Origin of the sequence: Carboxylicivirga marina (assembly GCF_016612505.1) — a bacterium.
Lineage (GTDB): Bacteria > Bacteroidota > Bacteroidia > Bacteroidales > Marinilabiliaceae > Carboxylicivirga > Carboxylicivirga marina.
Genome location: NZ_JAENRR010000029.1, coordinates 1 through 57,671, shown reverse-complemented (window position 1 = coordinate 57,671; position 57,671 = coordinate 1). Strand labels below are relative to the sequence as shown.

Annotated in this window: 35 protein-coding genes (1 of these 35 running past the window's edge); 33 read left to right on the top strand and 2 right to left on the bottom strand. The window is 38.7% G+C overall.

Translation table 11 applies throughout. The annotated features are described in order from the left end of the window. From JIV24_RS12870 to JIV24_RS12780, 19 genes are all read left to right on the top strand, one after another. A protein-coding gene (locus JIV24_RS12870) for a sulfatase (RefSeq protein ID WP_200465459.1) crosses the window boundary here: on the top strand, positions 1-1,118 show its 3' portion. 352 nt of this gene lie to the left of the window's left edge; the window shows 1,118 of its 1,470 coding nt (coding positions 353-1,470); its start codon lies beyond the left edge, outside the window; the stop codon is at positions 1,116-1,118. 65 nt (positions 1,119-1,183) lie between these two features. Further along, positions 1,184-2,371, top strand: coding sequence for a T9SS type A sorting domain-containing protein (locus tag JIV24_RS12865; RefSeq protein WP_200465458.1), 1,188 nt, complete (start codon positions 1,184-1,186; stop codon positions 2,369-2,371). Positions 2,372-2,543: 172 nt separating this feature from the next. Further along, the gene (locus JIV24_RS12860) at positions 2,544-5,672 is read left to right on the top strand and encodes a SusC/RagA family TonB-linked outer membrane protein (RefSeq protein WP_200465457.1); all 3,129 of its coding nucleotides are present in this window, start codon (positions 2,544-2,546) and stop codon (positions 5,670-5,672) included. A 46-nt stretch (positions 5,673-5,718) separates the two neighbouring features. Beyond that, entirely contained in the window at positions 5,719-7,341 is a 1,623-nt protein-coding gene (locus JIV24_RS12855) for a RagB/SusD family nutrient uptake outer membrane protein (RefSeq protein WP_200465456.1), read from the top strand. An 86-nt stretch (positions 7,342-7,427) separates the two neighbouring features. Further along, a complete protein-coding gene (locus JIV24_RS12850; protein ID WP_200465455.1) occupies positions 7,428-9,746 on the top strand; it encodes a glycoside hydrolase family 3 N-terminal domain-containing protein in 2,319 nt (772 codons plus the stop codon). A 90-nt stretch (positions 9,747-9,836) separates the two neighbouring features. Then, positions 9,837-11,540, top strand: coding sequence for a glycoside hydrolase family 9 protein (locus JIV24_RS12845; protein WP_200465454.1), 1,704 nt, complete (start codon positions 9,837-9,839; stop codon positions 11,538-11,540). 3 nt (positions 11,541-11,543) lie between these two features. Further along, positions 11,544-13,154 (top strand): sulfatase-like hydrolase/transferase, encoded by a 1,611-nt coding sequence (locus tag JIV24_RS12840; protein ID WP_200465453.1) that lies wholly within the window; start codon positions 11,544-11,546, stop codon positions 13,152-13,154. Between the two features lie 18 nt (positions 13,155-13,172). Next, positions 13,173-14,651 carry a sulfatase gene (locus JIV24_RS12835; RefSeq protein ID WP_200465452.1) on the top strand — a complete coding sequence of 493 codons (1,479 nt, stop codon included), beginning with the start codon at positions 13,173-13,175 and terminating at the stop codon, positions 14,649-14,651. Positions 14,652-14,682: 31 nt separating this feature from the next. Then, the gene (locus JIV24_RS12830) at positions 14,683-16,695 is read left to right on the top strand and encodes a sulfatase (RefSeq protein ID WP_200465451.1); all 2,013 of its coding nucleotides are present in this window, start codon (positions 14,683-14,685) and stop codon (positions 16,693-16,695) included. A gap of 27 nt (positions 16,696-16,722) precedes the next feature. Next, positions 16,723-18,240: a sulfatase family protein gene (locus JIV24_RS12825; protein ID WP_200465450.1), complete on the top strand. Its 1,518-nt coding sequence runs from the start codon at positions 16,723-16,725 to the stop codon at positions 18,238-18,240. 100 nt (positions 18,241-18,340) lie between these two features. Further along, complete coding sequence (locus JIV24_RS12820) at positions 18,341-19,792, top strand: sulfatase (RefSeq protein WP_200465449.1); 1,452 nt, start codon at positions 18,341-18,343, stop codon at positions 19,790-19,792. Between the two features lie 94 nt (positions 19,793-19,886). Then, a complete protein-coding gene (locus JIV24_RS12815) occupies positions 19,887-21,338 on the top strand; it encodes a sulfatase (RefSeq protein WP_200465448.1) in 1,452 nt (483 codons plus the stop codon). Between the two features lie 10 nt (positions 21,339-21,348). After that, positions 21,349-24,201 carry a glycoside hydrolase family 9 protein gene (locus tag JIV24_RS12810; RefSeq protein ID WP_200465447.1) on the top strand — a complete coding sequence of 951 codons (2,853 nt, stop codon included), beginning with the start codon at positions 21,349-21,351 and terminating at the stop codon, positions 24,199-24,201. 18 nt (positions 24,202-24,219) lie between these two features. Then, complete coding sequence (locus tag JIV24_RS12805; RefSeq protein ID WP_200465446.1) at positions 24,220-25,920, top strand: T9SS type A sorting domain-containing protein; 1,701 nt, start codon at positions 24,220-24,222, stop codon at positions 25,918-25,920. A gap of 31 nt (positions 25,921-25,951) precedes the next feature. Continuing rightward, a complete protein-coding gene (locus JIV24_RS12800) occupies positions 25,952-26,587 on the top strand; it encodes a polysaccharide deacetylase family protein (RefSeq protein ID WP_200465445.1) in 636 nt (211 codons plus the stop codon). Positions 26,588-26,620: 33 nt separating this feature from the next. Further along, positions 26,621-28,870 carry a beta-glucosidase BglX gene (bglX, locus tag JIV24_RS12795; RefSeq protein WP_234445825.1) on the top strand — a complete coding sequence of 750 codons (2,250 nt, stop codon included), beginning with the start codon at positions 26,621-26,623 and terminating at the stop codon, positions 28,868-28,870. A 37-nt stretch (positions 28,871-28,907) separates the two neighbouring features. Further along, a complete protein-coding gene (locus JIV24_RS12790; protein ID WP_200465444.1) occupies positions 28,908-30,380 on the top strand; it encodes a sulfatase family protein in 1,473 nt (490 codons plus the stop codon). Between the two features lie 25 nt (positions 30,381-30,405). Further along, the gene (locus JIV24_RS12785; RefSeq protein WP_200465443.1) at positions 30,406-31,482 is read left to right on the top strand and encodes a glycoside hydrolase family 5 protein; all 1,077 of its coding nucleotides are present in this window, start codon (positions 30,406-30,408) and stop codon (positions 31,480-31,482) included. A gap of 343 nt (positions 31,483-31,825) precedes the next feature. Continuing rightward, positions 31,826-32,014, top strand: coding sequence for a cold-shock protein (locus tag JIV24_RS12780; RefSeq protein ID WP_200465442.1), 189 nt, complete (start codon positions 31,826-31,828; stop codon positions 32,012-32,014). A 116-nt stretch (positions 32,015-32,130) separates the two neighbouring features. Here JIV24_RS12780 and JIV24_RS12775 read toward each other — a convergent pair whose 3' ends face one another. Next, positions 32,131-32,892 carry a hypothetical protein gene (locus JIV24_RS12775; protein ID WP_200465441.1) on the bottom strand — a complete coding sequence of 254 codons (762 nt, stop codon included), beginning with the start codon at positions 32,890-32,892 and terminating at the stop codon, positions 32,131-32,133. A gap of 336 nt (positions 32,893-33,228) precedes the next feature. Between JIV24_RS12775 and JIV24_RS12770 the strand changes: the two genes are divergently transcribed. The 3 genes from JIV24_RS12770 (at position 33,229) to JIV24_RS12760 (ending at position 39,446) form a co-directional block, all read left to right on the top strand. Then, positions 33,229-35,550, top strand: a complete 2,322-nt coding sequence (locus JIV24_RS12770; protein ID WP_200465440.1) for a TonB-dependent receptor plug domain-containing protein — start codon at positions 33,229-33,231, stop codon at positions 35,548-35,550. 154 nt (positions 35,551-35,704) lie between these two features. After that, positions 35,705-37,504 (top strand): sensor histidine kinase, encoded by a 1,800-nt coding sequence (locus JIV24_RS12765; protein ID WP_200465439.1) that lies wholly within the window; start codon positions 35,705-35,707, stop codon positions 37,502-37,504. Between the two features lie 109 nt (positions 37,505-37,613). Next, a complete protein-coding gene (locus tag JIV24_RS12760; protein ID WP_200465438.1) occupies positions 37,614-39,446 on the top strand; it encodes a glycoside hydrolase family 2 protein in 1,833 nt (610 codons plus the stop codon). Positions 39,447-39,457: 11 nt separating this feature from the next. Here the strand turns inward: JIV24_RS12760 and JIV24_RS12755 are convergent, their stop codons facing one another. Continuing rightward, the gene (locus JIV24_RS12755; protein ID WP_200465437.1) at positions 39,458-40,588 is read right to left on the bottom strand and encodes an aldo/keto reductase; all 1,131 of its coding nucleotides are present in this window, start codon (positions 40,586-40,588) and stop codon (positions 39,458-39,460) included. Between the two features lie 303 nt (positions 40,589-40,891). On the opposite strand from JIV24_RS12755, the gene JIV24_RS12750 reads away from it, so the two are divergent. From JIV24_RS12750 to JIV24_RS12700, 11 genes are all read left to right on the top strand, one after another. Beyond that, positions 40,892-41,455 carry an RNA polymerase sigma factor gene (locus tag JIV24_RS12750; protein ID WP_200465436.1) on the top strand — a complete coding sequence of 188 codons (564 nt, stop codon included), beginning with the start codon at positions 40,892-40,894 and terminating at the stop codon, positions 41,453-41,455. A 161-nt stretch (positions 41,456-41,616) separates the two neighbouring features. After that, the gene (locus tag JIV24_RS12745) at positions 41,617-42,825 is read left to right on the top strand and encodes a FecR family protein (RefSeq protein ID WP_200465435.1); all 1,209 of its coding nucleotides are present in this window, start codon (positions 41,617-41,619) and stop codon (positions 42,823-42,825) included. 172 nt (positions 42,826-42,997) lie between these two features. Further along, positions 42,998-46,204, top strand: coding sequence for a SusC/RagA family TonB-linked outer membrane protein (locus JIV24_RS12740; RefSeq protein WP_234445824.1), 3,207 nt, complete (start codon positions 42,998-43,000; stop codon positions 46,202-46,204). A 10-nt stretch (positions 46,205-46,214) separates the two neighbouring features. Then, the gene (locus JIV24_RS12735) at positions 46,215-47,606 is read left to right on the top strand and encodes a RagB/SusD family nutrient uptake outer membrane protein (protein WP_200465433.1); all 1,392 of its coding nucleotides are present in this window, start codon (positions 46,215-46,217) and stop codon (positions 47,604-47,606) included. 36 nt (positions 47,607-47,642) lie between these two features. Next, positions 47,643-48,434 carry a DUF4843 domain-containing protein gene (locus JIV24_RS12730; protein ID WP_200465432.1) on the top strand — a complete coding sequence of 264 codons (792 nt, stop codon included), beginning with the start codon at positions 47,643-47,645 and terminating at the stop codon, positions 48,432-48,434. A gap of 53 nt (positions 48,435-48,487) precedes the next feature. Further along, entirely contained in the window at positions 48,488-49,999 is a 1,512-nt protein-coding gene (locus JIV24_RS12725; protein WP_200465431.1) for a PKD-like family lipoprotein, read from the top strand. A gap of 19 nt (positions 50,000-50,018) precedes the next feature. Beyond that, entirely contained in the window at positions 50,019-51,356 is a 1,338-nt protein-coding gene (locus JIV24_RS12720) for a TlpA family protein disulfide reductase (protein ID WP_200465430.1), read from the top strand. A gap of 4 nt (positions 51,357-51,360) precedes the next feature. After that, entirely contained in the window at positions 51,361-52,701 is a 1,341-nt protein-coding gene (locus JIV24_RS12715; RefSeq protein ID WP_200465429.1) for a TlpA family protein disulfide reductase, read from the top strand. A gap of 27 nt (positions 52,702-52,728) precedes the next feature. Further along, positions 52,729-54,072, top strand: a complete 1,344-nt coding sequence (locus tag JIV24_RS12710; protein WP_200465428.1) for a TlpA family protein disulfide reductase — start codon at positions 52,729-52,731, stop codon at positions 54,070-54,072. Between the two features lie 170 nt (positions 54,073-54,242). Then, positions 54,243-55,577, top strand: a complete 1,335-nt coding sequence (locus JIV24_RS12705; protein ID WP_200465427.1) for a TlpA family protein disulfide reductase — start codon at positions 54,243-54,245, stop codon at positions 55,575-55,577. 156 nt (positions 55,578-55,733) lie between these two features. Next, the gene (locus tag JIV24_RS12700; RefSeq protein ID WP_200465426.1) at positions 55,734-57,071 is read left to right on the top strand and encodes a TlpA family protein disulfide reductase; all 1,338 of its coding nucleotides are present in this window, start codon (positions 55,734-55,736) and stop codon (positions 57,069-57,071) included. The last annotated feature ends 600 nt before the right edge of the window (positions 57,072-57,671 follow it).

The window sequence follows — 57,671 nt, the reverse complement described above, 5'->3', positions numbered from 1 at the left end:
TGGAAGCTGACGAAGTGACCATTGCTGATGCTATGCGAGCAGGTGGTTATACCACTTTTTTTGCGGGTAAATGGCATTTAGCATTCTCGGGCACAATGCCTGAAGATGTAGGTTTTGATATAAATGTCGCTGGCGGGCATGCCGGATCGCCTATCTCATTTTTTGCACCTTATAATGAGAGTCACCGGACAACAAAAAAGAAACCTATTGAAGGACTAGATGACGCACCCGATGGGGAATATCTTACGGATAGAATTACAGATGAAACAATTCAGTTTTTGAATAATCATCAGGCAACACATCCGGAAAAACCATTTTTTGCGTATGTTTCACATTATGCCGTTCATGAGCCCATTGAAGCCAAGCAAGAACACGTCGACAAGTTCGAGGCCAAGAAGAAGAGCATGACCTACACCGGTGAGCCGTTTATTGAAGAGGGAACAGGTACAACAAAGATGCATCAGGATAATGCGACTTATGCTGGTATGGTTTATAGTATGGACGAAAGCTTAGGACGTATTACCGAAACCTTAAAGCAGCTGGGACAATTGGATAATACCATTATTATTTTCTTCTCGGATAATGGAGGCTTATCGAATCGAGGTTTTAACCCCAGAAGAGTGGCCACATCCAATTACCCTCTTAGGGCAGGTAAAGGGCATTTATACGAAGGTGGTGTGCGGGAGCCAATGATTGTAAAATGGCCGGGTATTACAAAAAAAGGCATGCAGAGTAATGCTTTGGTAACCGGTAATGATTTCTTTCCTACCATCCTTGAAATGGTTGGTTTAGAGCCATTGCCTCAAGCGCATTTAGATGGAGAAAGTGTTGTGTGGGCATTAAAAGAGCAGCAGGATCCAAATCCGGAACGTGCTGTTTTTTGGCACTCGCCAGTTGATCGTCCACATGCAACCGGCGACTCAAACAGTACAGCCATCAGAAAGGGACCTTACAAATTAATTGAGTTTTATGATCAAGATATTGTAGAACTCTATAATATTGAAGAGGATACTGAAGAAAAGAATGATTTGTCGGAGCAGATGCCGGATCTAACTCAGGCATTACTGGAGGAGCTCCATCAATGGCGATTAGATGTTAATGCATACATTAAAAAGTAAATTAAAAGCGAATTGCTCATGTAGTAATTCGCTTTTTTGATCAGCTTATATCAAAAACGATGGTGATGAGAACGATTACTTCCCTGTTAGCACTTTTTTTGGTTTTGAAACTCAATGCTCAGCATTCCTGCCTCGAAAGTGAATTAATTACTGTTAGTGGCAATATAGCACCTGTATCGTCATATGCCCTGGGAATGAGCGATGGTGTTGGAGGTACAATGCACTATTGCCCTTCAGATTATAATCATGAAAAGGGAGGTCACTATTATTTGGACTATAGTGATATAGGCGGCAGTGGAATGGATGGCTATCCCAATATTAAAATTGGCGGTTCACAATACGGAGGACAACGGCATCCGGGTGAATTTGACATTACCGGTATGCCTGTTTTAATCAAAGATATTCCGGAGACAATGGAAATAGAATGGGTGTGTAGTCAAACCAACGCAACTGATGATAATGACAAGTGGATGGCATCCATCAATTTTATTTTTGACATGTATGGTAACAGAGATAGTAAGCCCGTTTCGGCCGAACGTGATTACGATTTGGTTGTGAAAGCTCAAAGCTTCAATTTTAGTGACGGATTAGATGACCAGCCTGAAGTAAAGAATGGTATCATCTACTTTTTTGCACGAAATACCGATGGCAGCTTAAAGCCTTTTGAAATCATAATTGATAACCATACTTATACCTATGCAGTTCGTTACAAGTTTTTTGTAGGAAAAGAGGATAAGGATAATAAAGCGCACATTAAGTTGATTCCTTATGGTAATAATGGGGCGCCACCTCTTTTAAGGATGAAAGTAAAAGAATTAATCACAACTACCAGGGACTATGTGCAGTATGCCAATATCCCAGAACCATACTTAGGTCTTGCTTTGAATAATATTGCGCAGGATGATACCTGGATGAAGGCCATTAATGCCGGATATGAGGTTTATACCGGTCAATCACAACTAAACATCAACAGATTTAAAGTGTGGCCTGATGGTATAACAACATCAGTATTGGATACAAAAGTTAACCATGTAAGAATAGGACCTAATCCAGCAAAAGATATTGTTTATATATATGGTGGTGATGAGTTGATGGATGTGCAATGTTTTTCAATAAGTGGGCAAGTTCAGGATATTCGTTTAATCAATAACTCATTTCGTGTAGCACACCTTAAAAAAGGCCTTTACCTTATTCGTATGATAAATAGAAAAGGAACAACATCAAGGCATTTTAAATTAATCGTTAATAACTGAGAGGGTGAAATGTTTGAATTTAGCTAGTTGGCAGGATATTAGTTGGTTATAACTTGTGTTGAATGTGGGGTTGAATCAATGTTACACCTTTAATGAACGATTTTTAAAACATATTTTAACAATTAACCCTGTATCATTGCAGTGTAAAATTAAACGTTAATAATAAAGTTTTATGAAAAAAGTACTGTTAGGATTATTAGTCCTGTTTGTTTCAGCTTTGAGTTATGCTCAGGGAGGCAAAACTATAACAGGTAATGTTACAGATGAATCTGGCGCTAGCCTGCCAGGTGTATCTATAGCCATAAAAGGAACAACAATTGGTACTATTACCGACTTGAATGGTGATTTTACACTAAAAACACAAACCGATAGTGATGTGTTGGTGTTTTCATTCATCGGTTTTACAAGCCAGGAAGTAAGTTCACAAGGTAAATCTTCTCTCAAAGTAATATTAAGAGAGGATATGACTGATCTGGATGAAGTTGTTGTTGTGGGGTATGGAGAAATGAAAAAAAGTGACTTGACAGGTAGTGTTGCCTCGGTGTCATTTAAAAACGCAGGAGAAACAGGTATGCCTTCTGTTGATCAATTAATTCAAGGACGCGCAGCTGGTGTATATGTGAGAAATGCTTCAGGTGTTCCAGGTGGTGCAATTGATATTCAGGTTCGGGGTAATGGATCCATGTCAGGAAGCACACAGCCTTTATATGTGGTTGATGGAATGATTCTTGATACCGAAGGTGATGTTTCAGGTGCATCAAGTACAGTTGGAATGGCAGCCAGTAACCCATTTGCTTTCTTATCTCCAGAGGATATCGAGAACATGGAAATCCTAAAGGATGCATCTGCGACTGCTATTTATGGTGCCCGTGGTGCTAATGGCGTTATCTTAATAACAACTAAGAAAGGTAAGAAGGGTAAAAAGGGAACCATTACGTATAGCAATAGTTTCAGTTTCTCAGAGGTGAATAGGAAATTACCTATGATGGATGGGAATATGTATGCTGACTATATGAATGAAATGGATTCATTGGAATGGGTCGCTGACGGAATGGTTGGGGATATTAGTTATACCTATCCTGATACCGTAGAGATCAGACCTCGCGATTGGCAGGAGGAATTTTTTGAGCCAGCATTTACTCAGAATCATCGTATCTCTTTTGCTAAAGCTGATGAGAAGTCAAATACTTTCTTTTCGATGGGTTATTTGAATTCAGATGGTGTTATTAAAAGTACTGGTTTTACAAAGTACGATATGCGATTAAATAATAACCGCATGATTACAGATAAATTGAAGTTAACGACCAACTTTAATGCAGCACGTATAGAGAATGACATGACCGTAGGGACTGAGATACTTGGTGGTAACAGATCGATGGTTGGTTCTATTGTTTATTCTCAACCATTGGAAAATGTAGCTGTAGATGAGGAAGGAAATTTTGATCCGGATGAGATGTTCAATTCTCCTGAAAACTGGATAAATGACCATACAGATAAGGGGATTGAAAACTTGTTTGTGTCAAAGATCGCGTTAAACTACGACTTGCATAAGAATATCAAGTTAGAAGGAAGATTAGGTTCGGATTATAAAAATAAAGCGCGCTCTCGTTATTTCGGACGCGGAATCAGAAGAGGAGAAGAAGTAGGTGGATTAGGCGAGAAGTTTGGAACTGAAAGTTTCCACTGGGTAGCTGATTTATTGGTGAAGTTTAATTACAATTTTGACAAGCACCGTTTTAATGGAACAATCGGTGGAACTGCAGATCAAAAAATATTGGATCGTTATAAACTAACTTCAACATTTTTTATTGATGACTTTTTAGAATCAGATGCTATGCATGGTGGTGCAGTTCAGGTGATTGATTATACAACCCGACAGAACATTAAATACCAGTCTTTGCTATTCAGAATGAATTATAGTTACAAAGGAAAAGTGAATGTAACTGCTACTGGTCGTCAGGATTACTCGAATAAATTAGGTGAAGGCATGAAGGGCGCTTTCTTCCCATCTTTCTCTACGGCATATAGAGTAAGTGAAGAGAGTTTTGTGAAAAACTTAAACGTTTTCTCTAATCTAAAAGTTCGTGCTGGATGGGGACAAGTGGGAAGTAGTAATGTACCTGCTTATGCCACACGTAGTACATTTAATTTTGCCACTCAGCCAGATGATAATGGAAATCCACAAAAAATATTGGTACCTGGCCAACTTGGGAATCCAAATTTAACCTGGGAAACTTCAGAACAAATTAACCTAGGATTAGACTTCGGTTTTATGGAACAGCGTTATACTTTAACGATTGACGCTTACGACAAATACAGTAAAAATCAGTTGCAGCGAGTAACATTGCCTGCATCGGCAGGATATGCTTACCAATGGATTAATCTTGGGTCAGTTCAGAACAGAGGTATTGAATTGAGTTTAAATGCTACCTTGCTTCAAAACAGTGATTGGAAAATCAATTTAGGAGGAAACTTCTCATTAAATCGTAATGAGATTCTTGACATGGGAGGCGTAACCTACTTTGGTGAGCAAATTGGTAATAATGAGGAGATTAAAGCGCCTGTTAATATTTTTAGAGAAGGAGAAGCTGTAGGAGTATTCTATGGTTACCAAACCGATGGTATTATTCAGCAGGAAGATGTTGATAGCGGTGATCTACCAACTTATTATGGCGAAGCATTACCTGTAGGAAATATCAAGTTTGTTGATCAATTAACAGTTGATACTGATGGTGATGGTATTCCTGATGCACCTGATGGTAATATCGATGACCAGGATCAAACAATTATTGGAGATCCAAACCCTGACTTTGTTTATGGTATAACAGGTTCGGTTGATTACAAGGGCTTTAACCTTAACTTCTTGTTTACAGGAGTAAAAGGAAGAGATGTGTTTAATGCCAATTATGCACGTTCAAATAATTTCCACATTTCAGCAACCAACAAAATAGAAGATGCCTATGTGAATGCCTGGAGAAGTGATGCTCCTAGCAATACACATCCTCGTTTAGATTATCAAAGCAATACCTTCTCGGCAGTTTATACTGATCGCTGGGTGGAAGATGCATCGTTCCTTAAACTAAGTAACGTCACATTATCTTACACATTTAAACCAAGCGTGAGTTTTATACAGAGTGTTAAGGTATTTGCAACAGGAGCTAACTTGCTTACTATAACGGATTATTCAGGTTTTGATCCGGAAGTGGATGCATTTAGAGGTAATCCACGAAAAGTAGGTATTGATATGAACTCATTCCCTGCGGTTCGTTCGTATGTTGGAGGTGTAAATATCATTTTTTAATGAGCTATTATTCACTTGATTAATGGTAAAAGAAAATTGTAAGCAAATGAAAAATTTTATATATATAATAATCGCGTTATTAACTTTTTCTTCTTGTGAAAACATGTTGGAAGAGGAGGTATATGATACCAGAACAGTGGAAGATATCTACGCAACGCCGGAATCGGCAAATGCGGTGGTTCTGGGAGTTCTTAAGTCTTTTGGATCATATAATTATTACAGTGCTCAATTACATCAGGTTCTTGGTTTTCATTCCGGTTTAACAGGAAGAAGAGCTGGTGCAAACTCAGCTAAACCGTTAGCTCAGATGAAGGTGACTCCTGGTACAGCCTGGATTGATAAAACCTATGATGGCATGTATGAAACGATTGCCTCGGCCAATTTTGTGATTTCAACAACCGATTCTGTACCAGAAACTGATATCGCTAAAAATGCCAGAGGTGTTGCTTTGTTTTCAAGAGCAGTCAGTTATTTTAACTTGGTGAGAATGTACGGCGGAACACCTTTGGTTTTGGAACCAATTCTGAGTGAGGAAGAATCTCATGTGCCAAGAGCAACAAAGGAAGCTGTATTTCAACAAATTGAGAAAGATTTAATAGAGGCCTGGGGATTTTTGTATGAGGCTCAAGAAGTTAGTGCGATGCCATCAAAGTGGGCAGCTAAAGCGTTTCTGGCCAAATTATACCTTCGCATAGCTAGTGAGACTAATGCTGTTGAGGATTGGACTAAAGCTCGTGATTATGCCGTAGAAGTAATTACGTCTACAAAATATAGTTTAGTGCCAAATTTTGATGACCTGTTTGATTTGTCGAAGGAATTCTCTTCAGAGTCAATTTTTGAGTTAGCTTTTGCGACAGTACCTGATGGCGGTTGTGCTTTCCCAAATATTAAAGGACCTCACAAGACTACAGAAGGTGCTAGTTTGGAAGCTTGGGGACGTATCATCGTATTGCGAGCACCCTATGACCGGATGTTAGCTGCTGTAGGTGGTGTTGAAGATGCTCGTATGAATCTTGGTGCGTTAACAACATGGAACCGTTATGGAGGAACAACTGCCATAACTTACCCTATTAAAAAAGGTACTAAAATTAATGACAAAGCTACAAGTTACCTGTTTTATCCAGGTATCAACAAGTGGAATGATCCAGGTTCATTAAATAGAAACACAGCAGGTAATAATTTTATCGTTTGTCGTTTGGCAGAAATGTATCTGATTGCTGCTGAGGCTGAAAATGAGATCAATCCTTTGTCCCAAACTGCTATTGACTATTTGAATGATATTAGAGAGAGAAGCCGTAATAGCGGTAATACAGGTTTGCCTGCTGATTATACTGCAGCCGACTTTACAAGTAAAGAAGATTTGACGGACGCCATCATGGATGAACGTTTAGTCGAGTTCGTGGGCGAGTTGCATACTTGGTTCGACGCCAGAAGACGAGGTGTTGATTATTTGACGAAGATTTTTAATGCACACAATGATAATTTAGATTATATAAAGTCTCCTGAAGGGCAGTCTATTTATGGATCTGGAATTTTTAAATCTGCGAATGACTTTTATTTCCCTACTGATGCTTCAAGCGTCGAAAGAAACTTGTTATTGCCAATTCCGGCAACAGTAATTCAATCAAATAACGCCATTGGAATCGAAGATCAGAATCCTGGTTACTAATTAATAAAAATACCTAATATAATTCCTCCTCTCATCTATTGAGAGGAGGATACCTTACATCCTTACTTATTTTTAAAACATTGCCCATGTTGTATTTACGATATATTTTATTGTTGTGCCTAGGCCTTGCCTTTTTCAGTTGTCAAACGACAAGTGAAACGAGTGATTCACCCGCCTATCTGGACGCTGGTAACTCCATTGCGGTGCGTGTTAACGACTTGATGGAACGCATGACATTAGAAGAAAAAGTAGCGCAGATGTGTCAGTATGTAGGTCTTGATCACATGAAAAAGGCTGAGCAAAACCTCACGAAAGAGGAGATGGAGAAGAGTGATGCACATGGTTTTTATCCCGACTTGCACTCCAGTGATGTTGTAAAGTTGGTTGAAGAAGGTCAGATTGGCTCATTCTTACACGTTGTGGATGTAGAAGAAGCCAACTATCTACAAACATTGGCGTTGAAAAGCCGTTTGCAAATCCCATTGCTCATTGGTATTGATGCCATACATGGAACAGCATTGGTTAATGGTGCCACTGTATATCCTACCCCTATTGGACTGGCCAGTTCATGGGACACCACCCTGGTGAAAAAACTATCTGTTCAAACCGCTAAAGAAATGCGAATGACCGGGGCTGCCTGGACATTTACGCCCAATATTGATGTGGCACGCGAACCCCGTTGGGGCCGGGTTGGCGAAACCTTTGGAGAAGACCCACTTTTAGTATCAGATATGGGCGTTGCCATGATTGAAGGCTTGCAAAATACTGTTTATGCCGATAGCTTTAATGTTATTGCCTGCGCTAAGCACCTCATTGCAGGTAGCGAATCCATTAATGGTTTAAATGGTGCTCCCACAGATTTATCTGAGCGCACCATTCGCGAAATTCACTTACCTTCTTATCAAGCAGCTGTAGATGCGGGTGTATTCTCGGTCATGACGGCTCATAACGAACTAAATGGCGTGCCTTGTCATGCCGATAAATGGATGATGAGCGAAGTGCTTCGTAACGAAATGGGCTTTGAAGGTTTTATTGTCAGTGACTGGATGGATATTGAGCGTCTGGCCACCCGTCATTTCGTAGCTGAAAATCAAAAAGAAGCATGTTATCAAACTGTTGATGCTGGCATGGACATGCACATGCATGGGCCAGATTTTATCGAGCCAATCATTGAACTGGTTAAAGAAGGAAGATTAACAGAAGAACGAATCGATCAAAGCGTGCGTAGGTTGCTGGAAGCAAAGTTTAAACTGGGCTTATTCGAAAAACGTTTTGTAGATACCAAAGAAACAGAAGCTGTTCTATTTAATGCACAACATCAGGCCACGGCGCTTGAGGCCGCTCAAAAATCAATCATCCTGTTAAAGAACGAAAATATTTTACCCATACAGAAAGGGCAATACAAACGCATATTTGTAACCGGGCCAAATGCTAATAACGAAACCATTTTAGGTGACTGGACCTGGCCACAGCCACAAGATAATTTCACAACAGTACTGGAAGGACTGCAACAAGCCGATGCTGATTGTGCCTTCGACTTCCTCGATGTGGGAAGCGATTTAAGAAACATGTCGGCAAGCGATGTGAAAACAGCTTATCACCGTGCTAAAAAGGCCGAATTAGCGATAGTTGTGGTTGGCGAAAATTCTTTCCGATGGAATTGGAGCAATAAAACTTGTGGTGAAAACTCAGGGCGTTCAAGTATCGAATTATTCGGACTTCAGCAAGAAGTGGTTGAGAGCGTATATCGTTCGGGGACACCTACTATTGTGGTTTTTGTTAATGGACGTCCTTTAGGAACAGAGTGGATTGCCGACAACATTCCGGCTATTATTGAAGCCTGGGAGCCAGGTTGCAAAGGAGGCGAGGCCTTAGCTCAAATTATTTATGGAGAGGTGAATCCATCGGCCAAATTGCCAATCACCATACCAAGAAGCGTTGGACATCAACTGGCTGTTTATAACCACAAACCAACACATTATTTTCATAAGTATGTTGATTCCGAGTCAACGCCATTGTTTCCTTTTGGTCACGGTTTAAGTTATGCGTCATTCGAATACAACAATTTAAAGTTGGATAAGCAAGTAATAGCCAGCAATGAGACTTTAACACTGAATGTTGAGGTAAGCAATACATCTGAACGTGATGGGGTAGAGGTTGTGCAGTTATACCTGAATGATAAGTACTGCCCAATTACAAGACCAGTTAAAGAGTTGAAAGCTTACAAGCGTATTTCATTAAAAGGCGGTGAAACTAAAAAAGTTTCGTTTACAATTACACCCGACATGTTAGAATATTTAGATGCAGGTTTTAAACCAACCATTGATGCCGGGGAATTTGTAGCAATGGTAGGCGCATCATCTGCTGATAAGGATCTATTGAAGGTATCGTTTTCTGTTAAATAAATTATTCAGGATGGGCAGACGATTGGTTTCCCATTCTTTTAATCTTAACAGCTTAAAATATAATATTAGTATTAAAATAATTCTGGAAATATGTATAAGTCGTTCGTTTACATCACAGCTATACTAGTAATCATAAGCACTTGTTTTTTTACAGCTCATGCTCAACATTTGAACCAATATGCCTACCAGCCTCAATCGGTTAAACATGTATTTCTACCTGCCGAATTAGCTAATGCCGAATTTAAAGTATTAGACGAGAAGGGCGATGAGGTATTGCTTTCTAAAACAGGTAAAGCTAAGGCATGGGAATATTCCGGAACAAAGGTGACCGTGGCAGATGTCAGTGAATTGAATAGCAATGGTAAGTATCAATTAGTGATGGCTGATCTTCAACAGGAGATTGAATTTGTAATTGACAATAAAGCCTATAATAAAGTAGGTATTGACTTGTTAAAATCTTATTACATGGCCAGGGCCAGTGAACCAATACTTGAGAAACATGCGGGAATTTATGCGCGTGAAGCAGGTCATCCGGATGATAAAGTAATTATACATGCTTCTGCAGCAAGTAGCAAGCGTCCTGAGCAAAGTACTATTGTATCTCCTGGAGGCTGGTACGATGCAGGAGATTACGGGAAGTATATTGTCAATTCAAGTATTACCACCTACACCTTGTTACATGCCTATGAACTTTTTTCTGAACATTTAAAAACGGTAAATAGCAACATTCCTGAATCAGGTAATAATACAGCGGATATACTGGATGAGACATTGGTTAATCTAAAATGGATGTTGACCATGCAAGATTCCAATGATGGGGGAGTGTATCACAAGCTGACCACTAAGTCCTTTTGCGGAATGATTATGCCTGTAAAAGATAAGGCTGACAGATATGTGGTGATGAAAACAACGGCTGCTACGCTTGATTTTGCAGCTACCATGTCAAAAGCAGCACGCATTTTAAAGAATGAAAATAAGGAACTTAAGCAGTTGTCGGAGAAATGTGTTAAGGCTGCTGAAATGGCCTGGAACTGGTGTAAAGCTAATCCTGCAGTCTTGTATGTTCAACCAAAGGATATTAAAACCGGTCAGTATGATGATAAACATATCACTGACGAATGGTTTTGGGCGGCTTCAGAATTATACCTGACGACAGGTGATAAGAAGTATAAGAAACACATCAACTTTGAGGAGCAACAATTTATGCGTCCGGAGTGGCGACGTGTTAACAGCCTTGCCTTGTTAAGCATTTTGGCAGATAAAGACAGTGCTGACGATTTGCATGTTAAGAAAGCAGAGAAACATATTACAAGAATTGCCGATAAATTATTCGGCCAATATGATAATTCAGCATATAAAATTTCAATCGTCAAATTTCCATGGGGAAGTAATGGTGAAGTGATGAATGACGGTATGTTATTGATCAATGCTTACCTGATAAGCGGTGATAAAAAATACCTTCAAGTAGCCGATGCATGTGTGTCATATGTATTAGGAGCTAATCCATTAGATAAATGCTTTATAAGTGGTTATGGAAAAAATAGAGTGATGTTCTTGCATGACAGACGCTGTGAGGCTGATGGCATAGAAGCACCTATTCCCGGATTGCTTTCTGGAGGACCAACGAATACAGTACAGGGTGACTGTGGTGAAGAAACCTATGGTACAAAACTACCTGCTATGAGTTATGTCGATAAAGTTTGTAGTTATTCAACCAATGAGGTGGCTATTAATTGGAATGCTCCAGCTGTATTTGTTGTATTAGGTCTCGATGCTATTTATTCAAACCAATAAGTAATGAAGAAGAACTTTGTAATTATATTTTTGGCGATCTTTCAGTTAGCAACTACAGCTTGTAATCAGCATAAAAAAGAAGAGTCACGACCCAATATTGTGTTCTTTGTGGCTGATGATATGACGCGCGATATGTTTAATTTCCTGCCTGAAGGTAAAGGGAAAAACCTGACGCCGAATCTGGATATGTTAGCTAATGAGGGAGTGATCATGATGGGACAACATGTGAGTGCTACCGTGTGTACACCAAGTCGTTTCAATGTGTTAACAGGCAAATATGCCAGTAGAGCCACTAACCCTGAATTTCTTAAACAAGTTAAGAAAAATGATAATCAGCGTGTGGTTGAATGGAATACGCACATCATGCCGGGTGAGGCAAACATGGCAAGTATACTTCAGAGCGAAGGCTATTTTACCGGTGCTACCGGAAAAAATCATGTCTACGAAGTAGAAGCTTGGAAAAAAGTGCCTTTAACGGCCGATACCAGTGATTACAGGGTATTGGAACAGCAGCGTAATAACTACAAACTAACCCAAGAGGCATATTTGAAAAATGGTTTCGATTATGCTGAAGGTTTGTATTATGAAAATCCGGATTTCAATGGGCCTATGAGCATTGCAGTGCATAACCTGGATTGGTCAGCAGAGGCAGCAATCAATTTTATTGAACAAACCAATGACGATCCTTTCTTTTTGTATTTTGCAACCACATTGCCGCATGGGCCAACTGCTGCCAATCGTTCGTGGAATGCCGATCGACACATTATTCCAACTGGGAGATTAGATAAAGTGCCAGATGTTTTACCGAAGCAATCGACCATCCCAACGCGTTTGAAAAAAGCGGATTTGCCGGTTAATAATAAAACAGCCAATATACTGTGGATGGATGATGCTCTTGGTGCACTGATTCAATCATTGAAAGAGCAAGGAAAGTTCGACAATACCATCATTTTCTTTTTTAACGATCATGGGCAATATGCCAAAGGATCGGTTTACCAGGGAGCAACTGCTAATCCAAGTGTGATATGGAAGAGTGGAGGATTTAAGGGTGGAAGTGTTAGTGATAAGTTGGTGTCGAACGTTGACTTTTTACCGACCATCATGGATATGGTCAATGCCAGCACTGATATGAAAGAAATGGATGGCAAAAGCTTTTTGAATGAGTTAGAAGGAAAGAAAAGCAACATGCATGAATCCATGTATTTTGAAATTGGATACACCCGAGGTGTTAGGAAAGGAAAATACAAGTACATCGCTTTAAGATATCCGCAATGGGTGAAGGATATCACCGATGAAGAGCGTGTTGAAATTCTGGAAGCTTATAATAAGAAGTTAGCCATCAGAGGCAAAGAGCCAAATAATACGGATCCTACCTTACCTTTTGGCCATGTACAGATAATACCAGGTGGAGGTGATGCTGAATTTCCAGCTTCACAACGTTATCCATCTTATGCAATGGCTGATCAGCTCTATGATTTAGAGGCTGATCCAGGTGAGCAAAATAACCTGGCTGGTTCAGAAGAGTATCAAAAGGTTTTGCAGGAAATGCAGGATGAGTTAAAAAAACACATCAGGAATATTCCTGGAAATTTTGGTGAGTTAAAAACAGACTAAGTACATAGCCATAAAAAAATGGGTAATTTGATATACAGAGTAGGTTTGCTAGGTTTTTTAATCACCTTGTTATTATCGTGTAACAAGGTGGCTGAAAAACCAAATGTCTTGCTTTTGTACATGGATGACTTAAGGCCTGAGTTGGCTTGTTATGGACAAGAGCATATTCAATCACCTAATATTGATGCCCTGGCAGCCAAAGGTGTACAGTTTAACAATGCCTATTGTAATGTAGCCGTGTGTGGTGCCTCACGTGCTAGTATGCTTACTGGTTTGCGGCCAACTCAACATCGGTTTCGAGATTATAAAACATTCGTTCAGAATGATGCAGCCGGGGTAATAACATTGCCTCAATTATTTAAGCAAAATGGCTATACAACCATCTCTAATGGTAAAATATATCATCATCTGGATGATCGCATGAGTGATTGGGATGAAGTGTGGCGCCCTTATGCTTTTGATGAAAACCCTGAAGGACTAAAGCCCACTGATTGGTGGGAATCATTATGGCGCGATTACCTCAATGCTGATAATGCCGGAATATATAAAGCTACCAATCGTGGTCCTGCATTTGAAAAAGCTGATGTGCCTGATTCAGCATATATTGATGGCTTGATGACAAAAAAAGTACTTAAGGACTTAGAAAAGTTAAAGGATACTCATCAACCATTTTTATTAACTGCAGGATTTATAAGTCCCCATTTACCTTTCAATGCGCCGGCACGTCATTGGGAAAATTATAAGCGGACAGAGGTAAATCAACCGCTAAATAATAAGGCAGCTGCTTCTGAACCTGAGGCTTTGCGTTTTGCATCACATGAGCTGAGGCAGTATACAGGTATTCCTCCACTAGATGAGAGACTGAACGATGAAATGGCCATCTCACTAATTCATGGGTATTATGCCACTGTTAGTTATGTTGATGCATTAATTGGTCAAATACTACTTAAACTCGAGGAGTTAGAGTTGGATAAAAATACCATTGTTGTGTTGGTAGCCGACCATGGATTTAATTTGCAGGAACACGGGCAGTGGGGGAAATGGACCTACCATTTAACATCAACACAAGTGCCATTGATTATTGCATCGCCAACAATTAACGGCAATGGCAATACACAGGCTTTGGTTGAGTTGGTTGATCTGTATCCAACTCTGGTAGAACTCTGCCAATTAGATAATGCACCTGAGCAATTGGATGGTACCAGTATGCTTCCCTTGCTTAAAGATCACGGTTTGGAAGGAAAGGATTATGTTTTGATTAATAACCGAAATGCCTATACAATTAAAACATTACAGTATAGTTATACCGAGCTTCTGAGTGTCAATAACAATGAGGTAATTGCCCGGGCTTTATACGATCATTCACTGGATAGTAAAGAAGAAGTGAATGTGGCAGAGCAGGCTGCATATACCCATGTTGTTGATCGTTTACATGCAATATTGCATAGTGATTTTCAATACAATATAGCATTGGAGCACGACGGCTTAGAGGATTAAAAAAAATAGAATAAAAGAAATATACAACGATATGAAGAAATGGATTTCCTTAATTGTTCTAACGATTGCGTTTAATTTAAATGCACAAGAGCGCCCCAATGTATTGTTTATCGCTATTGACGACATGAAACCTTTAACAGGTAGTTATGGAGCTGATTTTATGGTGACTCCGCACATGGATGAATTAGCAAACTCAGGCGTAATATTTACCAATGCACATTGTCAGCAAGCGGTGTGTGGACCATCACGAGCCAGCATAATGACCGGGATGCGACCTGACTATACGGGTGTATGGGATTTAAAAACACGCATGCGCGATGTCAATCCTGATATATTGGCCATGCCCGAATTTTTTAAAAATAATGGATACGAAACGGTGGCAGTAGGTAAAATCTATGATCCTCGTTGTGTTGATAAGGAATACGATAAGCCATCCTGGAGTATCCCTTATAAAGAAAGTTCGAAATATATTTACCCTGCAGAATATGGCGAACCTGGCTTGTCGTATTATGCCTTAAAAGACCGTAAAGAAAAGGTACACGCTTTGGAAGCCGAGGCTCGTAAGAAAGGTGTTAACGTGCACAAATACGTATCAGATCGTTTTAAACCATCGGTTGAAATGGCTGATGTGCCCGATGAGGCCTATATTGATGGGCAGATCGCCAACAATGCGATTAAATACATTGATCAGTTTTCAAAGGAAAAGAGCAAACCCTTCTTTTTAGGAGTAGGTTTTAAACGACCTCATTTACCATTTGCTGCCCCTACCAAGTATTGGGAGTTATATAAGCGCGATGAAATAGAATTAGCGAAGTATCCATATCCGGTTAAGGATGGAGTTAATATGGCGTATCACAATTCAGGTGAGCTACAGAGCTATACCGATATTCCTCCATTGAGTTCGTTTACTGATATAAATACAATGGAGTTGCCTGATGATAAGCAGAAGGAACTAATCCATGGGTACTATGCAGCTATCTCCTACATTGATGCGCAAGTGGGTAAAGTGATGGCCAAGTTAAAAGAAACAGGTCTGGATAAGAATACAGTGGTGGTGCTTTGGGGTGATCATGGCTGGCATTTGGGCGATCATTCAATGTGGTGCAAGCACTCTAATTTTGAGCAGGCAACGCGCGTGCCTTTAATTATAACTGCGCCAGGTTTTGAGGCCGGTACTTATGCCCACCCTGCTGAGTTTATTGATGTTTTCCCAACCTTATGCGAATTATCAGGCCTTAAAACACCTAGTCAATTACAAGGGCTTAGTTTGGTTCCTGCCTTTAAGGATAATGATGAAATGGTAAAACCAGTAGCGGTAAGTCAATTCAACCGAGGTAAGAAAAAAGGATATTCCATCCGAAGCGATCGTTTTCGATTAACCCTATGGATGAAGGATGGTTGGAATACCTCTAAACCATTAAGAGGTGATGAAATTGTTGCCGGTGAATTATATGATTACCAGATGGATGAATTGGAGACAACTAATTTATACAACAAGGCTAAATATGAAACCGTTAAGAGGCAGTTGGTACAGGTATTTATTGACTTTGTGATACAGCAAAACAGCGAATTAAAAACTTCTTCTACCTCATCAGCAACAGAAAATAAGTCGAAGGTGGAAAATAAATCCACTATTGGAAATAAACCCACTATTGAAATAGGAACTACTTTTGACGATAACTGGGGAACGATTGAGCGTAAAGGAGCCAAAGCTGATTTCACCATCGAGAATGAGGTTTTAGTAGCCAATGTTGAGGCGCTGGGAGAAAATTCATGGGACTTACAGATGAAATACAAAAAGGGTTTGGAATTAAAGGCAGGCACCACATTGGTATTGAAGCTGTATAGTAAAGGGCCGGAGATGAAAATCAACCTTGGTCCCGTAGACAACTATCGCATCACAAGAAAACTACCTGCCAGCAACGGCAAAAAGGAGCAAATAATAAGGTTTACAGTCGAGAAGGATGGCACCTATCCAGTAAAATTATCATTTACAGGCACAGGAGAGTATCACATATGGGGACTAAGAACTGAGATTAAATAAATATAAACCTCGCATAAAAAGATAAGCATGAGACATTATTTCTATCCCATATTGATGCTAGCAGTTGCCATATTGAGTAGTTGCAAACCTAATTGTTCGAAAGAAGAGACTAGTGAAACCAATCTTCAATTAGAAACACTTAAAGATGGCAAGCAAAGGCGGAATGTCATTTTTATCCTAACCGATGACCATCGTTATGATTATATGGGATTTACCGGTAAAGTACCTTGGTTAGAAACGCCAGAAATGGATAAATTGGCCAGTGAAGGGGCTTATATGAAAAATGCCTTCGTCACTACTTCTTTATGTTCCCCTAGTAGAGCAAGTATCCTTACCGGGCAATACTCACATGTACACACATTGGTTGATAACCATGCACCCGATCCTGGAAATCTTATTTATTTTCCACAATATCTGCAGAAAGCCGGTTACCAGACAGGTTTCTTTGGGAAATGGCACATGGGTGATGAGCATGATGATCCACGTCCGGGATTTGACCATTGGGAAAGCTTTAAGGGACAAGGCGATTACTATGCGCCTAATTTAAATATTAATGGTGAACGAGTTCAGTACGATGACGATACTTATGTCACTGACTTATTGACCGAACACGCCTTAGAGTGGTTGGATGAGCGTGATCAAGAAAAACCATTTTTCATGTATTTGTCGCATAAGGCGGTGCATGCCTTATTTAAGCCAGCCAAACGACATGATGGTGTTTATGATGGAAAAACGATTGAAAAGCCTTCAACCTATACACAGACCATTGGTGAAGAGTATAAAGACCTGAAATGGCCTGAGTGGGTTAAACAGCAACGTCATAGCTGGCACGGAGTTGATTATATGTACCATGGTACGAATGGCACTTTCGATGGCAATCTTCAGAAATATTGTGAGACATTGCTCGGCGTTGACGAAAGTATTGGTTCGGTGATGGGTTGGTTAAGAGAAAATGGATTAGACGAATCAACCTTAGTGATTTATATGGGTGATAATGGCTTTAGTTGGGGTGAACATGGTTTGATCGATAAACGTCACTTCTACGAGGAATCAGTTAAAGTGCCAATGTTGGTGCGTTGTCCTGAAATTTTTAAAGGGGGAAAAAACATAGAGCGTATGGTGCAAAATGTGGACGTGGCACCAACGATTCTTGAAGTAGCCGGATTAAAGAAACCGGATTATATGCCTGGAAAGTCATTTGTTCAGTTGCTTCAGGGGGATGAAACCGATTGGAGAACACGTGTTTATTATGAGTATTTCTGGGAGTATGATTTCCCAATGACACCAACCGTATTTGGTGTTCGTACCGACCAGTATAAGTACATGCGTTACCAGGGTATCTGGGATCAGAACGAATTATATGATATTATTAACGATCCTGAGGAGAAATACAATCTGATGGGTAATCCAGAGTATGCTGAGGTAGCTAAACAGTTGGCTTCTGATTTATATGGTTGGTTGGAAGAAACTCAGGGAATGAATATTCCATTAAAACGTACCGTGAAGAATCCTTATGGCGATTATCGTCATTCAGATCAGTATTAATGAAAATCATGCTGCATTGATACAATGCAATTTTAAGATAATAATCTAGGAAGTGGGGGTGGAGGTTGCTTCATCCCCATTTTTGTAAATGAAAAACTCTATGAACAAGCTCATTTCACTTTTTCTGGTAAGCTGCTTCTTATTAATGACAGAAATAACAGCGAACACGCCTGATTCTCAGGAAAAACAACCAAATATATTATTTTTTCTGGTGGATGATATGGGGTGGATGGATGTGGCCTATAATGGTTCATCAGTCTACGAAACACCGAATATTGACAAATTGGCGACTGAGAGTATCCAATTTACCAATGCATATGTTACTCATCCTCGTTGCGTGCCTTCGCGTTATTCCATATTAACAGGCAAGTACCCCGCTCGTATTAAAAGGCCAGGGCCGGGTAAAATGAAGCTGGAGGAATTCACCATTGCTGAAGCGCTAAAAGAGACGGGATATGCTACTTTCTTTACCGGTAAATGGCATTTAAGTATGGGTGGGCCAAGCATGCCCGATAATCAAGGGTTTGATGTAAACATAGGAGGGGGTAAAGCAGGTGCTCCTATTTCCTATTTTTATCCTTATAATGAACCGCCACATCACCAGTTTACCATACCCATAGTTGGTCTCGAAGAGGGAGAAGAAGGGGAGTATTTGAGTGATCGTTTAACCCACGAAACCATAAACTGTATTGAAAAGCACGTAGATGCTATGCCAGATGTGCCTTTTTTTGCCATGCTTTCTCATTATGCTGTGCATGAGCCAATCGAAGCAAAGGACGAAGATGTGAACTACTATCAGCGCAAGATTGAGAAACATACATTTGAACATCCGGAATATATAAAGGAAAGCCATGGCTTAAGCAAAATGCGTCAGGATAATGCGACATATGCCGGCATGGTCAAGAGTGTTGATGAGAGTCTTCAGCAAGTCATGCTTGCATTGGAGGAAATGAATATCGCTGATAATACCATTATCGTTTTCTTTTCGGATAATGGAGGCTTGTCCAATACAGGCACTGAAGAGCGATTGTTGGCCACATCGAATTATCCCTTACGAGCAGGTAAGGGGCATTTATATGAAGGAGGAGTGCGTGTTCCATTGTTGATAAAATGGCCCCAAAAACAGAAACGGGGAACAAGCAGTGATGTTGTGATAACGGGTGCCGACTTGTACCCCACATTGTTGGAAATGGTGGGTGCAGATCTACAACCACAGCAACATTTAGATGGAGTCAGCTTTAAATCTTTATTCGATAATGAACCTAACCCGGTTCCTGATCGTTCAATTTTTTGGCATAATGCCATGGCACGACCAGCACGTACTGGCGATTACTACAGCTCTGCAGTGCGTAAGGGTCCTTACAAACTTATCGACTTTTATAAAAAAGGGTACATGGAATTGTATAACCTGGAAAACGATCCCCAGGAAGAAAATAACCTGATTGAGACGCACGCATATATTGCCGATTCATTAAAAAAAGAAATTATTGATTGGCGGGTGTCCGTAGATGCTTATTTCAAGCCAGATAATAAAAAGAGCAAATGGGATTAGCTGTGAAAGGAATGTTTATAGGCTGCTTCAGAGTAGATATTTATAATCAATTGAGCAACGGAATTAGGCATTGAAAAAATGTAAAAGTATGAGAATGAAAAATATTAAAGTAGTATTGCTTTTGCTTGTTTTTGGCATTAGTATGCCATCACAAGCAGGTGTATTATCGAAGAAACGAAACGTCCTATTTATTGCGGTAGATGATTTAAAACCCATCGGTGGATTGTATGGGGATAAAACAATTTATACTCCCCATCTTGATAAACTGGCTCAAACAGGATTTGTTTTTGATAATAACCATTGTCAGCAAGCTGTTTGTGCCCCAACGCGGGCTAGTATCTTAACTGGTAAACGCCCGGATTATACCCAGATATGGGACTTAAAAACATTTATTCGCGATAAGCAGCCAGACATTGTGACTTTACCACAGTATTTTCATTCCAAAGGCTATCAGACAGCTGCTATTGGAAAAGTGTTTGATAAACGATCGGTGGATGAGAAGCATGATTCCTTATCATGGTCAATACCCTATTTGGAAGCGGAAGGCTCAAGTGTAGTTGGAGGGGGATACATGAAAGAAACAAGAAGGGTATCAACTGAGTGTGCTGATGTGGCTGATTCCACAACTATGGACGGTCGAATGGCACTGGATGGAATTGAGTTAATGCGACAACTGGCTTCTGATGATGAACCTTTTTTTCTGGCTGTGGGCTTTCATAAACCTCATTTGCCTTTTGCTGCACCTAAAAAATATTGGGACTTATATGACCGCAGCAAAATAAAAACAGCTTCATTTACCGAAAAAGCCGAAGGTTCACCGGACTATGCTTATCAACCAGGCTGGGAAGTACGCAGCCAGTATGAAGATGTGCCAAAGGACTTTGATGTGCCAATTTCCATTGAAAAGCAAAAGGAACTGATACATGGATACTATGCCTGTGTTTCTTTTATCGATAAACAGATAGGCCTGGTAATTGATGAATTAGATAAATTAGGTATACGTGAGAACACCCTAATCGTTGTGTGGGGTGATCATGGCTGGCACCTGGGTGATCATAATATGTGGTGCAAGCACACCAATTTTGAACAGGCTACCCGCTCACCCCTTGTTATCGCTTTGGACGATAAGTATGTCGGAACAACCAATGCTCCAACTGAATTTGTTGATGTGTTTCCTACCATCTGTGATTTAGCCAATGTTAAAACACCAAATTACATCGATGGACTTAGTTTAGAGCCCATAATGAATGGAGATAGAACTGAGGTGAAACCCATGGCAGTTAGTCAATTTACCAGATGGCCTGATCGTATGGGTTACACTTTCCGGGATACGCGTTACAGATACACTGTTTGGATGTCAGAGCATTTCCGTTCGGGGCAAGTTTATGATGCTTCACTAATTGATGATGAAGAGCTTTATGACTATCAGAAGGATCCTCTGGAAACTAAAAACCTGATAGGAGATGCTGTCTATTCTGAGGTAAGAAAGTCAATGGTGGAAAAGTCAAAAGTGTTCTTTAATGAAGCTGTAGAAAAGAAAAAATAGACCTGAATTGATGCACAAACATATATACATACTATTAGGATTACTGTCTTTCATTGACGTATTTGGTCAATTTCAGTCAATACAACCCTATTCAATTGAAACGCGTAGTACCGGAAGGTATTTAAATGCCAATACCTCGGCTAATTCAAAATTTGTTTACAACAGAGCAAAAAGCGAATGGCATATATTAGATAATGGAGATGAAACATTCCGTATTGTAAATATTGCAAGTAATGAGGTTTTAGCTGTTAAAAATGCTTCACTTTTGGCAGATGAAAAGGTTTTAACAGAACCCTGGAGTACACAGGAACATCAAAAATGGACCTTGATAAAAACGGATGGTTTTTATCGCATCCTAAATGTCAAATCAGGATTAGCCTTGTCAGCCATTGATGAAGTGCCAGCAGTAATAGACCCTAACCCGGATGTGGCGTATTATAATTTTTACAGTTCAGTAGGAGCTGGCGTGCAGCAAAGTTATGTAGCTAAGGAAGCACAGCAATTCCATATTGCCCCCATCAAAGATAGTTATCAGGAGGCATTAGTAGTACCTCAGTTAGGTTGGAAGCCACATCACAAAAAAGAAGCTTTGCTTATATCCAATACAGAACTGGGGGCGCCCACTTTTAATGTTGTTGATGCACATTCTCAAACATCGGTACTGACCGGTACCATGACCAAATGGACTGCTACCTCTACCTGGGGGCAATACTACTATGTGGCCGATGTAAGTGGATTAAGTACCGAAGGTCATTATCAAATTCAGGCCAATGGCTTGGTCACCAATATGCTTATAGGGAATGATATTTATTTTGAGATTAAGTATAATAAAGGCGGAACACTTAGGTATAGCGATTTTTTTAACGGATTTTGGAAATACAATCACTTTTATCCTGAGACGCAAACCATCAACGAGGCAACTGTTTTTGATAATAATGGCACTGAGGAATTTACGGTGACAGGCACGTATGATGTACCTCCATATGGATGGTTTGATGCCCATTCACGGGATTCAAAGATGGGTCGAACCGCCAAGGCCATTGCCGATATGTGCCTGGGGCATTTCCATACAACTAATTTGGATGATAAACTGGCTCTTGAGGATGAGATTAAATATGGTTTAGAGCATATTTTTCGCACACATAACAAGGACGGGAGTTGGCCTGCCGGAAGGATTCGAGAAACGACACCTCCTCGCATATATTATTATTGGGTTACCAATGTGGATGCCTATAACTCAGCCCGTATTGCTAAGGCTTTGGCGCTGGCCTATCAGGTTTTTAAAGATTCTGAACCCGACATAGCGGCAGAGGCTTTGTCAACCGCTGAATTAGCCTGGGATTTTGTCATTAACAATGAACTTTTGGTTGACGAAAATATCGGTAAAAGCTTTAAAGGACAATCCGTTGATTTATTGGGAGCAGCCGTTGAAATGGCTTATGCTACCGGAGAAACGAAGTACTTTAATAAGGCCGATGAGATGTTTAATGCGGCTAAATTTAAGAATGGTATTTTTACAAAAGAAGACGGCACAAAATGGCCTTCAGAAACAGGGAATACCTATGCAGAGCTGGATAATGGCTCTATCCCTTCATTATGCCGCTATTACAACATTGCGCGCACCCAAGGTATGCGTGAGCGTGTGACCTGGGTGATGGAAACCTTTTTGGATTTCTGGTCTGCCAAACCTATGAGTCCGTTTGGTTTCCCGCAACATCCAATTGACAGAACAACGGATTTTGGTAATACTATTCAAGTAGCCCGGCTGGCCTATAATATGCTTGGGTATGCTGATTACCTAAATAATGAAAAGGCCTTTGAAATAGCTCTTGCGGCATTTAACCATTTGACAGGATATAACCCTTATGCGACTTCATACATTGTTGGTTTAGGGGATGAAACCATCACGCCATCGGTTAATTTTTTCAAGCGTTCATATGAAGATGGACTTGGTGCGATTCTACCGGGTTTTACAAATGATGGGACAAGTTTTATTCAGAGCTTCGAAAAATACCAGACTGGCGAGAGTGTGGTGCCCATTTCAAGTACGCTGTTTTACATGTTGAGCCGTTTTAATAGTTATTCAGATATCGTTTCAGAGCCTGAAGCTCCTCTTGATGGTGATTTAAAAATTAATGAAGTGAACAGCCATGCCACACCCAATGCCTCTTTTGTAGAGATTTACAATACAAGCAATAAAACCATCAGTCTTGAAAATATTTATTTGGAGCATTATAATACAAGTGCTAGTTATCCTGGTTATAATGGACGCAAGCTAATGAGCGGAACGATCGAGCCATATGGTTATGTAATTGTCACCCGTGATTTGACTGACTTTGAAGATGCACATGGCATATCAGCCGATTTTAGCCATGGAGGTATACATCTTAATACTAATACTATCGGTTTGGTTTTACGACATGGTAGTTTAGGTACACTCGATCAATTTAGTGATGTGACTACGTCGACTACTGCTTTTGGGGATGATCACCTTTATGTTCGTAATGGCTATAATAATGATGGGACCGATTTGTCGATTCACTGGATAGACAAAGGTACGCAACAAAGCGGAACACCTAAGGCTTATAATGGAGATATATCTCTATCAATACCTCACACAGACAATAGTCTGGAAGTTCGTGCATATCCCAATCCTTTTTCACATTCTTTTTCAATTGCCACAACCTATGACTTGGGTAATGTAGAGATTATCGTGCGCTCCTTAAGTGGAAAATTAATAAAGCATTTAAAACAGGTTTCTCCTCAGGGACTTCAACTTGGAACAGATCTAAGTGCTGGTGTGTATCTGGTGGAAGTAGTGCATAAGGATTATCGAAAAATAATGAAGGTGGTGAAACGGTAGTAAATTTAAAATGACTCTATGAAAAAACTGTTGAAGAATAAAATGCTTTGGCTTCATTTATTATTAATGACTGTTTCCATTTCAGGGTATACTCAGGTTCAGCTTCATCTCAATACTGATTTTATGCGGTCTGAGCAATTAACAATGGGGTATAATGGGCGCTCAACAGAAGGGCCATCATGGACCGATGAAGCATTTCTGTCATTGGTGAGTGAATCGCAAGCTGGTGTAATTCGGTATCCGGCAGGTACACAAGCTAACTATTGGGATTGGCGCACCGGAACCTTTATCGAAGGAACAAAAAGTGGCGGCAAAACGCCCTTTACCATTCCCATGGTGGTCAATGGAATTGATGAGGGGGTTAAATTAATTTATGTGGTCAATATGGCAAGGCCAACACCCATCACAGGTGTTTCATATGAAGCCGATGAAGCCACTTTGATAAGTGAAAATACTTTGCTGCTAAAGGTTGATGATATGTTGGCAGCTCTTCAAGCCTTTCAGCAGGCCGGGCAGCTACCCGAAGTGGTTGAGCTGGGGAATGAGTTTTACTTTGACAATGAACATGCCGCTATCTATGCTGCCAATCCGGAATTGTATCTTCAGCATTCGAAGGTAATCTGTCAACATATCAGGCAGGTATATCCAGATATGAAAATACTGATGATTACAACGAAAGGAGGAAGCTCATCAAGAGATAATTGGAATAATACAATTTTTAATGGCTTGAAAAATGAATCCGAATTAGCAGGTATGATACATGGAGTGGTGCAACACCATTATTTAAGCACTTACTATGGAGATCAAACAGCTGTGACGAATGTGCAAACAGCAAAAATAGCTATTGCCGAAGGGATTCAATATCCTCTTGAAAAATCAGATGATTATGCCATGGTGCCTGATGACTTCGAGTTGTGGTTGACCGAATATGGCGCAACGAAAGATAACACCCCAGGCTCATGGGCATCAGGATTGAGAGCTGCAGCTTATACCATGCAATGGCTTAAATTGGGTGAGAAAATCACTAACCTGATGTATCATCATGTCACCAATCATCCGGATGTTATTAACAAGGATCAAATGGAAGCAGGGCCTGTTGCTATTGCCTTAGCTTATCTTTATCAGGCTGCCGATGAGTGTCTTTATCGGCGTTCGGTTGATATATCAAATAATCCAGAGGCTGTTGCAGGTGTAGGTGCCATTCAGGGTCTGCAATTTATTAATCAAAACAGTGAGCAGCTGGTACTCCTGAATATTCATGAACATGCAGTTACGAATGTTGATATTCGGCACTTGTTGTCAGATGAAACAGCAGAAATTAATCAGCTTACGTGCAGCAATGTGTATGATTCACCAGTTTTTGAAGGAAGCGGTATATCGAAGAATACTTTTACGGCCAATCAGCAAATTGATTTACCTCCTTTTTCTTTGACTGTTATTAAAGTAAATAAGGTTTTTACAAGCGTTGATGAGTTAAAGAATGATGAATCACTGACCAGTACATATTTCGATAAGACCTTGGGGCATTTAGAGGTGAAAATAAATAAGCCATTCTCCAATGCATCAATACAACTATGGGATTTGAATGGAAAACTTTGTTTTGAGAATAAAGTTACATCAACTAAACAAAGATATTTGCTTGATACACCTCCTGGTATTTATGTTTGCCAGATGAATGTTGATAGTGATATTCAGTCGTTTAAGTTGCTGATTGATTAGGGGATAGAATAGGATTGATAAAATATTAGCCATGAATCGACTTATAATATTTACTGTATTTCTTTTAAGTCTATACAATGTTTTTGCAGCAGACGGAACAAATACAAAGCAAAAAACAATCTACCTGACAATAGATGACGGACCATCTGGAGCATTAACAAAACAATTTCTGGAGTTATTTGACCAATACAATGTGAAAGCTACATTTTACCATATGGGGAAGAAAGCTGAGCTTCAAATCGCTCTTTGTAAAAAAGTTCTAAGCAAAGGGCACCAGGTTGGAAATCATGGATTGACGCATAAGGATTTAACGGAATTATCAGAAGCAGATGTGAGGGAAGAGTTAATCACTTTTCAGAATTTGTACAAACAGCAACTCAACTATGAGCCCTCAACCTTTAGAGCACCATTTTTAAAAAGTAATATCTTTATAGATGAATTAGTGGATAGCCTTGGAATGACCAGCTATAAAATTAATGCTTATGCTCGGGATGCTAAACCAGAGGTGGAAGTTGAAATGATTGTTGACAATTTAAGTGACTTGCATGGAGATAAGCTTGTCATTTTATGTCATGAACGAACTCACACCTTAGAAGCATTAAAACATTTGATACCGATTTGGAAAGGCATGGGTTATAGTTTTGAAGCACTTAGAGCTGATGGTTAATAGTTAAGGATTGACATCATAAACCAAAGGATTATGAAAACGAATAGATTGGCAACAAGATTGGTTTTAGTTACAGCATGTTTTTTAATGGTATGCTGCGCACCTAAAAAGATTAATCAAGAGGAGCAGCAGATTGAAAAGTTATTGGCCCAAATGACCATTGACGATAAAATAGGTCAAACAGCATTAAGAGGTACGTCAAGTCGAGTAAAAGGGGCATTGTCTGAGGAATTTAAACAAGCCGTTCGTGATGGACAGGTAGGCAGCGTACTCAATGTGATGAATGTTGAATATGTCAAGGAGTTGCAAGGTATCGCTGTTGAAGAGAGTCGATTGGGTATTCCACTTATTTTTGCCCGTGATGTGATTCACGGTTTTAAAACCATCTTCCCCATTCCTATTGGTTTAGCAGCCAGTTGGGATGAGCAAACAGCTTATGACTGTGCCCGGGTTTCAGCCCTTGAGGCTTCATCGCAAGGTATTCGCTGGACTTTTGCTCCCATGCTTGACATTGCTCGTGATAGCCGTTGGGGAAGAGTGGCCGAGTCGCCGGGGGAAGATCCGTATTTAGCATCGATTTTGGCCAAAGCATACATCAGAGGTTTCCAAGGGGATAGTTTATCAGACCCACGCTCTATGGCAGCTTGTGCCAAGCATTTTTTAGCTTATGGAGCGGCCATTGGCGGCCGTGATTACAATTCGGCGGTGATTCATAATGCTGAAATGCAAAACATATATCTACCTCCATTTAAGGCAGCTATAGATGCAGGAGCTGCCACCATCATGTCTTCATTTAATGATGTAAACGGTGTTCCGGCAACAGGAAATAAATTTATCTTACGGGATATACTACGCGACCAGCTGGGCTTTAATGGTTTTGTAGTGAGTGACTGGAATTCGGTAACAGAAATGATACCACATGGCTTTGCAGCCAATGAAAAGGAAGCCGGCAAACTATCCGCCATGGCGGGTTTAGACATGGAAATGACCAGTGCTGCATATCAGAATCATTTAAAGCAACTCATTGAAACTGGAGAGGTGAGTATGGATGTTTTAGATGATATGGTTCGGAATATTTTAAGAGTAAAGATACAATTGGGATTATTTAAAGCTCCATATATACCCGATAATCACCCTGGTCAGATGTATGCCGAAGAAAGTATGAAGGCGGCCTATGATGCCGCAGTGAATAGCTTTGTTCTGCTTAAAAACGATAACAACTTATTGCCATTAAAAGCTGAACAGAAGATTTTATTAACCGGACCTTTAGCCGATGCACCGCATGATCAGTTAGGTACCTGGACCTTTGATGGTGACAAGGCACGGACTGTCACTGTTAAAGATGCTTTTGAACAAAATGCATCTACGCAATTTATCAATGGATTAGAATACAGTCGCGATAACTCAAAGAAACAGTTTCAAGCGACAGTAGCTAAGGCTAAAAAGTCAGATGTGATTGTATTTGTAGGTGGCGAGGAGGCCATCTTGTCGGGCGAGGCACATAGCCGTGCCGATATTCGTTTGCCTGGTGTTCAGGAAGAATTACTCTATGAGCTAAGCCAAACCGGCAAACCAATTGTATTGGTGATTATGGCGGGGCGACCGATTAATATTTCAGCAGTATTGCCTTTTGTTGATGCTGTTATGATGGCCTGGCATCCGGGTACGCTTGGAGGGCCAGCATTGTATGATGTATTGACAGGCAGTAGAGAGCCAGGGGGTAGATTACCTATCACTTGGCCGAAAAGTGCAGGACAGTTACCTATCTATTATAATCAAAAGAATACTGGCCGTCCGGCCGATAAGGAATCGTTCGTTCATATGGATGATATTCCGGTTGGCGCCTGGCAAAGTTCACTTGGGAATAAAAGCCATTATCTGGATGCTGGATTTTTACCAGCCTTTCCTTTTGGTTATGGACTGACCTATACTAGTTTTGATTATTCCAATTTGCTGCTTTCGGATACGACAATGAATGATGCGGGTAATATAAAGATGAATGTTACCCTAACCAATACAGGCAGCCGAAAAGGAACAGAGATAGTACAATTGTACCTGCAGGATCAAACAGCCAGTCTTACTCGGCCTGTAAAGGAGTTGAAGGATTATCAAAAGGTGACTTTGTTAGCTAATGAGTCACGCGTAATTGAATTTAACATCAAGGCTTCACAGCTCACATTCTATAATAACGATAATAAAAAGGTGTTGGAGCCTGGTGTTTTTAACGTCTTTGTTGGAGGAAACTCGCTACATGTACTTTCTGACTCTTTTTGTTTTGAATAGGAAGTTGAGGTTTTTGAAAAAAAATAAAAAATGATTAATGATGAGAAATAGTTATTTATTCACCTTCTTAATAGCAGTATTACTACTAAATATTGGAGAAGTTTTGGCCAAAAAAGGTCCGAATATTTTGTTTATCGAATGCGATGATTTAATGCCTCGCTTTATGAATAAATGTGGGGATGGCTTTGGCATTACACCAAATCTAGACCAATTGGCAAGTGATGGTGTTTATTTTAAGAACTCAGTTTGTCAAGCGCCAATGTGTGCACCTTCCCGAAATGGATTATTAACCAATCTGTATCCTCATGAATTAGGTTTTTACCGTAACGGACATCGAAAATTACTGCCAGAAGATGTATGGACCTTTCCGCAGGTTCTTCAGGAACATGGCTACACTACAGCCTATATTGGAAAAACCCATATGCGACCAAAATCCTTTAAGCAGTCAAAAGAAGAGGCCTTGTTGAGTTATGGTTTTGATTATGCCAAAGCTACAGGTGAGCGTTATCAGTTGTGGAAAAAACTAAACCTCAAAAAGCCGTATGGAAAGCAAGATGTGTTCATTCAATTTCTTAAAGATGAAGGTAAGTATGAGCAGTTTCTGGATGATAACAAACAGGGCGGCTGGTCGTGGTACAGTCATAGCACCATGGATGATGATGTGCATTACCTGGATGGTTACACCACCATGGTAGGTGAAAACTGGTTGGAGACTCAAAAGGATGCTGAAAAACCTTTCTTCTTGTGGTTTAACTTCTGTTTGCCGCACGATCCGTATGATGCACCTACTCAATATCAACAAGCCGCTAAAGCAATTGATATTCCTGCCGCTAAAACCAATAGCTTTGGGCATGAAGTGCCCGAATTATTAACCAAGTACTCGCATGGTAAACTACCCAATGCAGAAAACCTGGCACGCAGGCGTGAAGGGGAAGTAGCTAATGTGATGTTTATGGATAAGATGATTGGGAACCTGGTAGAACAACTAAAAGAAAGTGGCTTGTATGACAATACCGTGATCGTTTTCTTTTCTGATCATTCTATTTTCCTTGGCAACCATGGTATCGACGGTAAGGGTTCTTTGTTTGAAGAGTCGTTGCTGGCATCATTAATTATAAGTTATCCAAAGCATTTTCAAAGAGATGTGGTTTCAGATATGCCAGTTGAATTAATGGATTTAGTGCCGACTGCCTTTGAAATAGCAGGTATTAAAAAGCCTGAGAAAACGGCGCAGAATGGCAAAAGTATTGTGCCTGTATTGTCTGGTAAAATCGAATCCGTGCGTAAGTATGCCATCTCAGAAATATGGCAGGCACAAGCGGTGAGTGGATCGCGCTTTCGTTTAATAGTAACCGAATTAGGCCATGAGTTTTTGTACGATCATGATACTGATCCTTATGAAATGGATAATGTGGCTGAACAACACCCTGAGGTGGTGAAAGAGATGAAAGACTACCTTGAACAATGGAAAGTATCAACGGGTGAGTTTGTTAAACCAAATACCTACTAAACGACATTCTTAGAACCTATTTCTCATGAAAACATTAAGCTTATCATTAATTATAACTCTTAGTTTTTTATTGAGCCATGCTCAGGAAAATACACTAGCAGGTTTTGAAATTCAGAATAACAAACACATGCAATTTGTACGTGATATGGGCGTAGGCTGGAATCTTGGAAATACACTTGATTCTAAAGGGAAAGATGAAACAGCCTGGGCCAATCCTAAAGCCACTAGGGAGCTTATTAATGTTATAAAAGAAAAGGGTTTTAATACGCTAAGAGTGCCGGTGACCTGGCAATACCATATTGGAGATGGTCCTGAATATCAAATTGAGCCAGCTTGGTTACATCGAGTGGAAGAGGTTGTGAATTATGGCTTGGATAATGACATGTACGTGATTATCAATATTCATCATGATGAAGAATGGGTAATCGCGACCTATAAGGAGTGTGAGAGTGTGAAAAAACAACTGAGGCTCGTATGGACACAAATAGCTGAGTATTTTAAGAATTATCCTGAGAAACTCCTATTTGAAACCTTAAATGAAGTAAGGTTGAAGAATACACCTGAAGAGTGGAATGGCGGTAGTGCTGAAAGTCGTGATTGCCTCAATCAATTTCATCAGGTATGCGTGGATGCCATCAGAACTACAGGCAAGAAAAACAAAGATCGTTATCTGATGATATCACCTTATGCGGCTTCATCGATACCAAATGCTTTAAATGATTTTCAATTGCCCGACGATAAAAACCTTATTGTATCGATACATAATTATTACCCTTGGAAGTTGTGCCTCGAAAAAACTCGCAAAGACTGGGGGGCAGATGAGGATAAAGTAGCTTTGGATAGGGAATTGGATAGATTAGTTGAACATTATCTATCAAAAGGTATTCCCGTTATAATGGGAGAGTGGGGTACAGTGAACAATGAAAATATCCGGGATCGCATGCGGCATGCCGAGTATTATACGAAGGCTTGTATAAAAAGAGGTATTTGCCCCATCTGGTGGGATAATGGTTATCCTCATGAGTTTGCTCTAATCAATCGCAAAAATTATCAGTGCTTGTTCCCTGAAATTATTGAGGTAATAATAAATTCTAAACAATAGCACACAATGCGGCTAAGTGAGAAATTTAAGCAAATGCTCTGATTACCTAGACAACGATTTTGTTGTAATGATTACAATTCACTTAGATAAGCTTAAAGGTCATTGTGGAGGATTACAGAGTATTTGACTAATATCATTTACAAGTTTTTATCAGATGAGTCGGTGTTCTAAAGGGTGTGTTAGGGATTGAAAATCAAATCGATATAGAGTTGTATTGTGATTGGTTGTTTGCCTGAATTGTTTGTTAAATTGTGTATGATATAATATTATTTCAATAAAAATGTTTGAAAACCAGATTATTAATTTACTTTTGATGCATTATTATTATTTCAATTAAAGTAAGATGAATAAAGGAAAAGTAAAATTCTTCAATGACTCAAAAGGTTTCGGCTTTATCACTGAAGAGAATGGTAAAGAGCATTTTGTACACGTTACAGGATTAATTGATGAAATCCGTGAAGGTGACGAAGTAGAATTTGATCTACAAGAAGGTAAAAAAGGCCTTAATGCTGTTAATGTGAAAGTAATATAATTACTATATAACTTTTTATTACTGTACTATAAAGGGGAAATCCATTCATGGATTTCCTCTTTTTGTTATAATTACAAATTGAAATTATCACACGTTGATGAAAAGAGTGAGGGAATTTAAGACTTCTTAAAATATTTACTCTCGCTTGTTTTCTGAAAATAACGACTGTCTGCCTGCCCATAATTATCTGATTGATTTATGGTATTAGCTTTGGCTGTATTTTTAGTCGTATCGGGGTCGTCGCTTAAGTAAACAGTACCTTCATCCGGGTCGTTAATGGCTAGTACCTGTCCCAGTTCCTCAGGTAATCCAAGTTCCGAAGCACTCTTCCATTGCCCACAACCAAAAACCGCTATAGTTTCGCCTGCCTCTAATATGCCTTCCTTGTAACGCAATGTTTTGTTAAAGCCCAACATATTCTCACTTTCATAGCCTTTGTTGTTCAGGTAGCGCTCAAGGGCCTGACTGGCATCATTCATAAATCCCGATCTGAATTTTCTATCTTGCACAATGTAGCTTTTGACATGTTTGCTACTTATATAGGCGCATTCGCTGCCATCACGAATAAGGTACTCGCCTGATACTTCTTCCTCGATCAAAGTTTTCCAGCGAGAGTTTTTCCCAGATGAAACCTCCTGTTCAACATGCGCATAATAATACGCACATTTACGGCCTGATAATGGAGCTGTCAACGCTTGGTCCACTAGCTCAACCTGACCGACTATTTTTGCTGTATCGCCATTTCTAAATTGAGAAAGTTTCTTTAGTTCGGCTTTTTTGAGTTTGCGCTTTATGATGGCTTTTTTACTAAAGAATATCGCTAGGATAAAAATAACTACAATGACCGTAATGATGATAATAACGATTGGTTCGTTCATGCTAGAAAATTAAAGGCTATAAGCCTGGTTTTGAATTTTTGATTGTGAGTAATGCAATGTACGGGTCATTGTTTTATTTCGCTTAGTCAATACTAAAATATAAATTCTGATTGATTAATGCCATAGTTTTTTGAGCTGATGGATGCTAGTAATTGGAATACGAATTAATTTGAGAATCCAGGTAGGTAGTATATGGCCGTTATTTGATACATGATAACAATACACAGCGTTAATCTAATTTTTTTAGGAGTGTATATTACTGTATTTTAATTTTGTAGCTTAGTTAATTTTCACTTAATTCGTGTGTCCTATAGTTTTCTTTTATCGTAATTTTGAATGAAGAAATATTCGCTTTATAAGCGTCTGCTGAGAGGCTGTGTTGTTGATGTTACTGTTGTTTTGAGACAGTCAAGATATCTTTTTTTAATGCTGGTTGCTATGTGCGCTGTGAGAGTGGCAGGGCAAGATAGTGTGAGGATTAAACAAACTTATCAATACTCTTTGATGGAATTATCGCAATTAAAAACCATCACAGGATCTATAAAAGAGGTGGAGGTAACAAAGTCGCCTTCCAACATTACAGTTATTACCCAAAAGATGATTGAAGATCGTGGATATCAAACATTGGTTGATGTTTGTCAGGATATTCCGGGCTTTGATTTTATGCTCTACAATGAAGGTAATGGCGAATATCCAACACATAATATGAATCGTGGAATTGGTGAAGTTGGAAATTCAGAAGTGTTGGTAATGGTCGATGGTATTGTACAAAACAACATTAGTTTTAATTGGTCTTATTTGTGGACCTATGAAAATATGTTAATCGATATTGAACGGATTGAAATAGTGCAGGGGCCGGGTTCGGTTGTTTATGGTGCTCAGGCATTTACTGGTATTATCCATTTAATTACAAAATCGAATCATGAAACAGTAGTGGTGAAGTCATTTGTAGGCTCAGACAATACTCGTGGTGCTGATGTTTTGATAGGGTCTAAGCTTGGAGAATCGCTACATCTGTCAATGGCTGTACATAGTATGTTTTCAAAAGGTGATATGGGGCTTAATCGGTATGATCCTGGTTCGTATTTTAAAAATCATCGATACCCGGCATATTTCACCACAGATTACAATTACGAAGGTGATATGCTGTATGATCAGCCAAATACATCGTATGGAGGTAAAACCATTCCTGAAGGATTTAATACAACTCAGTCGAGCTTTTCATTAAGAGGTAAACTGCATTATAAAAATTCAACAATAGGAGTTTTTTACAGTGATTACATCCGCGCATATGGTCCAACCATTGTGGCTTACGAATATGATTTAATCGATAAGGAGAATACATCGCATTATCGAAATTTTCATACCTATTTTAATAATACAACCGATGTTGGAAGTAAATTACAAGTTCATTCATCGCTTGTGTTCAGAGGTACTAACATTATTCCTGACGGAGGATTTAAATACTTATACCGATTTCCAAACCTTCGGAAAAGCTATGGGGCCTATTCTTATCAGGCATATATAGAAGAACGTTTGATTTGGGATTTTGATAATAATAGTCACTTTTCATTAGGACTGAAAGGGAGTATCAGTCGTAAAAGCGATCGTATAGTTTCGCTAGGAACTTATCCAAATGATAAAAATTCAACTCCTTCATCGTGGGATGAAGCCATAAAGGAGGATGGTAGTTTAAATGTACCCAAATCATATCCTTTATTTACGGTTAATGAAGTGGCTGTTTTTGGCTTATGGGATAAGCAATGGAAAAAGATGAGTTATTCTGTTGGCTTGCGATACGATTATAGTTCCGAATTTGGTAGTATTCTTAACCCCAGAATGACATTTGATTATAATCCATCGGAATATTTTGGTGTGAAATTGCTGTACGGAAAAGCGTTTAGGCAGCCCAGTATTTTTGAATTAAGCAATGAATTTAGAGGGAATCCAAACCTTTCTCCCCAAAAGATTCACACTTATGAACTGGAATTGAGGAGTATGATGTTAAACGAGCGCTTGTCAATAAAAGCAAACACCTTTCTTTCAGAAGTAGATGAGTTGATTGGTAAAGTTAGCGACCCAACATCGTTATCGGGCGAACGATTTGAAAATATAGACCAAATAACCATTACAGGCTTATCGGTCGACTTATCATGGCAGTTACATAAGCAATTACGTTATTATTCGAACTATAATTACCTTGTTGGCCTTAATAAAGAGGGGATGTATGCCATTAACCGTACATCCAAACATAAAGTAAATGCTGGTTTGAATGCGTTGTTTTTGAACGATAGGTTAACAAGTGATATACGTCTGAATTGGGTTGGTAAGCGCAAGGCCCCGGAAGAAAACAGATGGATACAAACCTATGAAGGTGGATATGCTCCTTCTTATATGAAAGTGAACATGGCTCTTTCATACAATATTATTCCTAATTTAAAATTGCAGCTTGTGGTGAACAACTTATTAGATGAACAGTTCTATGGGATGGGAAGAGAGACTGGCTCAGCGTATGCCGAAGACTATAATTTCGAAACGAACATAAATCCGGAAGGATTAATTCCGGCCTATCATCCACAGCCAGGCAGAATATTTCTGATTAATTTGATATGGAAACAGCCAACAAAAATGTTTAATCGAGATTCTGAAAAGATTTAAGTTGTTAAATTTATAGGCAATAAAAGCTGTTTGAGGTTGTTAATCAGGTCAATATCTATTTATTATCACGATATTGAAGTTCAGAAAAATTTCCTCGGGCAAAATAATAGTAAAAATGAGAGTTCCCTTAATCAATAATAGATGAATATAGCAGATGTATAAAAAGAAATTCTGTCATATAGTTATTATGATGCTGCTGTTTATCGTTAATGGAGCAATGGATATACGGGCTCAGGAAATTGAACGAAGTGAACTTGTCGGGGCCTATACTTTTAATTTTGCCAGGCTTTCTTCATCAGAAATGCAAAGGAGCCTGCCAACCTACAATATCGCATTACTGACTGAAGAAGAATCACTTGTTCATGAATTCAAAGCAATTGAATCAACGCTTAAAATCAATGATAAGAAGATTAAGCTAAAGGTTGATAAGAGTGTCAAAAGCAACTACAACCAGTGCTGCATGGTGGTTGTTGGCGACGATAAGCAAAAGTACTACGATGCCATATTTGAGATGACAAAAGGCAAAGATATTATATTGGTGTGCATAAATTATCCGAATCCCCGCAATATCTTGTTTAATATCTATGACACACCAGATGGAAATATCTTATTCGAAATTAACAAGGGAAATATTTATCAACGAAATATTAGCATAAAAAAAGAGATTGAATTGATGGGAGGCACAGAGGTGGATGTTAAAGAACTTTACCTTCAGGCGCAAGAGAAGCTTGTAGATACTGAAAAACAACTACATTACCTCAAGGCCGATATTGATAGTGCTAATCAGTTGATTGACTCATCTGAAAAAGAGATAAACAACTATAAGAAAGAGATAGTTGAATATGCAAAAACGATGAATCAGCAAAAACAAGAGCTTAACCAACTACAAAATAAAAGTGCGGTTCTTTCTGATAAACTGAGTTCTCAGAATGAAGAAGTGGTAAACAGTAAGAAAGACCTTGCAGCCTTTCAAGATAGTTTGAGCCTGTTGAAATATGAACTGAAATTTTCGAGCGAAGAAATTGAGAATAATAGAAGGATTCTTCTTGAACAACGGGATGAGATAAATTCAAAAGAACTGGTGCTTCATGAAAAGAATAAGGTGATAGGTAAGCAAAAGATGACCGTTGTGGCTTTTATTGCCGGCTTTATTATTACGCTTACCATTTTAATTTTACTTTATAGGAGTGAAAAACAGAAGCGTCAACAAAATAAGTTATTAGCTCAAAAAACGCAGGAACTTGAAAAATTGAATAGTACAAAGGATAAACTATTCAGAATTATCTCGCATGACCTGCTAAGTCCTTTCTCCGGTATGCTGGGTATTTCAAATATCCTGGACCTTAACTATGACGAATTGAAAGATAGTGAAAGGAAAGATTATATAGGTTTGATTAATAATGAGATGGAAAATTACCTGAAGCTCTTAAATAATTTATTAGAGTGGTCTAAGCTTCAGACCGATGATATTAAGTTTTCACCAACAGTATGTAAGCTCGAAGATATTATTCAGTCTGAGATCAATAATGTCAATATTAGTGCATCTCATAAAAGTATTAAAGTCAGATTTGAAAACGAGAAACAATATCTGGTGTTGGCTGATTGTAATATGATTTCAATAATGGTGAGGAATCTGTTGATGAATGCCATTAAATATAGTGATAAAAACAGTGTTGTTGAGGTTAAATGCACTAAGAAAACCAATGAGAAAGGCAAAATGTTAACTGAAGTTTCAGTCATCGATAACGGAATTGGCTTTGATGAGAAGCGATTGAAGATGGCTTTAGCCGAAGGAGTGATGAGTTCTCAGCCAGGCACCAGTGGTGAAAAAGGTACCGGTTTAGGCTTGTTTCTTTGTAATGAGTTTGCTGAAAAGCATGGTCATCAACTGAAAATAGAATCAAGCACTGGAAAAGGAAGTAAAATTAGCTTTTCATTAGAGACGCAAAACTAGCGTAATCATATTTCTTATGAATGACTCATCTCTGCAAAAATGAGTTTTAAACTTGACAGTTATAAAGTGTAATTAACTATATTGGTGAATTGATTAAAATGATGCCAATATGAGAAAACTAGCAATTACATCACTGATTTTAATTCTTAACTTACCATTACTGTTTTCTGGTAACCTTCTTCATAATAATTATTTGCGAAAAGGCATGAGCCTTAATGGTCGTTGGCATTATATTGTCGATATGTATGAGACTGGTTATTATAATTATCGTTGGCAACCCCATGATGGTTCTGAAAATCCGGGAGCAGGCGCTTTTTATCTAAATATGAAGCCGAAAGATAAGATGGATTTGGTGGAATATGACTTTGATGCATCACCAAGTATGCTGGTTCCAGGAGATTGGAATTCGCAAGAAGAGAAATTGTTTTATTACGAAGGAACACTATGGTATAAAAAGTCTTTTGATGTGGATGATTACGATAACTCCAAACGATATTATTTGCATTTTGGAGCAGTTAACTATCGAGCTGACGTTTATGTCAATGGAAAGAAACTTGGGACCCACAAAGGAGGGTTCACACCTTTTAATTTTGAAATGACACATGTGTTAAGGGCAAAAGATAATTTTGTAGTTGTGCGTGTTGATAACAAAAGAGCTGCCGATGAGGTGCCCACTTTGAATACCGATTGGTGGAATTATGGTGGTATAACGCGCGATGTCACTGTTTATGCACTTAGCAAGACTTTTATTGAAGATTACAGTATTCAGCTGGATAAGGAGAATAACAAGTTGTTAAAAGGATATATTCAACTTAATGGTAAAGAAAATGCCAATGCCAAAGTGCATGTGAAAATACCTGAACTTAAGATAAACAAAGGATTTACAAGCAATGCCAATGGTAAGGTTGAAGTGTCAATACCTGTTAGAAAACTTGATTACTGGAGTGATACCAATCCGAAATTATACGAAGTAAATATTGAGAGCGATAGTGATGCGATTACTGATAAAATTGGTTTTCGACAAATAAGTACGCAAGGCTCAGATATACTATTGAATGGTGACAAAGTGTTTTTGAAAGGCATCTGCATTCATGAGGAGAATGTGATGCGCGGTGGCCGTGCTTACTCAATGGAAGATGCTAAAATATTGTTGGGTTGGGCCAAAGAGCTAGGGTGTAATTTTGTGCGTTTGGCTCACTATCCTCACAATGAGAATATGGTTCGTCTGGCCGATGAACTGGGACTTCTGGTTTGGGAAGAAAATCCGGTTTACTGGACCATTCAGTGGGATAATACCGAAACATATAAAAAAGCGGAGACACAGTTAAAAGAGTTGATTTCAAGAGATAAAAACAGAGCTTCAGTAATCATCTGGTCAATGGCCAATGAAACGCCTCAAAGTAATGCACGATTCGAATTCTTATCTAAACTGGCCGAAACAACCCGAAGACTCGATGATACAAGGCTTATAAGTGCTGCACTTGAGGACCATGGTAAACAAGAGAATCCGAACAGTATGGTGGTGGAAGATAAGTTTGCTGATGTGGTTGATGTGTTAAGTTTTAATCAGTATTATGGCTGGTATGGTGGTGACATTGAGAATATTAAAAATATTCGTTGGGAGATTGATATGGATAAACCAATTATTATCTCAGAATTTGGAGCCGGTGCTTTACAGGGTTTTCATGCTGATAGTCTGACGAGATGGAGTGAGGAGTTTCAGGATTTATTGTATCGCGAAACCTTGCCTACATTGGCTAAAATCCCACAGTTGAGCGGTATAACACCATGGATTTTAGCAGATTTTCGCTCGCCACGTCGAATGCTGATACCTTATCAAAATGGATGGAACCGTAAAGGCTTAATCTCAGAAACAGGTAATCGAAAAAAGGCATTCTTCACACTTCAGAAGTTTTATTCTGAATTAGGGGAGTCTGAGTAGATATGATTTTATTATTTATAGTAGAACGCAGCATGTAGCTCGTTAAGCATTTCTTTTAAGGGCAGGTGCTTCGGTACTTTTGAGAAATCAATTTTATCAATGGCCTCTTTTGTTGCAAAAACACCAGGCACCCAATGGTTTGGTGTTTTTAGCTCCTTGTAGCGATAGCGAGCAAAGTCAAGCAAATCGTAACATTTCCACAGCTTTCGCCAGTGGAGTAATAATGGAATGTCCAAGTCAGACGGGTCGTTGTTTAGAGTATAGGCATCAAACGAAGCATAAGGGTCGTCATTAATCATATCATTAAGGTCGTTCAAAGCAATTTTATCGGCTTCCTTGTTAGATGAAGTGAAGATGCCGTTCATCTCATCAAAATGTGCCGCTTCGGTCATACCAAAAGATAGCGTATGGATGGCTTCGTTATTTAAACAAAAACGCGCATTCCATTGAATGGGAGTGGCATGTGGAATTGCTTTTCTTATTTTTTCAGGTGCTTTATAAAGTTGCCCTCCTTTGTCATTTGGTGAGATTATAAACACACCTATGTCCTTCTTTTTTGCCAATTGCAAGGCCGCTTCATTACGCTGATAGAAATAATAGTAATGGAGGTTAACAAACTCAAATAGATCCGTTGATATAGCTTGTTGAATGGTTTCAAGGGAACCATGCGTGCTAAAGCCAACATGTTTAATAATTCCTTCTTCTTTCATCTTGAGCAGTTCCTCAACAGCTCCTCCTGTTTTGCACGAAGAAGTTAGCAACTCCGGCGTGTTGATGCCATGCCAGCCATAAAAATCCAGATAATCAGTTTGTAGTGTTCTTAGTTGCTCTTTCACCAATCGACGTGTTTCATCTGCCGTTTTAGGGTTGCCTTTGGTCATCAGGAAATAAGATGAGCGGTCGATGTTCAATTCCTGATTTAAAGTACGACCAAAAACGGTTTCACTCTTAACGTAGCCATGTGCTGTCTCAAAATGATTGATGCCATATTTAATAGCTAAATCAACAATTTGATTGCAATGCTCCTGCGTTTCTCTCGGGATATCTGTGCGTGGCTCTTCCCATACTTTTGAAAATCGCATACCTCCTAATGTGATGGCACTGATGTGTTTGTTGGTTTTACCGAAACGCCTGTATTCCATGATTAGATTCCTGAGATTAATTATAGCCCGCAAAAGTAGCAAGACTTAAGGAGTTGACAAATCAGATGTGATTAGGTTCATTAATAAAGAGATCTAATAATCAATATCAGCACTTAATTACTACATTATGCTTGGTGCAATATCATTAATACATGGTATTTGCGTAACGCTTATCAAGTGAATTGCGTTTTAAAGATCTAGGTTTGCTATTTTTTACAGTCAGATTAATGTAATAATTTACCTACTTTTACCGTTGGGAAATAATTGAATACGGGAAAATATAGTTGTAATTTACGTTCATTGATGACTAAAGACAATGAAGCACATATAATTAATGAATTACAGCAAGGGGATAAAAACGCTTTTAAATCGTTCTATTTAAAATATTACAAGTTGTTTCGTTCATTTGCTGATAATTTCGATCTTAGTTCTGATATTTTAGATGATGTAGTACAAGAGTCTTTTATAAAATATTGGGAGCGATGTGAGCAATTTGCATCAATTGAAATGATTAAGGGCTATTTATACAGTACGATAAGAAATCAGTGTATTAATCACTTAAAGCATAAGCAGGTAAGGGTAAAGCATGTTGATGCACAATTAAAAGAAATGACTTCACATGAGTTCTTTTATGACAAAATAGTTAAAGAAGAAGTGCATGCCGAGCTTTATGAGCAGATTGAAACATTAGGAACAAAAGCCAAACAGGTTCTTTATTTAAGTCTTAAAGGACTAAAGAATGAGGAGATTGCAAGTCAATTAGAAATAGGAACGGAAACAGTCAAAACTCACAAAAAAAGAGCATACAAGATTCTTCGTTCGAAATTGAAAAATATTCGGTTGATTATAAGTTTTTTATCGGTTTAATAAGCTAATGTTCTTGTTGATAAAAGAAGCTGAATAGTGACACCTAATTCAAACATTAAGATATATGTGAACTGCTTAGGTATTTTTAATATCAGTAGTTAAGTGTGAAGAAAGAAAAAAAATAGAAATATATGACATCTAATGTACCCCAAAAGTAATGGATGACTGTTTTACTATATGAGATGGAAATGAACAAAGTCATAAAAGCGTTAAGGTTAGGTAATCTGATTGGTCGAAATCACTCGGGTCAGGCAACTGATAAAGAGCTTGATAGTTTCTCAGATTGGCTAAATAAATCTGAGGTAAATCAGGAGCGATATAACGATATTGTAAGAGAAGACAATATTCACAACTCATTCGAAAAATATAGTAAATACGATTCGCAAGCTAAATGGGAGTCCATTGAGCCAAAGCTAAGCCCTAAAGGTCGTCGCATTGAGCTTAAGACATTTATCAAATATGTCGCTGCTATTGTCTTACCTATACTTATTACAACTACAGTTGTTTTGTTGAATAAAAATGGCGCTAACAGTTCGGGATTAGCTTCAAAAGTAGAAGTTAAGAATACCCAAAAAGAAACGGTTCTTTTGACTTTAGCTGATGGTTCTCAGGTGGATGTCAATAATTTGCAGCAGGATTTCATAACAGAAAGTAATGGTGTGAAAATTGAGAATCGTACAGATGATGTACTGGCCTACAACAATAATGAAGATCCTATAGAGGAAATAATGTACAATACACTGGAGGTGCCAATTGGCGGACGTTATAGTATTGTATTAAGTGATGGTACAAAAGTTTGGTTAAACTCGAAGAGTTCATTGAAATTTCCAGTTCAGTTTGGTCGGGAATCAAGAGAAGTTCATTTGCACGGAGAAGGATATTTTGAAGTAGCTAAAAACGAAAATAGTCCTTTTAAAGTTCATACCTCCAAAGGTCTTGTTGAAGTATTAGGTACCGAGTTTAATGTGTCGGATTATTATGACGATGACTATAGTGCTGTTACACTGGTAGAGGGAGCTGTGAAGGTGGCTAATAATAAAGAGGCAGTAATATTGAAGCCTGGGGAACAGTCTTTAATATTCGATGTCAATAAACATATTGTTAGTCAGGAGGTTGACCCGAATTTTTATATTAGTTGGACAAAAGGTGTGTTTGAGTTCGATAATCAGAATCTGGATTACATCTTACGAAAATTAGCTCGTTGGTATGATGTGTCCATTACTTATGACCATATTGTCCTCAAAGAGCTTCGTTTTACTGGAGCTGTTGAAAGTAAGGACGATATCGAAATAATTTTAAACAGGATAGAACACACCTGCGGTGTTTATTTTGAAATTTCAGATTCAGGAATAAGGGTAAAGCAAGAATAAAATAATCAGGTAGGGAATACTATCTTTTTTTGAAATAAAATCTATTGTATAAATTATGAAGCTGAGAAAATTGTTAAATTTTTCCTCAAGGTCAAATTCATACAAATTAAAGACTGTTGCATTTTTTGTATGCAGCATGTTTTTTATTTGGAATGCATCTGCCCAGAATTCATTGGAAAAGAAAGTTACTTTAAGCGTCAAAAAAGAATTGCTTAAAAATGTCTTTCAGACTATTAAGGAGCAAACAGGAGTGTATTTTGTGTACAACGATGATTTGTTAAGTGGTACAAAGCCAGTTACAATTAATGTGAAGAATGAAAGCATTAAAGATGTTCTCGAATTAGCCTTACTTGATCAGGCTTTGACCTATAAGTTTGAAGATAATTATGTAATTATTTCAAAAGAAGACCAGCAGCAACCAGATAAAGTTATTATCAAAGGAACTGTTCTTGATGGAAAAACAAGCGAAGTGATACCTGGGGTGAATGTATATGCCTCAGGTACTTTTGGTGGTGGTATAAGCGATTTTGATGGTAATTTTGAAATATCTGTTTCTGGTAATGCAAAGAAAATTGTTTTTTCCTTTATTGGATATGAAGCGAAAGAAGTTGATATTTCTGAATTTACAAAAAAGAGTGTGACTATTTATCTCGAAACAAAGGATGAAGGGCTTGACGAGGTCGTTGTCAATGGATTTTTTGAACAAAGTAAAAGCAGTAATACAGGTTCTGTTACCAGCATAAAAAGTGAAGATTTATTGGAAGTATCCAATACCAATGTATTTGATGCTTTAGTAACCCTAACTCCGGGTATGTACATGGTGGAACAGCCTGCTATGGGTTCTAACCCTAACCACATACCAGAATTGGTTATACGTGGTACAACATCACTGGCATCAGAGGGTGAACAGGGTTTAAATGCCCCTTTGATTGTGATTGATGGCGTTGAAGCGAACATGCAAATGTTGTACGACATGGACATCAATGATATTGAACGTGCTGACATTTTGAAAGATGCATCTGCTACAGCTTTGTATGGAGAGCGTGCTGCCAATGGGGTGATTGTGATTCAGCGTAAGAAGAACACAACCAAAGAAGTGAGAGCCCGCTATAATTTCGTACCTAAAATGCAGTTTGCCGATTTAACATCCTTTGACTTTACCAATGCGGAAGAGAAGTTGGAGTTTGAGCGCTTGGCCGGTCTGTATGAGTCGAGCGATGGACGCTATGATCAAACTTACCTGAATAAACATCAAACTGTAAGTAAAGGCGGTGACTATGACTGGATGGCGCAGCCTATACGAAACGCTTATTCATTTACCCACTCACTGGCTGTAAGCGGTGGTGGTGAAAAAATGTTTTATGGTATAAATGGAAACTTTAATCAGCAATATGGGGTGATGAAGGGTGACCACCGTTACAATTATGGTCTGGGCTTTAATTTTAACTATCGCTTAAATGATAAGTTAAGCCTGAACTGGCGTACCAATATCATGCAGACCAACAGCAAGGATTCACCTTATGGACGTTTCTCTAACTATGTGCAGATGAATCCTTACACCCCTTTTACCAATGCGCAAGGTGAGTATGATCAGTACATTTATTTTTACCACAATGGGGAAACACAAGGGGAAACAATTAATCCTTTATATGATGCCATGAATACAAGCTCTTTTGAAAAATCAAAAAGTAAAAGTATTCAAAACTCTTTGGCCGGACGATGGACCGTAAATGATAATTTCTTTGTAACAGGAAATATCAATTATACGGTGGGTGATTCAAGATCTGATAATTTTACTTCACCAAATTCTGTTGATTTTTACGAAACGGCTTATGGCCAGCCAAAAGGTCGGTATTCTATCAATGGAGGAGAATCCAATACGATAGGTGGTCAGGTTGTTGGTAACTATAATTTCCGATTTGGTTCGAAGGGTACCATCCTTTCTCTACGTGGAGGGGCGAACTACAATTCCAGTTCCGATAGAGGCTTTGGCGTTGTAGGTGTCGGTTTCGCCAAAGATCGTTTGAATGACCTGGGTTTTGCCTCTGAGTACCCTCAGAGTGGTCAGCCGGTAGGAGAGGAAAGTCGCGATGTGACCATCGGATGGTTTGGTAATGTGAATTATAGTTTTCGTAATCGCTACTTTGCCGATGTGAATTACCGGGTAAGTGGTTCTTCTCAATTTGGTAAAAATAATCGCTATGCACCTTTCTGGTCACTTGGGGGTGGTTATAATATCCATAATGAGAACTGGTTCCGTGTATCATGGGTCAACATATTACGATTGCGTTTATCTTTAGGGGTAACGGGTAGTGTCAACTTCCCATCCTACATGTCCTTAACAACCTATGAATACGATAACCGTTACAGCTATCATTATAGTTTGGGGGCACTACCTATTACATTAGGAAACCCGGATTTAACCTGGCAAACAACCTACGATTATAATGTGGGGATGAATGCATCACTATTTAAAAATCGTCTGGACTTACAATTTAACTATTACGAGCAACATACTAAAGATATGTTAATTGCTTTGAGTTTACCACCATCCAATGGAATTCGTAATGCCAAAACGAACCTGGGTGAGATGAAGAACTGGGGTTATGAATATTCCCTGTCAGGTGTTGTTATTAAGAAGAAAGACTTAATGTGGCGCTTAACCATTAATGGTGGTTATAATGGCAATACCATAACCAAGTTAAGTGATGCCTTGCGTTCTCAGAATGAAAGTGCCAATGCCAGTTCAACAGGGTCTGACGCACCAGTTGTCCTATTTAACGAAGGCGAATCCAGTTCAGCTATTTACACAGTGATGTCGGCAGGTATTGATCCAGCCACAGGGCAGGAAATATTTATTACGCGTAATGGCGACTATACCTTTGATTATAACCCACAAGATAAAGTAGCCTATGGTGATACCAATCCACTCCTGAGAGGTGCTATGACCTCTAATTTAAAATACAAAGGTTTCACTTTAATGCTGGCAACTTCTTATACCTATGGTGGAGAAATATACAATGGAACCTTAGCCAATAAGGTAGAATATGTGAACCCTCGCCAGAACGTTGATCGAAGGGCTTATAGTGAACGCTGGAAACAACCAGGTGATGTTACTGCTTTTAGAGGAATTCCTGAATTTAACAACACAAAATTCCATTCATCGAGGTATGTACAAACCAAAAATGAAATCCATTTGTCCAGAATCAATTTAGCTTACGATTTCAAGCCAGGCGCCTTGAGCAAGATTGGTTTTAAGAAACTAAGGCTTGGTTTTGGTTTAAATGACATAGCTCGCCTATCGACTGTTAAGTTTGAGCGAGGAACAAGCTACCCATTCGCCAGAAGCTTCGATTTCACCTTTAGTCCAACATTTTAATCCTAAAATCATGAAATATAGTTTATATATCATATCAGGTCTATTATTACTCTTCACATCCTGTGAGAATTTACTGGACATAACACCAAAATCCGAGATTGCAGCGGAGGAATTATTTGAAGATGTGGAAGGATTTGAAGACGCCATGTACGGTATCTATTCACAAATGCAAGAAGACTTTTTGTATGGCCGTTTTTTTCAAGTAGTGCCCGATGTGCTGGCTCAGTATTATGAGTATGGGGGAGAGTACGAGAAATTTATGTCTTATGAGTATTCGAGTGATGCCAATGTGCAAATGCAGATGAATAAAGCATGGACAGACGCCTACACTTTGCTTGGTCAGGTGAATAGTTTGCTTGACAATGCTGACAAAGATTTTGATGATATCAATTATGATTTGGTGCGTGGCGAAGCATTAGGTGTGCGAGCTTTTATTCATTTCGATTTATTGCGTTTGTTTGCAGTTGATATCCGATCCAATTCTGATTTAAAAAGCAGGGCTATACCCTATGCTGAAAACTACACCTTAAATCAGATTCCATTTTACTCAGTGGAAGAGGTATATGAAAAGGTAATTAATGATTTATTGGAAGCTGAACAGTTGCTTGCCTACGATACAGAAATATTCGCCGATTATCCGCGAGATGCTACAAGTATCAGTGGTGAGGGTTTTCTATACGCACGAGAGACACACTTTAACCTGCATGCAGCTCAAGCTACTCTGGCCAGAGTGTATTGGATGAAAGGGGACATGGGTAAGGCCCTATTATACGCTGAAAAAGTGATTAACTCTGGTAAGTTTTCATTGGTTAATACGACCTTGGAGATGGAAAATCTGGTAGCTGGACGTATTAATGGCATAGAAAGCATATGGGGTGTTTATTCACAAAGGAATATTAGCTCTTTGTATTTGGGAGCAAGTAGTTTGTATGTGCAGGCCAGTGTTAAAGATATGTTTATTGCTGAAGATACCCGAAACGATGCCTGGTTTCAGGATGCTGAAACAAAGGTGCAGTTGAAAAAAATGGTGAATCGGGATTTATCCAATGATCCACTGGATTTGCCAGATTATCCTGAATTAGGTCTGAGTATGCTGCGTTACCCCGAAATGTTACTTATTGCGGCAGAAGCATTGGTGGTAAGCAACCCGGAACAGTCACGCCTTTACTTTGATACCTTACTTGAGGCACGTGGCCTAAGCAAGTTTGCCGATAGGGAGCCTGTGCAGAATGTGACTCTTGAAGATATTAAGACGGAATATGCAAAAGAACTGATCGGTGAAGGCCAAAACTGGTTTAGCATGAAGCGCGATAACCGAATCATTGATAGCCCTATTGGTGAAGTAAATGGCGATGCTATTTACACCTTACCAATTCCATATGATGAATTATCCTACCGTTAACTATAATGGAATAGCATTTAATTTAACTGTTACAAAATGAAACAACAATATATATATCAATTTTCGGCTTGGCTATTAACGGCCTTTGCCTTTTTATTCACAGCTTGTGAACAGGATTTGCAGTTTTACGATGTAAATCAGAAAGATGGTGTGTACTTTAATACCTTGGATGAAGAAGCACCAGATAGCCTCTATGCTTCGTTTGGGCCTGAAGGCGGTAGTGTTCTTGATTTTTCACTGCCCTTGCAGATGTTGGGTACACCAAAAGCTGGTGAACGTCCGGTGCAATACCGCATCGACTCAGAACGTTCAACGGCTGTAGAAGGGATTAATTTCACCATTGGAGAAGCTTTAATGGGTAAGGATGAGGTGCAAGCGCAGCTCCCTCTTACTTTTATGGTACAGCCAGGAAATGAAGAAGACGATACGATTTATGATTTGGTTTTGATTCTTGAAGAAAATGAGCATTTCCGTCCCATGATGAGCGATACCTTGAAGGTTTCTTTTTATGGTTTAGTGGGACAACCCGACTTTTGGGTAGATAGGGTTTTCGGCCCTTATTCACCAGCTCTGCTAGGTAAATTCTTTGAGTTGTTCCGAGCTATGGAAAACAAAGTGCCAACTATTTACGCAGATATTATCCGCGATTACGGCTATTACATTGATGTGGATAATATTGATGGCGATTACATCTATCCAGGTGAACCTTTCTATAAGTTCTATAAAAAAGTGTTCATTAACTATGTATTCCTGGATCTTTATCAGCACTATCAGGACAACCCTACCGATGGAGTATCAGTTCCTCATCCGGATACCTGGGATAATTAACGAGTGTGCAGCATTGTAAAGCATCAATGATTAATCATTTAATTATGACATCAATGAAAAAAAATATCAAATATATAGCAAAACAAATTGTATTGGTATTCGGAATCATCCTTATTGTATCGGGTTGTTTTAAGGACGATACGACTTTAGCTAATAAGGAAGTGCCATTAATAGAAGTGGAAACCGATAAAACGGAATTTAATATTGGAATAGGTGAGTATGTTACCATCGATCCGCAGGCAACCCAAACATTCGGAAGTCAGGAACTTATTTACGAATGGGCTCTGATTGAAGATGAGGAGTTGGAAGTAATAAGTGAGGAGGCTGTGTTAAGCTACCAGTTTATAGGTTTGGGAACTCACCATATACGCTTAAAGGTAACAAACGATGATGGTGGAATTATTCAGGATTACACTGTTAATGTGGTTACACCCTATCAGGAAGGACTTATTGTATTAGGTACCAATGTGCAAGGGCAATCTGATTTGTCGTTTCTTAAAGTCCTGACACCTGAAGAGGAAGAAGAAGGACTAGAAGCCGCTTTTGAAATAGGTGTGTTTTCAAAAATTAATACAGGCTACACTTTGTCCAAGGCAGTTGATATGGATTTTACCGAAGAGCGAATTAGTATCAGCACCCAGGAGAATGGCACTATTTGGATGCTCGATAGTCGAACCTTAACAGTTATTAGCGAAGAAGCCTATGGGGGTAAGTTTCCGGGTTTCTCACCGCTTAAACTAACAGGACGGCAACATATCAGAGATGGCGTCATGGGTGATCGCCAATGGAACGATAACTATATCTTATCAGCTGATGGACGCGTTTATGGTTATTCGAGCAGTTTTAACGAGGTATTTGAAACCGTACGACTAGAAAACAGTGTAAACTACTCCATTGTGCATAGTAACGAATACAATATTTATTTCGGACAAGATAGGGAGCCATTCTATAACTGTCTATTGTATGCTGCCGATACCGAAAATGATGTTGTCTATTACATGGGAGACTCAGGTTCTGCTGCCTATAACAACTCCGGAGCCCTTTTCAATAATGCAGGAATAGATATTGTTAACATCGTCTCTAAAGGAACAGGAGATTCTTATGATAATTTATTTGTGATTGGCCGTGGCAAAGAAGATAATAGTAACCAGGTTTATGTGGTGTTACTACAGCATAATTATGCAACCAAGGTTAACGGTTATTATGTATATGAACAGGCAGAGGAATTAAGTATTGATGAAAGCACTGATTTAAAATACAACTTAAAATACAATCGAGTCTATTATTTTAACGATAATAAAGTGTACCAATGGTACGCTACTAAAAATTCAAATGAGCCCCTGCCTACTATCGATGATACAGTGCTTGAGTTAGATGCAGGATTAGAAATTACCTGCATGGAATACAGCGAAGATTTATCGCTGATGTATTTAGGCGTTAATAATCCTGCCTTAGGCGAAATGTCTGGCTGTGTGTATGTATACGATATCCTAAGCATGCAATTGGTAAATAAATACGAAGGCATTGCTTATAAACCCGTGAATGTATTTTACAAAACTAAATAAAAACACTTAAAGACATATAATGAAAACAATTATCAAGCAATTAAACATACTGACCATCTTTGCTTTAATAGCTATGATGGGAGTGGGATGTACACCACAGCCAACAACTTTTAAAATAATTAAAGGTGAAGAAGGTGTTTATCTCCCTTTCATACAGGTAGAGAAAGAACGAGTTGAAGTTGAGTTTAATGAGAATAAAGAATTTAACTTGGATGTGACAGGTTTTGAAACGCCTTTTACAGTGCGTTATCATGCCGGAGGTAAAATGAAAAATGCTTACGTGTCAGCAGGTAGCTCACAAGTCATAATATTGTCAAAAACGGATGCACAACACACCGGTGATAATGCTGCATATGCTGAATATTTAAATGCCAGAAAAGTAGCACAGGCTGAATTGTTAAGTACCGATGGTGTAACGGAAGCCATTGCTAAAGTGAGAGCGATTATTAAGCAGAATATAGAAGAATTACACAGTCATGATTTAGGTGATGTTTTTAATGCTCTGCAAGAAACCAATTTTACCTATTTGGGTGGCATCAAGTTTATGAGCTGGTTAAAGAACTTACCTAATGTAAAAGAGCTGGGTGATGACGATGCAAGCATTCAGTTTGTGACTGACCTGCTTAGCAAGAAGGGTGTAATGACACCTACTTATCAGGACTATGCAGGTGCTGCCATACCGTTTTTGGCTGTTAGAAAATTAGATGAGCCGTGGGGTTATGACGAGTATATAGAAGCTGTCATTAAGATGACCGTAAATACTGTTGAGCGCGATGGAGGCAAAGATCAGATGATCAATTACTATATAGGCAGACATATAAAATATGTAGGCGTGAATGGGGTGAAGCCAGTGGTGGAGTTGGCCAGAACCAAGATAACAAATCCCGAGGAATTGGAGAAACTAAATACCTTGTATGCGAAATGGGAGCACCTTGAGCCAGGTAATAAAGTGCCAAACTGGACATTTAAGTCCATCGATGATAAAGAAGTGTCTTTATCTGATTTTAAAGGTAAATATGTGTACATCGATCTTTGGGCCACCTGGTGTACTCCTTGTGTAAAGGAAATCCCATATATACAGGAACTGGAGAAAGAATTCCATGGTCAGGACATTGTTTTTGTGGGAATTTCGCGAGATGAGGATGTTGAAAAATGGAAAAACAAAGTAGTAAAGGATAATTTACAAGGTATTCAGGTCAATGAAGGTGGTAATGTAGAATTTGCAAACTTTCTAAATATAACCAGTATACCTCGTTTTGTTTTGATTGGTAAAGATGGTGAAATGTTAAATGCAGTTTGTTCACGACCATCCGATCCTAAAACACGCACTTTATTAACGAACTTATTAAAAAACTAGTCCAATGAATTTAGCTAAATATCTAATAGTACTAGTATTGCCGCTTTTTTTTGCCTGCCAAAAGAGCACCACCGTTAGCATTACCTTAGATCCAAGTGAATGTGGAAAAGATCAGGCTTGTATCGTTTATAACGATAAAAATTACAATTTTGTAGAAAATGAAGAAGGAGAGCTTTCGGTTGTAGTTCCGGAAGTTAACTATCCGACCTATTGCCGTGTGAAAGTAAAGAAAATGTCTAAGGAATTGTTTCTGACGCCAGGGGCTGTTTTCACCGCAAAACCCAACTTTACAACAAAAGATCCACTTCAAAGGCTTACTGGTAGCGGCGATAATAGAGTGGAAAACAATTATCTGAATGCCCGTTCTAATTATCGGTATACTGAGAAATATTTTATTTTTACTGAAGAGGAGTTTACCGAGGGATTGGAAGGTTTTATAAATGGGCAAATAGCTGAATTAGAAGCTCAGGATTTGAATAAAGTGTTTACTGTGGTGGAAGGACAACGTCTTAGATTTTCTGCCCTGCAAACATTCCTGGCCTATTACAAGTATCGTAAGTACAAGGATGCTAATTTAACTTTTACACCTGTCATAGAGGATTACATTATGGGTTGCTTGAAGTCCAATGAGAAATTTTGCTTTCTGGATGAGTACAAGACGATGGCTGGTGCTGCTTCTAAAATATTTGCTACTAACGGACAAGAAGTAGATGTTCATAAAAATATTGTTCAAACGGTTCATTACATTGTTTCCCACTTCACGAATGAGAAACTGATTAACGGCCTGATCAATCATTTCGCCACTGATTACATTCAAGAATACAGTGTGAGTAGTGGAGGCGAATTGATTAATTTTTACAATCAGAACGTGACTGATGAACTAATGAAAAAGGAGTTTGCTCTCCTAATTGAAGAAAAAACAAGATTAGCAAAAGGACAGCCTTCACCAATATTCAATTACCCCGATGTGGATGGCAATATGGTGAGCTTAACGGATTTTAAAGGTAAAGCGGTATACATTGACCTTTGGGCAACCTGGTGCGGGCCTTGTTGTAAAGAGATCCCATACATCAAAGCTTTGGAACACGAACTGGAAGGAAAAAACATCGTATTTGTTAGCATATCAATGGATAAGGATGTAAAGAAGTGGAAAGCAATGTTAGAAAGTCAGAAAATGGGTGGCGTGCAATTAAATTTTGATGGCAACAGAGATTTTTCTAAGGCTTACGACTCCAAATCCATTCCACGTTTTATTTTGATTGATGCCGATGGAAATATCGTGGATTCCAATGCACCGCGTCCATCTGATCCAAAGTTAAAGGATATGTTGAGAACGCTGTTATAGTTATTAAATATTTTAAGTATATAAACAATGAAGAATTTAAAGTTTATAGTACTGTTACTGGCCGTTATTACGATGTATAGCTGTAACAATGTGCCAAAGGAAACCATCATTGAGGTTGATGATGCTGGAGAAAATGGAGGAAGATTACTACTGGATATCCTGGAAACCTCTATCGAGTTAGAAAGGGATAAGGAAGGTATTGCTAAAGTAAATCTCGATATGATTGATGAACCTTGTTTAGCTTTGGTGCATATCGGAAGTGTAGTTAAGTATATCTATATCGAGCCTGGGGATTATGTCAAAGTGAAGATTGGTGAGAAGAGAGAATTCAGCTATGATGGGGATCAATCAGCAGTGAACGCTTTTCTTTTGGAGCGAGTTCCAATGGGTATCAATTCAGAAGATTATGATGGTTCGATAGCAGATTTTAAGAAAGCTTTTGATAAGGCGATAGAAGGCTATTCAGAGCTTATTGCTTCAAAACCTGAGTTAAAAGATGCTGCATCTGTTTTGATACAAAATCGGATATATACGATATGGCGTGTTGCTATTATTAAGTATACCGAGCGAAATGATCATTTATCAAAAGAGGAGCTGGCCTTTATTCTTCAATTTTTACAAACGCAAAATGCAACAGCTTTTAACTGCAGAAACTCAATTGATGCCATAGATAGAGGTATTAAACTTTTAGGTTTGCACGGATTTAATAAATCTTCTAGAGATATTCAGTGGGATGAAGGTACAGAAAGCAAACTTAATTGGTTAGATAACAACATCACTGATACTGATATTAAGCAGCACTTCACCCACTCTATGATGATGCAATACTTGACTTATAATGGTGTTGATAAAGGCAAAGATTTTTATAAATATTATCGAGAAACCGTTACTAAAAAAGCTTTCCTGGACGAGTTTAATACCAAGTTCGACGAGTTGAATAAAATTCAGAAAGGAAGAGTTTGCCCTGACTTCAAATACATTGATGTGAATGGTGAACAAAGAAGTTTTGAAGAGTTTAAAGGTAAATACATCTATATTGATTTATGGGCTACCTGGTGTGGTAAGTGTGTGGCTCAATTCCCGTATTTAAAAGAACTAAAGGAAAAATATAAAAACAATAATATTGCGTTTGTTGGTCTTAATAATGATAGAACACATGCCATAATGATTAACTATATGAAGGAAAACAATATGCATGGCGAGCAATGGTATTTAGGTCAGAATACCGAGTTTTATGATTTCTTCAATATTGTTGGTCAGCCACGTTTTATTTTACTGGATCGCGAAGGTAAAATATACGATTCTTATATGCCTAGAGCGGATCAAATGGATCAAATTACCAGCTACTTCGATCAACTGGAAGGTATTTAGTAATCAGCGTGTATCCAAAACGAAGACAATTCATACAAGATAAAAATCCTCTTCCCTCTGCCATTGTGGCAGGGGGGAGTACCACGCCAAAGGCGTGGGGGTGGGGGCAATATCAGCTTAAAGGTTTCAAGAATAATTATACTTACCCTTGACTCGAATTAAAAGAGAAAATGAAAAACTTAAACATACTCGTACTACTTATTGCACTAATTGGAGCATACAGTTGCAGTAACGCACCTAAAACAACAACAGTAGAACTACATGTTGGTGACCTCAAAAGTCGCTTATATCTTACTGCACTTAATGAACAACATGACTTGTTTCAAGACTCAGAAGGATTTGCCAAAATTGAGTTGAACCATATTACGGAACCATGTTTTGCAAATGTCAAATTCGGAGTGACAAAACAAATATATTTGGAGCCGGGTAATCATATTGTGGTTAAGTATAATGGTCCTGGGGATATTCGTTATGAAGGTGATCAGGCAGAGGTTAATACCTTTCTTAATGAACGTGCACCACTTCCCTTTACAGAGGAAATGTATAGTTTAGCTCTGCCCGAATTTATGCAAGCCTTTGATAGGGCCACAGAAAAGTATGCCGAATTGGTGAATTCAAAATCCGAATTAGCTACTTGCGCCTCAATGCTAAAGGAAAATAAATATTACGATCATTGGACAGTTGCTATCATTAAGTATTTTGCAGCAAAGCCTAGTTTGTCTAAGGAAGAATATGCACGATTATTACAGTTTCTTCAGGAACAAGATGCACAGTCTTCTCGTTTTACGTCTTCTCCAGATGCAATAAACAGATGTATCACCGCTTTGTACAAACAAGATGAACCGAATTACAGATCATACAGCTGGGATAAAGGAACTACTCTAAAACTAAATTGGCTGAATAAAAATATCAATGATAGAACCATTAAGCAGCATTTTATACATACGGCTGTTGACTTGTACATCACCTATGCCGGTACTAATAAAGGTGGCGAAATTTTTAAAGCCTACAAGGCAACGGTAGATGATAAAACTTTACTGGATAAATTTGATAAGAAGGTAAATGAGTTTAAAAATATAGTCAAAGGGAGTCCGGTGCCTGAATTTAAATTCCAGGATGCCAATGGGCAATCAAGATCACTTGAAGAATTTAAAGGCAAATATGTATACATTGACCTGTGGGCAACCTGGTGTGGCCACTGTATCGAACAATTCCCCTACTTAAAAGAATTGAAGAAGGAATATAAGCATAATAACATCGTCTTCCTGGGAGTCAATAACGATAGAAAGCTTAAGTCTTTTACCAACTATGTTGAGAAACACAAGTTAGAAGGTGAGCAGTGGTATGTAGGACAAGATAAGATCTTTAGTGAGTTCTTCCACATTGCAAGCCAACCGCGCTTTATTCTTCTGGATCCACAAGGAAGAATTTACGATGCGCACATGTTAAGACCGGATAATACGGAAGCATTAAAAAGCTACCTTGATCAACTGGAAGGTATTTAACAGTATACTGTTCGGGAATCAAATTCAAAATTATAAATAGGTGTGAAAATCATCAGAATAGGTGTTTCATTGCTTGAGAAACGGACAGTTAAAAGTACTATTAATAAAAAATAAACTTATACGCATATTTGGTTATGTGTAGTAAATTGATAATTTATGAATGCGTTAAGAACCCTGCTATTACTTGTTTCAGTCTTTGCAATGTACAGTTGTAATACACCTTCAAAGTCAACCAAAGTTGAATTAATTGTTGGTGAATTTAAAAGTCGTCTTTATGTTAATGTGTTAAATCAACGATTTGATTTGTTTAAAGATTCAACTGGTGTAGCGACAATTGATCTGGATGTTATTACAGCGCCTTGTTTTGCGGTGGTAGAAGTAGGAGCTATAGCGAAGGAAATTTATCTGGAGCCGGGAAATCATGTGAGAATTACCAGAAAGAGTGCTCAGGAAATATATTTTGAAGGCGATCAGGCAAATGTCAATGCGTTCCTTAATGAAAGGACACCAATTGCTATTCCGTCGGAGCTGTATCAATCCCCACTGGCCGATTTTATGAAAGCTTTTGATAAGGCAGCAGAATCGTATGCCAGACTTGTTAATTCTAAACCTGAGCTAAAGCATTGTGCAGAAATGTTAACGCAAAACAGAAACTATTTAAGGTGGAGGATAGCAATCATTAAGTATTTCAGTAGTCAGCAGAAGTTGTCAAAGGAAGGGCATTCAATATTAAAGCAGTTCCTTCGGGAGCAAAATAAACAGTCTTACCGTTTTAGGCCGGCACCAGATGCAATCGATAGATGTATCACCGCCTTGTATCAACAAGACGAACCCGATTATAAAAACCATAGCTGGGATTATGGTACAGGTATAAAAATAAAATGGCTTGAGGAAAATATTAATGATAGCTACATCAAGCAGAATTTTATACATGCAGCTGTTGACGCCTATATTGCCTATGCCGGAATTGATAAAGGCGATGATATTTTTCAACTCTACACGGAAACTGTAGATAATCAAACATTGCTGGATAAGTTTAATAAGAAGTTGGATGTGTATAAGAAAATGTCCAAAGGGAGTGAGGTGCCGGAATTTAAATTTCAGGATGCCAATGGGCAGACAAGACTTCTTAACGAATTTAAAGGTAAATATGTTTATATAGATCTTTGGGCAACCTGGTGTGGCGCCTGCATAGCCCAATTTCCATACCTTGAAGAATTGAAGAAGGAATATAAAGATAACAACATTGTGTTTTTGGGACTGAATACTGATATGAAATTCTCATATTTTACCGGGTATGTAGAAAAGCATAAAATACCTGGTCATCAATGGTATATAGGTCGAAATGATGCTTTTGACGAGTTTTTTAAAGTTTGGAGTCAACCGCGCTTTATTCTTCTGGATCCACAAGGAAAAATACATGATGCACACATGTTAAGAGCTGATAAACCTGAAGCATTAAAAAGTTATTTAAATAAATTAGAGGGTATTTAAATAACCTTCTCTGTAATAGATATATAATAAACGCAGCTTTAAAAGGCTGCGTTTGTTGTAAATGCCTGTTGGTTATATGATACCAATTCTTTTTCAAAGTGAGACTTTTTCAGAAACTTTGAAATTACAATAGCTTGTCCCGTATCAAACGGGAGTAAATGCTGATACATCAATAAAGAGACTTAGCCAATCGCAGTTAGAGATACGGCTCATTTTATTGAATAATACCAAATGTATTACAAAACGCGCCTTAAGCCGTTTTGCTAATTACATTGGTTAATGCCGATATTACATTAATTGAGTTTTATAAGCGAAGTGAAATAAGGCTCATTTTAATGTTTAATCGGTATAATCGGTGTGAGATGCAAGAGCTTATGGATTCAATAGTATGCGTCATACTCTGCTCCATCAATACAATTCAACTCCGCTGGAGTTGGTTTTATGAATTATGACATGTTCTATAAACATATGATGCCGCTGGCATCAATCATAGCTATTTATCATCTCAACAAGATTAAATATAACTGACATTTCCCATGTCTATTAGGCAGCACTTGAAAGCTGCATTTCTATTAGCCTGAAGATTTTGTTGTCTTCGGG

Excerpts from the sequence above, each read along its gene's own strand:
- JIV24_RS12825 (WP_200465450.1), top strand. The coding sequence starts at position 16,723 with ATGAGACATTATTTCTATCCCATATTGATGCTAGCAGTTGCCATATTG.
- JIV24_RS12765 (WP_200465439.1), top strand. The coding sequence starts at position 35,705 with ATGTATAAAAAGAAATTCTGTCATATAGTTATTATGATGCTGCTGTTT.
- JIV24_RS12860 (WP_200465457.1), top strand. The coding sequence starts at position 2,544 with ATGAAAAAAGTACTGTTAGGATTATTAGTCCTGTTTGTTTCAGCTTTG.
- JIV24_RS12840 (WP_200465453.1), top strand. The coding sequence starts at position 11,544 with ATGAAGAAGAACTTTGTAATTATATTTTTGGCGATCTTTCAGTTAGCA.
- JIV24_RS12830 (WP_200465451.1), top strand. The coding sequence starts at position 14,683 with ATGAAGAAATGGATTTCCTTAATTGTTCTAACGATTGCGTTTAATTTA.
- JIV24_RS12790 (WP_200465444.1), top strand. The coding sequence starts at position 28,908 with ATGATGAGAAATAGTTATTTATTCACCTTCTTAATAGCAGTATTACTA.
- JIV24_RS12780 (WP_200465442.1), top strand. The coding sequence starts at position 31,826 with ATGAATAAAGGAAAAGTAAAATTCTTCAATGACTCAAAAGGTTTCGGC.
- JIV24_RS12710 (WP_200465428.1), top strand. The coding sequence starts at position 52,729 with ATGAAGAATTTAAAGTTTATAGTACTGTTACTGGCCGTTATTACGATG.
- JIV24_RS12850 (WP_200465455.1), top strand. The coding sequence starts at position 7,428 with ATGTTGTATTTACGATATATTTTATTGTTGTGCCTAGGCCTTGCCTTT.
- JIV24_RS12730 (WP_200465432.1), top strand. The coding sequence starts at position 47,643 with ATGAAACAACAATATATATATCAATTTTCGGCTTGGCTATTAACGGCC.
- JIV24_RS12750 (WP_200465436.1), top strand. The coding sequence starts at position 40,892 with ATGACTAAAGACAATGAAGCACATATAATTAATGAATTACAGCAAGGG.
- JIV24_RS12760 (WP_200465438.1), top strand. The coding sequence starts at position 37,614 with ATGAGAAAACTAGCAATTACATCACTGATTTTAATTCTTAACTTACCA.
- JIV24_RS12775 (WP_200465441.1), bottom strand. The coding sequence starts at position 32,892 with ATGAACGAACCAATCGTTATTATCATCATTACGGTCATTGTAGTTATT.
- JIV24_RS12835 (WP_200465452.1), top strand. The coding sequence starts at position 13,173 with ATGGGTAATTTGATATACAGAGTAGGTTTGCTAGGTTTTTTAATCACC.
- bglX (WP_234445825.1), top strand. The coding sequence starts at position 26,621 with ATGAAAACGAATAGATTGGCAACAAGATTGGTTTTAGTTACAGCATGT.
- JIV24_RS12745 (WP_200465435.1), top strand. The coding sequence starts at position 41,617 with ATGACTGTTTTACTATATGAGATGGAAATGAACAAAGTCATAAAAGCG.
- JIV24_RS12815 (WP_200465448.1), top strand. The coding sequence starts at position 19,887 with ATGAAAAATATTAAAGTAGTATTGCTTTTGCTTGTTTTTGGCATTAGT.
- JIV24_RS12845 (WP_200465454.1), top strand. The coding sequence starts at position 9,837 with ATGTATAAGTCGTTCGTTTACATCACAGCTATACTAGTAATCATAAGC.
- JIV24_RS12715 (WP_200465429.1), top strand. The coding sequence starts at position 51,361 with ATGAATTTAGCTAAATATCTAATAGTACTAGTATTGCCGCTTTTTTTT.
- JIV24_RS12855 (WP_200465456.1), top strand. The coding sequence starts at position 5,719 with ATGAAAAATTTTATATATATAATAATCGCGTTATTAACTTTTTCTTCT.
- JIV24_RS12735 (WP_200465433.1), top strand. The coding sequence starts at position 46,215 with ATGAAATATAGTTTATATATCATATCAGGTCTATTATTACTCTTCACA.
- JIV24_RS12755 (WP_200465437.1), bottom strand. The coding sequence starts at position 40,588 with ATGGAATACAGGCGTTTCGGTAAAACCAACAAACACATCAGTGCCATC.
- JIV24_RS12865 (WP_200465458.1), top strand. The coding sequence starts at position 1,184 with ATGAGAACGATTACTTCCCTGTTAGCACTTTTTTTGGTTTTGAAACTC.
- JIV24_RS12705 (WP_200465427.1), top strand. The coding sequence starts at position 54,243 with ATGAAAAACTTAAACATACTCGTACTACTTATTGCACTAATTGGAGCA.
- JIV24_RS12810 (WP_200465447.1), top strand. The coding sequence starts at position 21,349 with ATGCACAAACATATATACATACTATTAGGATTACTGTCTTTCATTGAC.
- JIV24_RS12805 (WP_200465446.1), top strand. The coding sequence starts at position 24,220 with ATGAAAAAACTGTTGAAGAATAAAATGCTTTGGCTTCATTTATTATTA.
- JIV24_RS12770 (WP_200465440.1), top strand. The coding sequence starts at position 33,229 with ATGAAGAAATATTCGCTTTATAAGCGTCTGCTGAGAGGCTGTGTTGTT.
- JIV24_RS12800 (WP_200465445.1), top strand. The coding sequence starts at position 25,952 with ATGAATCGACTTATAATATTTACTGTATTTCTTTTAAGTCTATACAAT.
- JIV24_RS12700 (WP_200465426.1), top strand. The coding sequence starts at position 55,734 with ATGAATGCGTTAAGAACCCTGCTATTACTTGTTTCAGTCTTTGCAATG.
- JIV24_RS12725 (WP_200465431.1), top strand. The coding sequence starts at position 48,488 with ATGAAAAAAAATATCAAATATATAGCAAAACAAATTGTATTGGTATTC.
- JIV24_RS12720 (WP_200465430.1), top strand. The coding sequence starts at position 50,019 with ATGAAAACAATTATCAAGCAATTAAACATACTGACCATCTTTGCTTTA.
- JIV24_RS12820 (WP_200465449.1), top strand. The coding sequence starts at position 18,341 with ATGAACAAGCTCATTTCACTTTTTCTGGTAAGCTGCTTCTTATTAATG.
- JIV24_RS12785 (WP_200465443.1), top strand. The coding sequence starts at position 30,406 with ATGAAAACATTAAGCTTATCATTAATTATAACTCTTAGTTTTTTATTG.